52 protein-coding genes (2 of these 52 only partly in view) are annotated in these 57,671 nt (G+C 43.4%); 30 read left to right on the top strand and 22 right to left on the bottom strand.

The features are described 5' to 3' along the window. From WAE59_RS01225 to WAE59_RS01215, 3 genes are all read left to right on the top strand, one after another. Window positions 1–159 carry the 3' portion of a GIY-YIG nuclease family protein gene (locus WAE59_RS01225; protein WP_337854100.1) on the top strand. Its footprint begins 90 nt before the window's first position, so 159 of the gene's 249 nt are visible here — the last part of the coding sequence; its start codon lies beyond the left edge, outside the window; its stop codon occupies window positions 157–159. A gap of 51 nt (window positions 160–210) precedes the next feature. After that, window positions 211–501 carry a hypothetical protein gene (locus tag WAE59_RS01220; protein ID WP_337854099.1) on the top strand — a complete coding sequence of 97 codons (291 nt, stop codon included), beginning with the start codon at window positions 211–213 and terminating at the stop codon, window positions 499–501. Window positions 502–894: 393 nt separating this feature from the next. Continuing rightward, window positions 895–1,158, top strand: coding sequence for a hypothetical protein (locus WAE59_RS01215; protein ID WP_337854098.1), 264 nt, complete (start codon window positions 895–897; stop codon window positions 1,156–1,158). 78 nt (window positions 1,159–1,236) lie between these two features. On the opposite strand, the gene WAE59_RS01210 is transcribed toward WAE59_RS01215, so the two are convergent. Further along, entirely contained in the window at window positions 1,237–1,716 is a 480-nt protein-coding gene (locus WAE59_RS01210; protein ID WP_337854097.1) for a hypothetical protein, read from the bottom strand. A 449-nt stretch (window positions 1,717–2,165) separates the two neighbouring features. Between WAE59_RS01210 and WAE59_RS01205 the strand changes: the two genes are divergently transcribed. The 3 genes from WAE59_RS01205 (at window position 2,166) to WAE59_RS01195 (ending at window position 4,377) form a co-directional block, all read left to right on the top strand. Beyond that, window positions 2,166–2,654: a GNAT family N-acetyltransferase gene (locus tag WAE59_RS01205; protein WP_337854096.1), complete on the top strand. Its 489-nt coding sequence runs from the start codon at window positions 2,166–2,168 to the stop codon at window positions 2,652–2,654. Between the two features lie 267 nt (window positions 2,655–2,921). Then, window positions 2,922–3,179 (top strand): hypothetical protein, encoded by a 258-nt coding sequence (locus tag WAE59_RS01200; protein ID WP_337854095.1) that lies wholly within the window; start codon window positions 2,922–2,924, stop codon window positions 3,177–3,179. Window positions 3,180–3,495: 316 nt separating this feature from the next. Beyond that, the gene (locus WAE59_RS01195; protein ID WP_337854094.1) at window positions 3,496–4,377 is read left to right on the top strand and encodes an Rpn family recombination-promoting nuclease/putative transposase; all 882 of its coding nucleotides are present in this window, start codon (window positions 3,496–3,498) and stop codon (window positions 4,375–4,377) included. 237 nt (window positions 4,378–4,614) lie between these two features. Here the strand turns inward: WAE59_RS01195 and WAE59_RS01190 are convergent, their stop codons facing one another. From WAE59_RS01190 to WAE59_RS01180, 3 genes are all read right to left on the bottom strand, one after another. Then, window positions 4,615–5,073 carry an ester cyclase gene (locus WAE59_RS01190; protein WP_337854093.1) on the bottom strand — a complete coding sequence of 153 codons (459 nt, stop codon included), beginning with the start codon at window positions 5,071–5,073 and terminating at the stop codon, window positions 4,615–4,617. Between the two features lie 22 nt (window positions 5,074–5,095). Then, complete coding sequence (locus WAE59_RS01185; protein ID WP_337854092.1) at window positions 5,096–6,055, bottom strand: NADP-dependent oxidoreductase; 960 nt, start codon at window positions 6,053–6,055, stop codon at window positions 5,096–5,098. A 105-nt stretch (window positions 6,056–6,160) separates the two neighbouring features. After that, entirely contained in the window at window positions 6,161–7,069 is a 909-nt protein-coding gene (locus WAE59_RS01180) for a helix-turn-helix domain-containing protein (RefSeq protein ID WP_337854091.1), read from the bottom strand. Between the two features lie 95 nt (window positions 7,070–7,164). Here WAE59_RS01180 and WAE59_RS01175 point away from each other — a divergent pair, with 95 nt between their 5' ends. The 5 genes from WAE59_RS01175 (at window position 7,165) to WAE59_RS01155 (ending at window position 15,389) form a co-directional block, all read left to right on the top strand. Further along, a complete protein-coding gene (locus WAE59_RS01175) occupies window positions 7,165–7,806 on the top strand; it encodes an RNA polymerase sigma factor (protein WP_337854090.1) in 642 nt (213 codons plus the stop codon). Between the two features lie 134 nt (window positions 7,807–7,940). Then, window positions 7,941–9,089 carry a FecR family protein gene (locus WAE59_RS01170; protein ID WP_337854089.1) on the top strand — a complete coding sequence of 383 codons (1,149 nt, stop codon included), beginning with the start codon at window positions 7,941–7,943 and terminating at the stop codon, window positions 9,087–9,089. A 234-nt stretch (window positions 9,090–9,323) separates the two neighbouring features. Beyond that, window positions 9,324–12,683, top strand: a complete 3,360-nt coding sequence (locus WAE59_RS01165; RefSeq protein WP_337854088.1) for a SusC/RagA family TonB-linked outer membrane protein — start codon at window positions 9,324–9,326, stop codon at window positions 12,681–12,683. A gap of 11 nt (window positions 12,684–12,694) precedes the next feature. Beyond that, window positions 12,695–14,119 carry a RagB/SusD family nutrient uptake outer membrane protein gene (locus WAE59_RS01160; protein ID WP_337854087.1) on the top strand — a complete coding sequence of 475 codons (1,425 nt, stop codon included), beginning with the start codon at window positions 12,695–12,697 and terminating at the stop codon, window positions 14,117–14,119. A 94-nt stretch (window positions 14,120–14,213) separates the two neighbouring features. Then, on the top strand, window positions 14,214–15,389 hold the full coding sequence (locus tag WAE59_RS01155; protein WP_337854086.1) for a TlpA disulfide reductase family protein: 1,176 nt from the start codon (window positions 14,214–14,216) through the stop codon (window positions 15,387–15,389). Between the two features lie 969 nt (window positions 15,390–16,358). Here WAE59_RS01155 and WAE59_RS01150 read toward each other — a convergent pair. The 5 genes from WAE59_RS01150 to WAE59_RS01130 form a co-directional block, all read right to left on the bottom strand. Then, complete coding sequence (locus WAE59_RS01150) at window positions 16,359–16,796, bottom strand: hypothetical protein (protein WP_337854085.1); 438 nt, start codon at window positions 16,794–16,796, stop codon at window positions 16,359–16,361. Window positions 16,797–16,871: 75 nt separating this feature from the next. After that, on the bottom strand, window positions 16,872–17,459 hold the full coding sequence (locus WAE59_RS01145) for a chemotaxis protein CheB (protein WP_337854084.1): 588 nt from the start codon (window positions 17,457–17,459) through the stop codon (window positions 16,872–16,874). Window positions 17,460–17,835: 376 nt separating this feature from the next. Next, window positions 17,836–19,206 carry a dipeptidase gene (locus tag WAE59_RS01140; RefSeq protein ID WP_337854083.1) on the bottom strand — a complete coding sequence of 457 codons (1,371 nt, stop codon included), beginning with the start codon at window positions 19,204–19,206 and terminating at the stop codon, window positions 17,836–17,838. Between the two features lie 193 nt (window positions 19,207–19,399). After that, on the bottom strand, window positions 19,400–20,095 hold the full coding sequence (locus WAE59_RS01135) for a nucleotidyl transferase AbiEii/AbiGii toxin family protein (protein ID WP_337854082.1): 696 nt from the start codon (window positions 20,093–20,095) through the stop codon (window positions 19,400–19,402). A gap of 5 nt (window positions 20,096–20,100) precedes the next feature. Then, window positions 20,101–20,613 carry a hypothetical protein gene (locus WAE59_RS01130; protein WP_337854081.1) on the bottom strand — a complete coding sequence of 171 codons (513 nt, stop codon included), beginning with the start codon at window positions 20,611–20,613 and terminating at the stop codon, window positions 20,101–20,103. Window positions 20,614–20,933: 320 nt separating this feature from the next. Here WAE59_RS01130 and WAE59_RS01125 point away from each other — a divergent pair, with 320 nt between their 5' ends. The 3 genes from WAE59_RS01125 (at window position 20,934) to murA (ending at window position 25,401) form a co-directional block, all read left to right on the top strand. After that, window positions 20,934–23,249, top strand: a complete 2,316-nt coding sequence (locus WAE59_RS01125; protein WP_337854080.1) for an ATP-dependent helicase — start codon at window positions 20,934–20,936, stop codon at window positions 23,247–23,249. Between the two features lie 110 nt (window positions 23,250–23,359). Beyond that, window positions 23,360–24,034, top strand: coding sequence for a DUF4290 domain-containing protein (locus WAE59_RS01120; RefSeq protein ID WP_337854079.1), 675 nt, complete (start codon window positions 23,360–23,362; stop codon window positions 24,032–24,034). 41 nt (window positions 24,035–24,075) lie between these two features. Next, window positions 24,076–25,401 carry a UDP-N-acetylglucosamine 1-carboxyvinyltransferase gene (gene murA, locus WAE59_RS01115; RefSeq protein WP_337854078.1) on the top strand — a complete coding sequence of 442 codons (1,326 nt, stop codon included), beginning with the start codon at window positions 24,076–24,078 and terminating at the stop codon, window positions 25,399–25,401. Between the two features lie 66 nt (window positions 25,402–25,467). On the opposite strand, the gene WAE59_RS01110 is transcribed toward murA, so the two are convergent. Both WAE59_RS01110 and dprA read right to left on the bottom strand, forming a co-directional pair. Further along, window positions 25,468–26,829 (bottom strand): pyridoxal-phosphate dependent enzyme, encoded by a 1,362-nt coding sequence (locus tag WAE59_RS01110; RefSeq protein ID WP_337854077.1) that lies wholly within the window; start codon window positions 26,827–26,829, stop codon window positions 25,468–25,470. A 151-nt stretch (window positions 26,830–26,980) separates the two neighbouring features. Next, window positions 26,981–28,066, bottom strand: a complete 1,086-nt coding sequence (gene dprA / locus WAE59_RS01105) for a DNA-processing protein DprA (protein ID WP_337854076.1) — start codon at window positions 28,064–28,066, stop codon at window positions 26,981–26,983. Window positions 28,067–28,209: 143 nt separating this feature from the next. On the opposite strand from dprA, the gene WAE59_RS01100 reads away from it, so the two are divergent. The 3 genes from WAE59_RS01100 (at window position 28,210) to WAE59_RS01090 (ending at window position 30,756) form a co-directional block, all read left to right on the top strand. Next, window positions 28,210–28,581: a BlaI/MecI/CopY family transcriptional regulator gene (locus WAE59_RS01100; protein WP_337854075.1), complete on the top strand. Its 372-nt coding sequence runs from the start codon at window positions 28,210–28,212 to the stop codon at window positions 28,579–28,581. Between the two features lie 173 nt (window positions 28,582–28,754). After that, on the top strand, window positions 28,755–29,951 hold the full coding sequence (locus WAE59_RS01095) for a M56 family metallopeptidase (RefSeq protein WP_337854074.1): 1,197 nt from the start codon (window positions 28,755–28,757) through the stop codon (window positions 29,949–29,951). Between the two features lie 34 nt (window positions 29,952–29,985). Then, window positions 29,986–30,756, top strand: coding sequence for a hypothetical protein (locus WAE59_RS01090; RefSeq protein ID WP_337854073.1), 771 nt, complete (start codon window positions 29,986–29,988; stop codon window positions 30,754–30,756). A gap of 7 nt (window positions 30,757–30,763) precedes the next feature. Here WAE59_RS01090 and rsmG read toward each other — a convergent pair whose 3' ends face one another. Both rsmG and WAE59_RS01080 read right to left on the bottom strand, forming a co-directional pair. After that, window positions 30,764–31,396, bottom strand: coding sequence for a 16S rRNA (guanine(527)-N(7))-methyltransferase RsmG (rsmG, locus tag WAE59_RS01085; RefSeq protein ID WP_337854072.1), 633 nt, complete (start codon window positions 31,394–31,396; stop codon window positions 30,764–30,766). Beyond that, a complete protein-coding gene (locus WAE59_RS01080) occupies window positions 31,387–32,508 on the bottom strand; it encodes a glycosyltransferase (protein WP_337854071.1) in 1,122 nt (373 codons plus the stop codon). Before WAE59_RS01080 ends, rsmG begins: the two co-directional genes overlap by 10 nt. Window positions 32,509–32,592: 84 nt before the next feature. Between WAE59_RS01080 and tgt the strand changes: the two genes are divergently transcribed. The 5 genes from tgt to WAE59_RS01055 all read left to right on the top strand — a co-directional run bounded on the left by tgt (window position 32,593) and on the right by WAE59_RS01055 (window position 39,310). After that, complete coding sequence (tgt, locus tag WAE59_RS01075) at window positions 32,593–33,723, top strand: tRNA guanosine(34) transglycosylase Tgt (protein WP_337854070.1); 1,131 nt, start codon at window positions 32,593–32,595, stop codon at window positions 33,721–33,723. Continuing rightward, window positions 33,724–34,827 (top strand): LptF/LptG family permease, encoded by a 1,104-nt coding sequence (locus WAE59_RS01070; protein WP_337854069.1) that lies wholly within the window; start codon window positions 33,724–33,726, stop codon window positions 34,825–34,827. A gap of 29 nt (window positions 34,828–34,856) precedes the next feature. Beyond that, a complete protein-coding gene (locus WAE59_RS01065) occupies window positions 34,857–35,744 on the top strand; it encodes a DMT family transporter (protein WP_337854068.1) in 888 nt (295 codons plus the stop codon). 458 nt (window positions 35,745–36,202) lie between these two features. Further along, a complete protein-coding gene (locus tag WAE59_RS01060) occupies window positions 36,203–39,010 on the top strand; it encodes a hypothetical protein (RefSeq protein WP_337854067.1) in 2,808 nt (935 codons plus the stop codon). Window positions 39,011–39,013: 3 nt separating this feature from the next. Further along, window positions 39,014–39,310 (top strand): hypothetical protein, encoded by a 297-nt coding sequence (locus WAE59_RS01055; RefSeq protein ID WP_337854066.1) that lies wholly within the window; start codon window positions 39,014–39,016, stop codon window positions 39,308–39,310. Window positions 39,311–39,424: 114 nt separating this feature from the next. On the opposite strand, the gene WAE59_RS01050 is transcribed toward WAE59_RS01055, so the two are convergent. Genes WAE59_RS01050 through ispE form a run of 3 tightly spaced genes read right to left on the bottom strand, consistent with a single transcriptional unit; the run spans window position 39,425 to window position 41,825 of the window. Next, window positions 39,425–40,591 carry an O-succinylhomoserine sulfhydrylase gene (locus WAE59_RS01050; RefSeq protein WP_337854065.1) on the bottom strand — a complete coding sequence of 389 codons (1,167 nt, stop codon included), beginning with the start codon at window positions 40,589–40,591 and terminating at the stop codon, window positions 39,425–39,427. 6 nt (window positions 40,592–40,597) lie between these two features. After that, the gene (locus tag WAE59_RS01045) at window positions 40,598–41,014 is read right to left on the bottom strand and encodes an OsmC family protein (protein ID WP_337854064.1); all 417 of its coding nucleotides are present in this window, start codon (window positions 41,012–41,014) and stop codon (window positions 40,598–40,600) included. A 7-nt stretch (window positions 41,015–41,021) separates the two neighbouring features. After that, on the bottom strand, window positions 41,022–41,825 hold the full coding sequence (ispE, locus tag WAE59_RS01040) for a 4-(cytidine 5'-diphospho)-2-C-methyl-D-erythritol kinase (RefSeq protein ID WP_337854063.1): 804 nt from the start codon (window positions 41,823–41,825) through the stop codon (window positions 41,022–41,024). A gap of 243 nt (window positions 41,826–42,068) precedes the next feature. Here ispE and WAE59_RS01035 point away from each other — a divergent pair, with 243 nt between their 5' ends. Both WAE59_RS01035 and WAE59_RS01030 read left to right on the top strand, forming a co-directional pair. Further along, the gene (locus WAE59_RS01035) at window positions 42,069–42,380 is read left to right on the top strand and encodes a hypothetical protein (protein WP_337854062.1); all 312 of its coding nucleotides are present in this window, start codon (window positions 42,069–42,071) and stop codon (window positions 42,378–42,380) included. A 147-nt stretch (window positions 42,381–42,527) separates the two neighbouring features. Continuing rightward, a complete protein-coding gene (locus tag WAE59_RS01030) occupies window positions 42,528–44,201 on the top strand; it encodes a GH39 family glycosyl hydrolase (RefSeq protein WP_337854061.1) in 1,674 nt (557 codons plus the stop codon). On the opposite strand, the gene WAE59_RS01025 is transcribed toward WAE59_RS01030, so the two are convergent. The 3 genes from WAE59_RS01025 to WAE59_RS01015 form a co-directional block, all read right to left on the bottom strand. Next, window positions 44,152–44,862 (bottom strand): hypothetical protein, encoded by a 711-nt coding sequence (locus WAE59_RS01025; RefSeq protein WP_337854060.1) that lies wholly within the window; start codon window positions 44,860–44,862, stop codon window positions 44,152–44,154. The two genes, WAE59_RS01030 and WAE59_RS01025, sit on opposite strands and share 50 nt — an antisense overlap. A 76-nt stretch (window positions 44,863–44,938) precedes the next feature. Continuing rightward, window positions 44,939–46,054: a TlpA family protein disulfide reductase gene (locus tag WAE59_RS01020; protein WP_337854059.1), complete on the bottom strand. Its 1,116-nt coding sequence runs from the start codon at window positions 46,052–46,054 to the stop codon at window positions 44,939–44,941. Beyond that, entirely contained in the window at window positions 46,044–46,646 is a 603-nt protein-coding gene (locus WAE59_RS01015) for a hypothetical protein (RefSeq protein ID WP_337854058.1), read from the bottom strand. The genes WAE59_RS01020 and WAE59_RS01015 overlap by 11 nt, the downstream gene beginning before the upstream one ends. A 168-nt stretch (window positions 46,647–46,814) precedes the next feature. On the opposite strand from WAE59_RS01015, the gene WAE59_RS01010 reads away from it, so the two are divergent. The 5 genes from WAE59_RS01010 to WAE59_RS00990 all read left to right on the top strand — a co-directional run bounded on the left by WAE59_RS01010 (window position 46,815) and on the right by WAE59_RS00990 (window position 53,437). Next, a complete protein-coding gene (locus WAE59_RS01010; protein WP_337854057.1) occupies window positions 46,815–47,609 on the top strand; it encodes a thymidylate synthase in 795 nt (264 codons plus the stop codon). Then, the gene (locus WAE59_RS01005; RefSeq protein ID WP_337854056.1) at window positions 47,606–48,094 is read left to right on the top strand and encodes a dihydrofolate reductase; all 489 of its coding nucleotides are present in this window, start codon (window positions 47,606–47,608) and stop codon (window positions 48,092–48,094) included. Before WAE59_RS01010 ends, WAE59_RS01005 begins: the two co-directional genes overlap by 4 nt. Window positions 48,095–48,220: 126 nt before the next feature. Further along, complete coding sequence (secDF, locus tag WAE59_RS01000) at window positions 48,221–51,208, top strand: protein translocase subunit SecDF (RefSeq protein WP_337854055.1); 2,988 nt, start codon at window positions 48,221–48,223, stop codon at window positions 51,206–51,208. Window positions 51,209–51,291: 83 nt separating this feature from the next. Next, window positions 51,292–52,602 carry an NAD(P)/FAD-dependent oxidoreductase gene (locus WAE59_RS00995; protein ID WP_337854054.1) on the top strand — a complete coding sequence of 437 codons (1,311 nt, stop codon included), beginning with the start codon at window positions 51,292–51,294 and terminating at the stop codon, window positions 52,600–52,602. After that, complete coding sequence (locus tag WAE59_RS00990; RefSeq protein WP_337854053.1) at window positions 52,571–53,437, top strand: hydroxymethylglutaryl-CoA lyase; 867 nt, start codon at window positions 52,571–52,573, stop codon at window positions 53,435–53,437. The genes WAE59_RS00995 and WAE59_RS00990 overlap by 32 nt, the downstream gene beginning before the upstream one ends. On the opposite strand, the gene WAE59_RS00985 is transcribed toward WAE59_RS00990, so the two are convergent. Further along, the gene (locus WAE59_RS00985) at window positions 53,434–53,859 is read right to left on the bottom strand and encodes a GNAT family N-acetyltransferase (protein ID WP_337854052.1); all 426 of its coding nucleotides are present in this window, start codon (window positions 53,857–53,859) and stop codon (window positions 53,434–53,436) included. The genes WAE59_RS00990 and WAE59_RS00985 overlap by 4 nt on opposite strands. A 97-nt stretch (window positions 53,860–53,956) precedes the next feature. Further along, window positions 53,957–55,036, bottom strand: a complete 1,080-nt coding sequence (fbaA, locus tag WAE59_RS00980) for a class II fructose-bisphosphate aldolase (RefSeq protein WP_337854051.1) — start codon at window positions 55,034–55,036, stop codon at window positions 53,957–53,959. 106 nt (window positions 55,037–55,142) lie between these two features. Between fbaA and accD the strand changes: the two genes are divergently transcribed. After that, window positions 55,143–55,988: an acetyl-CoA carboxylase, carboxyltransferase subunit beta gene (gene accD / locus WAE59_RS00975; RefSeq protein ID WP_337854050.1), complete on the top strand. Its 846-nt coding sequence runs from the start codon at window positions 55,143–55,145 to the stop codon at window positions 55,986–55,988. A gap of 100 nt (window positions 55,989–56,088) precedes the next feature. Here accD and WAE59_RS00970 read toward each other — a convergent pair whose 3' ends face one another. Then, window positions 56,089–57,671 carry the 3' portion of a GH92 family glycosyl hydrolase gene (locus tag WAE59_RS00970; protein ID WP_337854049.1) on the bottom strand. Its footprint extends 706 nt past the window's final position, so the window shows 1,583 of its 2,289 coding nt (coding positions 707–2,289); its start codon lies beyond the right edge, outside the window; it ends in the stop codon at window positions 56,089–56,091.

The raw sequence follows: 57,671 nt of genomic DNA, 5'->3' as shown, positions 1-57,671 counted from the left end.
CTCTGCAACGAATTGATTTACTATAAGCAGTTCAGCTCAATAGAAGAAGCGATTGATAGAGAAAAACAGTTGAAAAATTGGAAACGAGTCTGGAAGGTCAATTTGATCAATGGCTTCAATCCAAGCTGGAAAGATCTGTTAAATGAAATAACGGAATAACTAGTGCGAGAATCTGAGATAAACTCAGAATGACGATGCAAAATACAGCATATGCCCAAAGAAAAAATTAGGCACTTAATGAATTTTTTAAGGCATTATACCGTATTTAAAAATGAATCCAATAAATTTGCTTTTGAACAGAAACTTAATCATATCACTAATAATCAAACTACTATGGGAATGGAAGAATTGATCATATACCGCGCAGAACAACGCGGAAAAATCGATGGAAAAGCTGAAGAAAAATATGAAACAGCCAGGGCGATGAAAGAATATAACTATCCAATAGCCGACATCATTAAAATCACTAAACTAACCGCTCAGGAAATCGAAAAACTATAAAGAGATATGAGCCTACACAACACGTAGGCTCATTATACTTGGCTTAGATGTACACTTGGAAATATAATACTATCGCCGTGCAATAAACAGATAGCCACATCCCTCAATTACCGTAACTCAAACTTCATATCTAATTTTGTTCATCAACGAGATTAATATACAAAGTTCGGAGATTCTATATCAGGCATGCAAATATCCTCTATTTCCTATGATACAGGAGGAGATCATTCGGACAAAAAATCCAATGGACGCTAAAAAAGTGAGTAGAAAACATCAATCCTATTGCAGGCAGGACTGGGACACAATAAAATTCAAGGTCATGAGCGGAATATTCTACCAAAGATGCCATATGCGGAGCCCGTCCTGGGGCTTCACAAGAACTTATCGTCGTGAATGCACTTGGAAGGCTACTCATGGCAGGATGGTTATCCCAATCCGAACGTTATTGATAGCGATATCAAACAAGGATATGGTTATGTACTTGAAGATGGGCAACAGCTCATTGGATATGTGGCGATATTGATGAACGATGAACCTGCCTATGCCAGCCTTAGCGGTAGCTGGCTTTCAGAGGGTGATTTTCTGGTGATCCATAGGGTAGCAGTTTCCGATTTCCGTGGAAATCCACGTAAAGCCTATGAGAAACTTGTTGACTAATTTTAGGTTTAGCGCCACATGCCGACCTACAAGCCCAAGGCTTAATTTCATTAGACTGTAGGTCAGCACGCTTTTTTACTAGTAGACGTAAATATCTAGGCAGCCACCCAGCGGGTTATCAGAATAAGCTTTTCGGATTGCGCGGACGAAGAAATCAATATGCATATCCATTTCCTCGAAGAAAACTTTGCCCTCACAACTTAAACATAGTGTCTCCGTTGAAAAAAAGTGTTCCGAAGAAACATTCAATACGTCATGCCAATCGTCTTCCAAAAATTTCCATATCTCTGTATCTGTAGGTTGAGTGGCCAGAAAATCCAATACAGCTTTGCAGTCTTCTTTGAAAACAGATCGTTTGTTACCATACATGTCTTCATAATATCCTTTTAGAAAGCTGTATAAATAAGTACTGAGTATTTCCGGTTTTAGCGTCCAAGTGTAAAATCCATTTTTTCCTTGTGCCGTAAAAATTTCCGGCTTGTCTACCCTGGTTGATGCAACCCGGTTGATTTCATTTTCTTCATCTGAACCAACGCTCTGCCAAAATGAGGTAATCATGTGCGTTTGAATATAAACTCCCATAAGTGATATAATAATAATTTCCGCGACGAAAGTATATAAAGCAGATCAGAATATATGCAACTCACAAAACATAGTTTAACGATGCAAATCATTGAATATTAGCGCATAATTTTGATAAATATTTTAGTTTGCTATAGCGCCCATCTACCTGGATAGCAAAGAAAATTCGACAATAACTTTGCGAGCAATTGGCACTAAACACATTACCGCATTTGCCATTTTCACAGATACGACCAAAGTATCACGCAGCAACCTGCAAAGACGTCATCCCCACTGCAGTGAGGGATCCCTTGGACATGCTTATTCAAGAGATCCTTGGTGCCTTAGGAATGACAGTTCAATGAAGGAATTTATCGATACTTCGCAATTTTCAATAGCGATTATGAGGTAATTTTTTAGCTTTACCGACCGCATTAAATTTTACCATGCTACAATTAAAACCATTTACACCGAAAGATTTTAAAAGGTTAATATCCTGGTTGGATAATGAAGAGATGATGGTTCAGGTCGCAGGACCTGTTTTTAGCTTTCCGCTAACCGAGGAGCAGCTTATTAATTATTTAGCTGATAGCAACCGACATGCCTTTAGCGTAGTTGATGCAGATACTGATGTAACTATCGGCCATGCCGAAGTTTATGTTACCGCAGAAGGGACTGCAAAGATATGCCGGGTATTGATTGGAGAGGAATCTTCCAGAGGAAAAGGACTTGGAAAAGAGCTGATCATTCTGCTCGTAAAGTTTTCAGTCAAGGACATCGGACTATCCAATATAGAATTGAATGTTTATGACTGGAATACTCAAGCCATCAAATGCTATGAGCAAGTAGGTTTTGTCTTCAATCCAGATCGGGTTACCACTATAGAGGTTAAGGGAGAAACCTGGAGATCTTTGAATATGGTTTTTAAAAGTTGATATACGATAAATACGCCCTCATTTTTTTTTCAACATTTGTCAATTTCGAACCTAAGATGATTTTTGTGTGAAAAGCTCAGCACCAGTCTCAATGAGGTACCTGCCCCGGATGCTGATCTGCATCAGCATGACGCAACACTCACAATATTTTAGGTCAATTCACAAAACCTTGTGTTATTTTGCAATATATTGAATTACAGATATTTATAAAAATAAATATGCGATTATTCTTGGTTAATTCACCGAAGTCAGACTATATTCGTCGGTATGAATTACTCTACCTACATACCAAATATCCAGAAACCGCCAGCCTACTGGCCAACCAGCACAGGGCTGCTTGCTGAACCTCAACCGGAATACAAGAAACCGCCAAAAGAAACAAAGCCCTATAAACGAGACGACCTCTTGTATAAAGGAATAATTGAAAGTCCGCAATCCGTCATTCTGAGTTTATCTCAGAATGTTAATGCGATCGCTATACACCCTGTTCAGACTCAGCATGACGTAATGCTCTTAAAGCGATAGCTGATGAGCTACCTCTCCCGTCATTCTGAGTTTATCTCAGAATCTCTCGAAAGATCAGAATCTCTCGAAAGAAACATTACAAAATCACAAACAAAAGCATATGGTACACTACATCGGTGTTACTACTGTGCGAGATTCTGAGATAAACTCAGAATGACGGTGCAAACGATAATGTACACAGCAGATGTAACGATGGGCTAAGCTTGTATTTGTGCATCAATTTAAACTTAGCCGTCGAATCAACGGCTAAGTGCATACCGCATTTAGCCAGTCTCCCAAAATCTGGCTCTATTCGTCCTAACCAATTCAATTGTTTATGGATAAAAACCGCTACGTCGATCTGCTGGTCGACTTCTCTTTCAAGAAAATCTTTGGTACAGACACCAATAAGGCAGTCCTGATCGATCTGCTCAACACCATATTCGAGGGCAAAAAGGTCATCATAGATCTCGTCTACAACAAAAACGAACATCATGGCGACAACCAGGAAGAAGGCACAGCCATCTTTGATCTACTCTGTACAGGTGACAAGGGCGAAAAATTTCTGATCGAGATACAGCACAGCAAACCCAGTAATTTCAAGAAGCGCAGCATCTTTTACACATCCAGGCTCATCAGCGAACAGGCACCAAAAGGAAAAATGAAGGAATGGGCCTACAACATCTCCGAAGTGTACTTTGTAGCCATCATGGATCAGAAGGAAACCAATGACACCGCAGACAAACTGATCTCCGATGGCCGTCACCTGCACGATATTTGCTTATGTTACAGGTCAACAGGTGAAATATTTTATGAACATCTGGGCTATACCTACATAGATTTAACTAATTTTGCATTGACGTTAGAGCAGTGCAGCAGCAAGTTAGACAAATGGTTCTACCATTTGAAAAATCTGCAGAATATGGCCAGCCTTCCAAACGGACTGGAAAAAACCATCTTCGAACTACTCTACAGCATAGCAGAGTACACAAAACTAAGTAAGGAGGAACAAGACATGTACGACGAAGCATTGAAAAGAAAATGGGACAACGTAGCAGTGATGACTGAAGCCAGGGAAAGTGGCGAGGCAAGAGGCAGAGCTGAGGGCGAACGCAACAAAGCCCTGGAAATTGCCCGCAAAATGAAAGCCGATGGTCAACCATTCGAACTGATATTAAAATTCACAGAGCTATCTGCTGAAGAAATAGAAAAGCTTTAACACAATATCTCAGCTTTCTGAGCGTATAATATATTGAGAGCGTTAATTTAGATGGCGGTCAATGGTCGGAAGGACTGTTGACCGCTTTTTTTTGAACCGGTATAATTCCGAAAACTGTACTCAGTGATGCTTCGATTAACACTGAGCCGAATTATACCTCTGTCCCAAATCCGCACCCGTCATTCTGAGTTTATCTCAGAATCTCTCTAACCATCGCAGTGAATGGGCATTTAAAATTCAGTTAGATGTTACTGGCCATGTAGCTGTTTGTATAAATAAACTCAACCAGTCTTCCAGATGCCAGGTTTTTTCTATCCTACCGTCTTTGAGGTGATGGAATTCGTGGATCGAAATGGTCAATCTTTTCTGTGTTGGAGCAATTCCCATAAATTCGCTGCTATGCGTGAAGACCATTTCGGCACGTACACCGGCACGCTCATGTGTTCCGAAAATTTCATGGATACGGACAGACACATCGGGGAAAAGTCCTACAAAATCCTTAACCAAATCCTTAAAACCTTCTGGTCCGTCTTGCTGACCCGGCGCCAATGGAATATCCTGCCAATTGGGAGCTAGAACATGATCGACTATCGTATAGTCTCTTTTGCTGAACACACTGTAAAAAGCTTTTATCGTTGTGATTTCCTCTTGGGTCAAAGCTTTAACCAAATCGGCCTGGTGATGTTGTGACTGCATTTTATAACTATTTTGATTCCTATTAGTCAATAATGACAACTACTTTTCCTGCTGTGCCTCCCCTTTCTACAAGCTGGTGTGCTGTAGGAAGCTCGTCAAATGCGAATGTTCGTGTCACCTTAGGCCTGATATTCGTTTCCTGCATCAACGAACTGATCTGGTCAAGAATTTCTCCGGAAGAATTCACGAATACGCCATATCCCGCTAAATGAGCTGCTTCCAAATGCGGCCGAATCGCTTCTGAGAAATGAGGTTGCAGATAGACCAATCGGCCATTTGGTTTGATGACATTGATAGATTGTTGAACGTGTGAAATGGAATTTACCGTATCGATCACCGCATCCACTCCGTCTAGTTGAGTTTCAAAGTCCGCTTTTGTATAGTCGATGAACACATCTACTCCCAAGCTTTTAACAAATTCCTCATTCCTGGCAGATGCCGTTGCGATGACATAAGCACCGATGTGTTTGGCAAACTGTACTGCAAAATGGCCTACACCACCAGCAGCACCGTGAATAAGTACAGTCTCTCCTTTTTTAATTTTCCCCAGCGTCATTACTGACTGCCAGGCGGTCATTGCTGCCATAGGTGTCGCCGCCGCCATTTCAAATGAAATCGATTTTGGCTTATGAGAGAGGTGTGCTTCGGGGGCGATCACTTGTGTGGCATAGGTTTGTCCCAGGCCGGGCATGTTGATCAGGCCATAGACATGATCACCGGGTGCGAATTTGGTCACGCCTTCACCCACCTGTTTTACGACACCTGCTACATCCCAACCCAGGATGACGGCTGAGGGAACGCTACCAGCACTGATCATCGTCAACATGTCCTTACTATTGCGAACTTGAGCATCGATTGGATTGATGCCGATGGCTTTTGTTTCGATCAGGACTTCATTTTCTTTTGGAATCAGATCGATCATGTCAACTGTTTTTTTAAGGTTTTCCAACCCTCCGTTTTTCTCTAAAATATAGGCTTCCATTTTTTGCTATTTTGATGAAACGAAGGTAGGCTGATCCTCAGCTCAGGTGTAGCGCAAATCAAACGAGAAATAGTGAAAATCAAACTTATGATGATTTTCCTCAAATTAGGACCTAAATTGATGCGGTGTGGTCATACTGTATTTTTTAAAAAACTTCACAAAATTAGAAGCGTCTTCAAAGCCCAGGCACCAGGCTATTTCGGAAATATTCCAATTCGTATGTTTCAGCAGTGCCCGGGCCTCAGAAGCTACTCGCTTACCGATCAGGCTGGAAGTCGTATCTCCGGTTGCCGTTTTCAATACACGATTAAGATGGTTGATATGAACATTTAAGTGTTCTGCGAAATCGGCAGGTGTTTTCAGTTTGATCTGTTGCAATGGCGACTCTATCGGAAATTGCCTTTCGAGTAACTCTAAAAATAATGAGCTGATGCGGTTTACAGAATTCGATTTGACGGTTTGATCTACCGTCAATGCAGGAAGTAATTTAAGCCCTTTGTGAATCAGGGCAAATAACTGATTACGCAGCAGATCGTATTTGTACACATAATCAGATTCTATATCGGTAAACATCTGAGCAAACAATTCCATGACCTCCTCAACCTGCTCATCTGTAATGTCGAGAATGGGCGTTCCTCCAGGTTGATACAGCGGATACGCTTTGATGTTTCCAAAACCTTCCATAAATTCTTCTGTAAACACACAAAAAGCTCCTGTAGGTTGCGGATCTTCCGGTGTCCAGTTGTATGGGATCATAGGGTTGGCGAACATCAGCATGTTGTGCTTTACATGATACGTATGATCGGCATACTCGACCTGATGTCCGCCTCTCATCAATGAGATTTTGTAGTAATCCTTCCGGCTATAGGGCATCGGATAAGCGGGCTTTGGCCCTGCATAATCCTCCATCGTAAAAACATTAAAATGTCCGGTTTTACGAAAAATATCACTCGGTAGCACCCCCAACTTCTCGCGATAAAAAAATGCTAATGATTCGTTCTTTTTTATTTCCATCGGGTGCTATTTTGATTCGATCATGACACATGACTTCCTTTGACAAAAATAAAGGTAGCTAGAAATCGATTGACAAAATGGTAAAAATCAAACAAATGATGCCAAATAATTTCTACATTGCCCGCGATTTAGCGGACTTATATCAAAGGGAATCAGCAATGGGGTACTATAATAAATACAGTGATTCAGAACTTTCGGAGTTATTTCGCTCCGGGGATGACACTGCATTTAAGGAAATATACGACCGCTATTATAACCTGCTTTACCTTTTTGCTTATAACAAACTCCGCAATACTGAGGAAGCGAAAGACGCGGTGCATGATATGTTTGCCTGGATGATCGACCACAGGCAAAAATTTGTTCTGAAGACTTCGCTATCCAGTTATTTGTATAAATCCGTACTGAACAAGGTATTCAATATTTTTAGCCATCAGGCCATCGTTAGAAAATACATTGAGCAGGGCGATTATTTTATTGAAGTAGATAGCGCCGAAACCGATTATTTGATCCGTGAGAAAGACATCGCCGATATGATCAGTCAGGAAATTGCCAACATGCCCCCAAAGATGCGTGAAGTCTACGAACTTAAATTCAATGGGTATTTAAGTGCAAAAGATATTGCTGCAAAATTAGACATATCCGAAAACACGGTGAACACGCATCTCAAGCGGGCGGTCAAAAAGCTTAGGGATAATTTAGGCGCTGCTGTTTTTGTACTCTACATCCTGAACAAATAATTTTACTAAAAATTATTTAGCTGATAATCAGCAAATTGATTGATTACTTTAATCTCAGTTAACATTTTCTTTATGCAGTGTCACCAATGAGGCCGTTTTATTTGCCATACTGTAAATAAGCGTTACACAGCCTTATGGAAAAAAAGGACATCAAGGATATTTTAGAACAGCTGCCTGCCGAAAGCCACAATGAGCAGGAGCTGCGCATGGCTAAGCTCTGGCTTTTTCAGCTCAATAATAAGAAGAGGGCTCTTGTGTCTGAATCTGAACTGGATAGGTCAAAATCGGAAGTCTGGCAGCGATTGGAAGCCCGGCTCGTTTCTGGTTCCCCTAAAGTAAAACTATGGCCTCGTATCGTGACGGTAGCCGCTGCAGTTGCTCTGATGGTGTTGGGGCTTTACTTCTTTAACTATAATAGAAAAACAGCTAATAATCCTGCCGATCTGATCGCTCAGGATATTGCGCCTGGAAAAGTTGGGGCTACCCTGACATTGGCTTCCGGTAAGCAGATCAGACTAACTGATGCCGCTAATGGTGAGCTCGCAAATGAGGCTGGAATTACCATAACAAAAACAGCCGATGGGCAATTGGTTTACGAAATTGCTGGCTCTGACACCAATCCAAATAATGTCAACACTTTATCGACGGCTAAAGGAGAGACTTACCAGGTGCGGTTGCCAGACGGCTCTATGGTAGAACTGAACGCTGCCTCTAAAATCAAATACCCAACCAGTTTCGCGAAGCTCAAAAACCGGAGCATCACCTTATCCGGTGAAGCTTATTTCCAGGTTGCCAAAGACAAAAAACATCCCTTCATCGTAACTACAGACAACCAGGAAGTAACTGTATTGGGAACAGAGTTCAACATTAAAGCATACGATGATGATGCAAACATCAAGACCACCCTTCTAGAGGGAAGTGTAAAAGTCTCCACAGTTGACAATAGCAACAGCTACCCCCGCACACTGGTACCTGGGCAACAATCCACCTATAGCAGCAGCGAGGGAATTAGTATAAAAGAAGTGGACACTGAGGAAGCTGTAGCCTGGAGAAATGGCTTCTTCATATTTGATAACGAAAACATGGAAACTGCTATGCGCAAAATCAGCCGCTGGTATAATGTAGAGATTATATTCGAACAACAGGAACTCAAAAAGGAAATATTCGGCGGAAGCGTATCCCGCTCTGAAAACATCACCCAACTTTTAAGGGCACTTAGCAAAGCCGCTAAAGTAAATATGAAAGTCGAAGGAAAAAGTATCATCATCTCGAGAACCAACTAAACCACAAACCAATCCAGACAAAATGAAAACCACTGCAGAGGGCCCCTAGCCACACCCGACGAAACTGACAGTATAAAAATCAGGAGTGCGGCAAACACCCCTGATCAAAAATCTGATCAGATCTACAAATGACATGTAACCATTTTTTAATGCTAAACAGAATACCAAATGTATAAAATATATACTAAACCTACGTGTTGGGAAAATCAGCACGTACCTAAAATCCTGTTGATTATGAAACTAACCACAGTTTTATTGATTGCTACCATGATGCAGGTGAGCGCAGCTTCTTTTGCACAGAAACTCACGCTCAAAAAAAACAACATTACGCTGGAACAACTCTTCAAAGAAATCCGGAAACAAACGGGCTATGCAGTCATCTACACGGCCGCCACTATTAATGACAGCAAATCAGTAAACGCAAACTACACCAAGACACCAATAGAAGAAGTACTGAGCAATAGCCTGAGAAATCAAAACCTGGTCTACGAACTGGACGGCAAAAATATCATCATCACCAGGAAGGCGTCATCCTTTCTGGACGAATTGCTGAGTGCTTTTGCTGCAATTGACGTCCGTGGACGCATAGTCGATGCTCAGGGTACTGCTTTATATGGAGCAACAGTGGGTATTAAAGGAACTGGAAAACGCACTCAATCCGATTCGGGAGGCAACTTTTACCTGCCAAATGTCGATGAGAAAGCCATAATTGTGCTCTCCTATATTGGCTACGAACCTGTAGAACTGGCTGCGAAGTCAGATATGGGTACAATTCGCATGAACCCGGTGGCAGCGGAATTACAGGAGATAATGGTAAACAAGGGCTACTATACGGAAAGCCAAAAGCTAGCGACAGGTAATACGGTCACCGTGACTGCGAAAGACATTGAAAAACAACCGGTAATAAATCCTATGCTCGCTTTGCAAGGTAGAGTTGCAGGTCTGCAGATCACGCAAAACAGCGGAGTGACCAATGGCTCCATGAATATTTTGATCAGGGGAAGGTCTTCACTAAACGATCTGGTTGGCAACAACCCCTTATTTGTGGTTGACGGAATTCCTTATCAGTCATTGTTATTGTATGACCCGCTTGGTAATAATGGTGGTAACGGCTTGTTAGCCAGCAGCCAGCAAGGAAATCCATTAAACTATATCAATCCAAGTGATATTTCCAGTATCTCTGTTTTAAAAGATGCTGATGCAACCGCGATCTATGGTTCAAGAGGTGGAAACGGAGTGATCCTGATTACCACAAAGAAAGGCCAGATCGGTCAGATGTCCCTGGGCGCGAATATGAGCCAGGGTTTTATGCAGGCGCCAAAACCGCTCCAATTGATGAATACCCAGCAGTACCTGGATATGCGTCGTGAAGCCTTCAAAAATGATGGCCTGGCTGTACCAAATGTTGCCACTGCTCCCACTGACCCTAATTATGATGTCAATGGCACCTGGAGCCAAACGGCAAATACCGATTGGCAAAAGGAATTAATCGGTCAGTTTGCCGCGTACACCAACCTCAATCTTGCCCTTACCGGCGGAACTGAAATGTCTCAATATGCCATTAGAGGTACATTCAACCGACAAGGAAATTTAGCGCCCGGGGATTTTGACGATAAAAGGGGCGGACTTAATTTCAACATCACCAGTTCTTCAAAAGATAAAAAACTAATCATCGATTTTTCGGGAAGTTTTCTCAGGGACAATAACCTGAATTCACAGATCGATGTGACGGGAAATACCTTAAGGGCACCCAATGCACCCGATTCCTATAATGCTGACGGTACATTAAATTTTGGCGGACCGAATTCCGATAATGCGAACAATCCTCATGCTAATTTGGCACGGACGTATAGTAATAAAACGGACAATTTCGTGCTCAGTTTGAAACCAACCTACAAGATCACGAATGGACTTGTTTTTACAGCTAACATCGGGCTTACGAACCTAAACAGTAACATCAAAATTAAACAGCCGGTGACTTCGTATTCGCCTTTATACCTTTCACTGGTTCCAGCTTCTAACATTCCTGCGCTGATCAATACGGTCAATGATCAGAAAACGTGGATTGTAGAACCTCAGCTGAGCTACGAGCTGAAAATAAAAGACCTCAAACTCAGTGCGCTCGCAGGTACCACCTTTCAGAAATCTGCTAACGAGGGGCATTATTATATAGGTAGTAATTTCGTGAGCGATGCTGTAATCGGTAATTTAGCGAACGCAGGTGAGTTTAATGTTGGGGATGGTGGTTCCTACCAATACAAATACAATGCAGTTTACAGCAGGCTGAATGCAAACCTATCGGATAAATACATCCTGAACTTTACCGCAAGAAGAGATGGTTCTTCCAGATTCGGCCCTGGTAAACAGTTTGGGAATTTCTATTCTGCAGCTGCTGCCTGGATATTTTCATCGGAAAATTGGATCGAAAACGCAGTCCCCTTCCTTAGTCTCGGTAAGCTGAGGGCAAGTTATGGCACCAGCGGCAATGACAACATCGGTAACTATGCTTACTATGATTTGTATCAGAGCAGAGGTGCAAATACCTACCAGGGCTTAACAGGCTTTTATCCGCGCTCCCTGGCAAACCCGGATGTGGCCTGGGAAAAAAATGCCAAGCTTGAAATTGCAATGGACCTTGGATTTTTTAAGGACAGGATCCTGGTCACCGCAGCCTATTACAACAACCGCAGTTCCAACCAACTGCTGAACTACAGCATTCCTACCTTTACTGGTTTTGGCGGTATCCCAAGCTATAATTTCCCCGCTACTGTTCAGAATTCGGGCTTAGAGTTCACTTTAAACTCACGCAATATCAACTCCGGTAATTTCGAATGGAGCTCTGCTTTTAACGTTTCTTTTAATCGGAATAAGCTGCTTAAATTTGACAACCTCGAAAATTCAAACTATGCAGGCATCCTTGAAATTGACCAGCCGGTCAACGGCAGAGGTTACGCATGGATCTATAAAGGCATTGATCCCAATACAGGTTTATATACAGCGCTTAAGAAAGACGGAACAGTGGGGTCGGACGCAGGCAACTACGTTAACCTGAATGGTGCCTACCAGGTTACTGCAGTTAATACCCTACCGAAGTATTTTGGTGGCTTGAATAACAGTTTCCGATATAAAAATCTGCAGCTGGATGTATTTTTGCAATTTGTCAAACAGGTAGGAAGGCTAAGCCTAACAGACCTCGCGCCAGGCTATTTCAGCACCGAGCTTTATGATCAGATCTCAACCTCGCAGAGCAATGTGCCTGTTGAATTTCTGGACAGGTGGCAGAAGACCGGCGACCAGGCCAAATATCAGCGTTTCACGCAATCGGATGAAGGCATACGGGCTTACGGTACCTGGGCACAGAGCGATGCCAGTTATGTGGACGCCTCTTATATCCGGGCAAAAAATGTGACCCTTTCTTACCAGTTGCCCAACGCTTTTAAAAATAAGCTAAAGCTGAAAAATGCAAGTGTAAATCTTTCAGCTCAGAACCTTTTTACCATCACCTCCTATAAAGGGCGTGATCCGGAAACCCAGTCTTATTCAACACTTCCTCCACTCAAAGTCTTTGTGCTGGGTCTACAAGTTAACCTTTAAATCTTACGAATATGAAATACCTATATGCTATACTCATTTTAATCTCGCTCAGCCTGACCTCCGGATGCAGAAAATTTGTTGAACTTGACCCGCCTGACGACAGGCTCACAGGATCTACCGTTTATGCTACAAATGAAACAGCAACATCAGTACTAAACGGCTTGTACATACGGATCAGCGAGACCAATAATGTCCTGAACAGCTATGCTACATCCTACATGAGCTTTGCATCAGATGAACTTAAAAACTATTACATCAATGCGATTTCATCATATACAAAACTCTATCAGAATAATGTATCTAGCGATACCGAAATTTATTGGAGCACTACCTACACGCTTATTTACAATTGTAATGTGGCTATTGAAGGCATAGAGAACAATAGTAAATTGAATGCGCAACTAAGACCGCAACTCCTGGGTGAAGCCAAGTTTATGCGTGCATTGCTATATTATTACCTTGTAAACACCTATGGTAAAGTCCCGCTACTCACCAAATCTGATTACCGCTTGTACACCATGGCAAAGCGTGCGGAAGTTTCTGAAATTTATACCCAGATCATCGCCGATCTTCAGGATGCACAAGCTAAACTCAGTAGAAATTATTTAAATGGTGATGCGCTGACGCCCTATCCTTCAACAAGCGCTGAAAGAGTTCGGCCTACCTATTGGGCTGCTACCGCATTATTGGCACGGATCTACCTCTATAATAAACAATGGGCACAGGCAGAAATTGCGGCTTCCGTCCTGATTGACAATACGTCTATGTTCGCTCTGGTTCCCCCATCTTCCGTGTTCCTGAAAAACACTACCGAAGCCATATTTCAATTGGAACCTGTTGTCAAGGGTAACTATGCTTTATTTGACGCACGTACTTTTGTGCTTACCAATTTTATAGGTACACCGTCAAACCCAGCCGCTATCAGTAATCAATTGGAACAAGCTTTCGAAGCAAACGATCAAAGGAAGGCAAATTGGATAGGAACAGCGACTATTTCTGGTGTAAAGTACCTCTTCCCGTACAAGTACAAAGCCAATACACCGGCATTAGCGGCTGCCAGACCAGAATACCTGACCTTGCTTCGTCTGGCAGAACAATATTTAATACGGGCTGAAGCACGTGCCCAGCTGAACAATATAGATGGTGCACAGGCTGATATCAACAAAATCCGTAATCGTGCCGGATTGGGAAATACCGCCGCTAATAGCCAGCCTGCGCTCCTGGATGCGGTCATGAAAGAAAGGCAGCTGGAACTGTTTTGTGAGCAGGGCCACAGATGGTTCGATTTAAAGCGTACCGGACATATTGATGAAGTAATGAGCGTGGTTACACCTATAAAGGGGGGAACATGGTCGTCCTATAAACAACTGATGCCCATACCCTCATATGAAATCGGAAACGATAAAAATCTCGATCAAAACCCAGGTTATAATTAATGATTAGCAGGATATAAATACGTAATGTATCAACTATTTACATTTATATCCTGCTTTACACTTCAAATGATCAATAAAACTCAGTTTAAAAAAAATGAAACAAATTTCAAAAAAAATAGTGCTTACGCTAATATTAGTTGCCGGATTATATACTGCGGTTTGGGCACAAACATCAGCCAAATTCATCATTAATGGCACTTTTAAAAATATGGCAACAATGCCAGACAAAGTTTTCCTGATATATCCGGATTATTTAAGTAAGAAAACGGACAGTGCGACTGTTGTTAACGGAAACTATAAATTTACCGGAGAAATAGAGAACGACGCGATAGAATTAACCTTAGCGTTGGGTCCTGATTTGAGTCCAATGCAGGTAACCGAAAGTGTTAAGACCAGCTTGATCCTTGTCAAAGGTGAAACGAACGTAATTTCGGATGGTTCGATTTCAAATGCTACAGAAACAGGGGCATCAGCTGAAATATATCGCCAATATCATCAGCTTTTCAACAAGGCTTTGAAAGCGGCCAAAATCATTTTTGATAAAATGCAATCTGTGCCTTATTTAACCCGTAACGATGTACGAACTCAGGCCGTAAAAGAATATCAGAATGGTGTTGCCTACCTAACGGAAAGCCAGCCAGAATTTATTAAGCAGCACCCAGCCTCGAGGTTAACACCTCTGTTGGCTTACTATATCTCCAGAGAGGAGTCATTGAGTAAAGCCAGAGCAGATTCATTGATTGCTACTCTGGAAAGTCAAAATGAAAGCAGCAAAATAAGAAGCATAGCGTTGACCAAACTTAAAGAGAAATCGGCCCAGGCGTCCTTAGAACTGACTGTATCGGAAGGGAAACAGGCACCTGATTTTACACAAAATGATGTAAATGATAAGCCCGTAAAGTTATCTGATTTCCGGGGAAAATATGTGTTGCTTGATTTTTGGGCATCATGGTGCGGGCCATGCCGTGCCGAAAACCCAAATGTGGTAAAAGCATTTAATGCCTTCAAAGACAAAAACTTTACTGTTCTCGGTGTTTCACTGGACAATCCAGGTAAAAAAGATGCATGGCTTGCTGCTATCGAAAAAGATGGCTTGGTATGGACACAGGTATCCGACCTGAAAGGCTGGGACAATGCAGCTTCAAAAATTTATGCGGTACGTGGTATCCCAGCAAACTTCCTGATCGATCCTTCAGGAAAGATCATCGGTAAGAATTTGAGAGGTAAGGAATTAAATGAAACTTTAGCTAAGATACTCGGTGAGAAGTAAATTTAGCCTTAATTTAGAGGGCGGTCAACAGTCGGACGGACTGTTGACCGCTTTTTTATGATCCGGCATAATTCCGAAAACTTTATTCGGTGACGCTTCGCTTAACACTGAACTGAATTATGATGTTTCGCTTAACAATGAACTGAATTATGATGTTTCTGTATTATGACGCTTCGCTTAACACTGAACTAAAATATACCTCAGTCCCAGATGTGCTCCCGTCATTCTGAGTTTATCTCAGAATCTCTCGAAAGAAAGGTCACAAAATTACAAATCCATCAAAAAGGCATAAATCATAAAATTTTTCTGCATGGCGATTGGATAAATTGTTGTACATCAACTAACGTACACCCGGGCACCGCAGGCCAGACATCGGTATCTTTTGACATCCAATCTTAATACATGTTTAACCCAAAATCCCCTGGGTATCCGGGTATCAAGATTACCAGCCTTACATTTTGGGCATTGCCGGTGGACTACAGGTTTTTGAAGCCAGGTATGTTTTGTTTCTTCCATTGATTGACGAATTTGTTCCCTCGTTCTACGAGGATTTAACCCCTCATCAGCTTATACCTGGCATGACCTAAAGTTAGGCAACGAGAATAAATTTATTGAAAGCCTTTATGTTAAATTTGCAGATCAGGTATTTATACGCGAAAGTCTTGCCCAAATTTAGTCGTTTTCCCAAAATCTGGCTCTATTCGTCCTAACCAATTCAATTGTTTATGGATAAAAACCGCTACGTCGATCTGCTGTAGAAGAAATTACAGAGTTCTGAAAAATCATCAGTCACAATAGCTCAGCTTTCTAAGCGTATAATATATTGAGAGCGTTAATTTAGATGGCGGTCAATGGTGGGATAAACTGTTGACCACTTTTTGGTTAAATACGATTTTAAGCCATAACTGAACAAGGCAATAGAAATGACAGTAGCAATAATTTAGCGATTTGTAAAGCCATTGGCGCTATTTATTTTTTCCTTAATGCTGTGGCAACCATTGCGGTGACCAATGCGCCAAAAACATAATATCCGATCGTCATGGCTTTAACCCGCTCTGTTTTAGTAACAGGTTTGGGATTCAATCCTAAAGGCTCAGGAAGTTTGATCGCACCAAGGCCCGCAAGTAATCCCATGGCTAGTGCTTTCGGCCAGATAAAACTGGTTTTGGAGGAAGCAATCCAACTGTAGTAAATGGTGTTGGAAACCAGGTCACCGGCCAAGGTCGCGGCGTACAGTTGATCTGAATCCGTGATGTTCCCGCCAAAATAACGGACTGTCTTCTGTAAGGCTTGCTCCCCCAGCTGATCTATTCTCGGCGTACTTCGCTTGTTTTTTATCGTTTCATGTAGCACGTTCAAGGCTACTGCTCCTGCCAGCCCGGCGGCGAGGTTACTGATCTTTCCCATATTACGCTTTATTATATACCTCATCTAACATCCCAGCGGGTAAAGAGTTTTAACATCCGGGCTGGTCCTTAATCCTTAAGTGGATTGTCGGGCCGTATTTTCTTTACACAGTTCAATGAGCTTTTCTGCTAGTTTTGTGGGGTTGAGTATGTCTGAGGGATGATCGTGGTCGATGATAGATTCCGGCATGCCTGTTACTTCTGCAGTTAACAGATTTTGTACCATGACTTTTCCGCCTGACTCCGCCAGATGAAGTGCACCCTCCAGACCATCATTGCCACCGCCGGAAAGGATAATGCCGATGGCTCTCGCTTTAAATTCATCGGCCAGAGAGCTAAAGAAGATGTCTACGGAAGAATTTAGGATTTTTTGATCGCGTGGCGCTACTTTTAACCAGCCGTTCCGGATGGTCAGGGAGGTATTCTCGGTGAGCACGTAGATATTACCAGGCAAGATCTGCACATCTTCATCAACTCTGGCCACAGGTATGGCAGTTTGAGCAGCTAGTATATCATTCAGGATGCTGTGCCGGTCCCGGTTCAGGTGCGTGATCACGATGAAGGCCGCTGGAATAGTTGTGGGTAGCCGTCTGAAAAATTCTTTTAAAGCTTTCAGGCCTCCAGCGGATGAGCCTATTCCAACTACGTAAAATTCTTTTTCCATCTCAAAGTTTTGGTGTTGCTATTAACACGCGACCTTTTCATTTGGTTCGGTTAAAAGCAAATTCTATCTCAGCAATCTCTTGTCCTGGCGGAAACAAACCATTATGAAATCAACAACGCTTTATACCATCGTAGCGCGGAGGATCAAAAGTAAAAAGGAATTCCGCAACAGTTAAAGCTGTGCAGTACGCTGCGCTATCCTTGCTCTATACGTACCCTATTATTGGCTTATAGTTGAGTTATCCTCCAGATCAGTCAACGATAAGGAGAGTATAATTCAAGATTGAGCCAGAGCACCACGCAACCTTATACCAGGCCCAGAAATGGCAAAAAAAAAAGGCAGCCATATGGCTGCCCTTTAATAATCAAATTGAAATCTATTTGCTCAGCTCTGCAAAATACTTATGGAACAGAGGCAAGGTTTCTATACCTTTATAATAGTTATAGATGTCGTATTTCTCGTTTGGTGAATGCAGCGCATCACTGTCCAATCCGAATCCAAAAAGCACAGATTTGATTCCCAGGGCGCTTTCAAACAAGGCAACAATTGGAATACTTCCACCACCACGTGTAGGGATCGGCGCTTTTCCGAAGGAATCGACTATCGCCTGCTCTGCAGCACGGTAAGCTACGCTGTCTGTAGGCGTCACTACCGGTTCTCCCCCATGGTGTGCAGTTACCTTTACCTTTACATAATCCGGTGCAATACTTTCAAAATGTTTCCTGAAAATCTCCGAAATTTCTTCTGAACTCTGATTAGGCACCAGACGCATCGAGATTTTTGCATTCGCTTTTGAAGGAAGTACAGTTTTTGCGCCTTCCCCAATATACCCACTCCATATACCGTTGACTTCCAGCGTTGGTCTGGTACCGGTACGCTCTAAGGTAGAATAGCCTTTTTCTCCCCACTCCGCGTTGATATCCAGATCAGTTTTGTATTCGTCCAGATCGAAAGGCGCAGCGTTCAAAGCTTTCTTTTCCTCATCACTCAATTCTACTACTTTATCATAAAATGCAGGTATGGTAATGTGGTTATTTTCGTCATGCAGAGATGCAATCATCTTACATAAAATGGTGGCAGGATTGGCTACCGCACCACCATAAACACCAGAGTGCAGGTCGCGGTTAGGGCCTACTACTTCTACTTCCATATAAGCCAGTCCTCTTAAGCCGGTTTCAATTGAAGGATTTTCCATGCTGATCATCGAAGTATCAGAGATCAATACCACGTCAGCTTTTAGTCGCTCTACATTGGCATTTACAAAAATGCCCAGGTTAGCAGAACCGACTTCCTCTTCCCCTTCAATCATGAATTTGACGTTACAAGCCAAAGTATTTGTCTGCATCATCAGCTCGAAAGCTTTCACATGCATATAAAACTGCCCTTTGTCGTCGCATGCACCACGGGCATAGATCTTGCCATCGCGGACAGTTGGTTCAAATGGCGGTGTATGCCACAGTTCCAATGGATCTGCCGGCTGCACATCATAATGCCCGTAAATCAATACGGTAGGCAGAGCCGGATCGATGATTTTCTCTCCGTAAACGATCGGATAGCCTGCTGTCTCACAGATTTCCACATGGTCTGCACCGGCTTCTCTCAATTTTGTCGCCACATAATCAGCGGTTTTCAGCACATCATCTTTAAATTTAGGATCGGCACTTACCGATGGAAAACGCAGCAATTCAAACAGTTCATCTAAAAAACGCTGCTTGTTGTCCTCAACATATTTTTTGATCTCTTGCATAACAAATTATTATTTACAAATTTAAGTTAGTTTAAAGCCAGTTTTGACATTTTTAAATGGAAAATCCATAGGCCGTCAAATACATTCTAAGGCCAATTTTCTAAAAAAAACGTCTATAATTTGTGGGGTTAAAACTAGAAAAATTAAACTAGTTGTCAGTAGATAGTATAAAAAATCTTTTGAAGGCTCTTAGTTAGTTGTCAAATTGACCGAGTGCCCGCTGAAGTTTAGTTATAATAAAATTTGCATCTTTTAGATGATATCCTCCGGATAGATGCGCATATAGTCCTTCCTGGAAGTCATCAGTATACATTACTCCTAGCAATTCCTTTTTAAGGTAGTCCTTTACCTGCTGTCGTGCAGCAGCGATCTTGTCTTCGAAATCCTCAGCATTTTCGATAACAAAAACCAGATCTTCAAAGTCCTGACTGGCGAGATAGTCTCCATTACCACGTCCTTTGAACGCTTCCCATTTTGAGGCCACAAAGTAAGGCAGGGAAAAAATGGATACATCTATCCCTTTTTCCAATTCGACTTCTATCGCATTTGCAAAACCCTCAGGATACCACCTATTGTTAAAGCCCAGCACATTTGCTTCAGTAGGCATCACATCTACAACCATACCTTGCACCCGGTACCGGCAGATGACCCCTGAAGCGACATCATTGACAAAACCAAGCCCTCGAAGTTTTTCATCAATTTCCGCGTACCCGCCATATTTGGCCAATTCGATGACTACATCCACATCATCTGTGGGCCTTACTTCGTCCGCAAGACCTGCATCTGTTGCATACAATGATACAGTTGCCCCACCGACAAAAACGTATTGCTGACCCAGACCGGCCAAAAGATGATGTACCGCTTTCAGACGGACCAGATTCTCATGCATATACTTTATTTAAAATATAACCTTAATAATTCCATCGCTTTTTCACACTCGCGAACCCTCCCGATCCTGACTGCATCAATCAAAGCGAGCATTCCATACAATTGATCATCGAGCAATGCTGCCTGAACCTGACCGGGATATAGTGGAGGTACTGAGTGGCCTTTAACTTTCCCTGAAGTTGACGGCCACACATATGCTTCAGATGAGGAAAAAAATTCTTCCAATACTGGTGCACTATGAGCCGTCGCTATTCCCTTTTGAATAGCACCAAGTTCAGCCGGGAAGACATAACTTAAACCATTCTCTATAAATTTCAGTAGCGCATTCTTCATCACCTTCCTTTTATCAGGACTCAACAATCTGGCAATCATCGATCTATTTAAAGATTCACTTACTTCTGAAGGACTGATAAAAAGGGAAGAGGAAATGTCTTTACCCAACCAATTGTCCTGCCCAAAAGAAATGATTTTCAACAATACTACAATATCGTGCGGCCTCATGCCATTATGCGCTTTCATAACAACAAAACTAATAAATAATTCGCGATTTGCAAATCGCGAATTGAAAAACACCGATTTATTAAAAGGATTAGCCAGTAACTGGCCTTTCCGTACTAGTAAACAATCCAGCTGCACTCAAAATACTTGCACTAAAAATTCAAAACGATTACTTTGCTGTGGAACTGGCGGCTAATTTGAAGCGGAATGAGGTTCCCTGCGGTCAATAAGCGTAAACATCAGGGCCGCTAAAGTATTGGATGTACCGCAGAAATTCCTAGATTTGCAATCTAAAAAGAAGATACTATTCAATCGCATATTTTAAACAGCAGGAACGGATTTTGGATTATTTAGCAGGTTTAAACCCACAACAACGCGCAGCAGTAGAAAACACACAAGGACCGGCGATGATCGTCGCAGGTGCCGGATCAGGTAAGACACGGGTAATTACTTATCGCGTGGCCCACCTCATTCAAAAAGGTGTAGATCCTTTTAACATCCTGGTACTGACCTTTACCAATAAAGCCTCCAAGGACATGCGTGACCGGATCGGCAAGGTGGTAGGTGCAGAAGCAAAAAGCATCTGGATGGGTACATTCCACTCCGTATTTGCCAAAATTCTTCGGGTAGAGGCTGAAAAAATTGGCTATCCTTCCAATTTTACCATCTATGATACCGACGATAGTAAAAGTCTGATCCGCTCTATCTTAAAGGAAATGCAGCTCGACGATAAACTGTACAATGCGAATTTCGTGTATAACAGGATGTCTTCGGCAAAGAACAACCTGATTTCACATGTAGAATACATGCAAAGTCCGGAAATTCAGGCAGAGGACATCAGCAATAAGCGTCCGTTGATGGGCAGTATTTATGAAACTTATACCAAACGCTGCTTTAAAGCGGGGGCGATGGATTTTGATGATTTGTTGTTCAAAACCAATATTCTTCTTAAAAATCATCCTGATGTGCTCAACAAATACCAGCAGAAATTCAAATACCTGATGGTGGATGAGTACCAGGATACCAACTTTTCCCAGTATACTATTGTGAAAAAACTAGCCGCAGCCTATCAAAACATCTGTGTGGTGGGTGACGATGCACAGAGTATCTATGCTTTCAGGGGTGCCAACATCCAGAATATCTTAAATTTTGAACGCGATTACCCTGAACTTCAGGTTTATAAACTGGAACAGAACTACCGCTCTACACAGAATATTGTAGAGGCTGCCAATAGTATCATTGCCAACAACAAGAACCAGCTGGAGAAAAATGTATTCTCGGATAACGAATCCGGCGACCGAATCAAGGTATCCCGGGCCTTTACGGACAATGAAGAGGGGAAACTGGTTGCAGAAGCCATTGCCCAGGAGCGTGCTTCCAAGGGTTACAATTACAATGATTTCGCAATCCTGTACCGTACCAATGCACAGTCCAGGGCTATGGAGGAGGCTTTGAGAAAAATCAATGTACCTTATAAAATCTATGGGGGACTTTCCTTCTATCAGCGTAAGGAGATCAAAGATCTGATTGCTTATTTCCGATTGACTTTCAACCCTTCTGATGAGGAAGCCATCAAGCGCGTAATTAATTACCCACGCCGTGGTTTAGGCGACACTACCGTAGAAAAGCTCATTGTAGCTGCTGATCAGCATGATACCACCATGTGGCAGGTGATATGTAATCCACAACAATATATAGCAGGGCGGATCGCCAATCAACTCAACGATTTTGCCATGCTCATCCAGAGCTTTGCCGCAGAGGCGAAGAAACTGGATGCTTACGAAACGGCCTTATATATTGCCCAGCATTCCGGCATTCTAAAAGAGCTGCATACCGACGATAGCATCGAAGGTCGCGGGCGCTATGAAAACATACAGGAATTGCTGAACGGAATCAAGGATTTTGCGGAACGCGAAGACATCGAAGACCGCAGTCTGGCCATTTTTATGCAGGATATTGCCTTGCTGACCAATGACGACCGTGGCGACGATAAAGATAAGGACACCGTTTCGCTGATGACCATCCACTCTTCTAAAGGACTGGAGTTCAAGAATGTGTTTATCGTCGGATTGGAAGAAAACCTCTTCCCTTCACAGATGAGCCTCAATTCCAGGTCTGACCTGGAAGAAGAACGCCGATTATTCTATGTGGCGATCACCAGGGCGGAGAAAAAACTGAGCCTCAGCTATTCCACTTCGCGCTATCGCTGGGGTACACTGACCAATTGCGAACCGAGCCGTTTCATCAATGAGATCAATGCCAGGTTCCTGGAATTAGACATAGTGAAACCACCTAAAAGCAATCTGGGAGAAGGCAGTTTCGAAAATGAAAGACGGACCTGGACTCAGCAGAGGGATAGCTTCAGTAAACCTAAACCGGCCATGTCTTCCAGCGCTTCCGGTAGCACAAGTGCGCCTGCGGCAAGACCAAAAACAACTTCACTATTGCCCAAAGCGCACGTTCCTACGCCTGGCTTCGCACCAGACCCTGCAAATGCCTTTCAAAATGGCATGGATGTAGAACATGAAAAGTTTGGATTTGGTAAAATTGTAAGTTTGGAAGGTACACTACCTGATGTAAAAGCAACTGTATTTTTCCAGGGCCTGGGCAATAAGCAGTTGTTATTAAAATTTGCTAAATTGCGAATTGTGAAATAAGCTATATATTTGCTACTTCTGTGTAGACTTATTCGCTTTAAGAAAGCCTGATTATATAATAAACAGCATTCCTTCGTTAAGATTATAGGAATCCTGATAGACATAACAATATGAATTTCGATTATAACACCACAAGAAATGAGCTGATCCTGGCCGAATACGGCCGGAATGTTCAGAATATGGTTAAATATATCATTGAATTGCCCGACCGCGACGAACGCAACAAGTACGCTCAGGCAGTAATAGACCTGATGGGTTTCCTAAACCCGCACTTGCGCGATGTAGCGGATTTTAAGCACAAACTCTGGGATCACCTGCACATCATATCCGGTTACCAGATTGATGTAGACAGCCCATACCCGAAGCCTACTCCTGAAGCAGCATTAATTAAACCTGACCATATCGGCTATCCACAACAAAAGATCCGTTACAAACACTATGGAAAAACCGTGGAAGTAATGATCGAAAAAGCAAAAGCAGTGGATGAGCCTCAACTTAGGGCTGCAATGGTTCAGGGAATTGCCAATTTCATGAAAATGTCTTACGTCACCTGGAACAAGGACAGCGTAGCGGATGAGACCATTTTCAAAAACCTGCGTGAACTCTCGCAAGGTGCACTGGAGCCGGATGAAAGCATCAACCTGGCAAAAGTAGAGTTTAAACCCGTGGTGCCGGCCAGACAAAACAACAATAAAGGCAAAAACAACAACAAGGGAAGACAAAACAACAACAATAATAACAACAATAACCGCCAGCGCAATAACAATGGCAAACAACGCTATTAAGATTCACCAAATTTACTTTACAAGATACCTCTACTTATAATATGAATGCATTTGAAATCATTGGTGGAAAAAAATTAAAAGGCGAAATTCAACCTCAGGGTGCTAAGAACGAAGCCCTGCAGATCATCGCTGCAGTTCTGTTGACCGATCAGAAAATCACCATCAGCAATATCCCTGACATCAAAGATGTAAACAAACTCATCGAACTGCTGGGCGATATGGGGGTAACGGTGGAACGCTTATCTAAAGATACTTATACTTTTGAAGCCAAAAATATTGACCTGAACTTCTTCCTTTCTGATACCTTTAAAGCAAAAGGCGGAGGATTAAGGGGCTCAATCATGATCGTAGGTCCACTTCTTGGACGTTTCGGTACTGCTGCGATCCCTAAACCCGGTGGCGATAAAATTGGCAGAAGAAGATTGGATACACACTTCCTGGGTTTCGAAAAGCTAGGCGCAAAATTCAATTACGACAGCAAAAAAGAGTTTTTCAATGTAGATGCCACTAACCTGAAAGGTACTTATATCCTTTTAGATGAGGCTTCAGTAACCGGAACTGCTAATGTAGTGATGGCTGCTGTATTGGCTAAAGGCGTTACGACCATATATAATGCGGCATGTGAACCTTACCTGCAACAATTGTGCAAAATGCTGAACCGCATGGGTGCAAAAATCTCAGGTATAGGCTCTAACCTCCTGACCATAGAAGGTGTGGAGAAACTAGGTGGAACAGAACACCGCATGTTGCCTGACATGATCGAAATCGGCTCCTTCATTGGTCTTGCGGCCATGACAGAATCTGAGATCACCATAAAAAATGTATGCTATAGCGAGCTGGGTGTAATTCCCGACGTGTTCCGCAAACTGGGAATCAAGTTTGAGCTAAAGGGCGACGACATTTATATTCCTTCTCAAAAACACTATGTGATTGAGTCATTTATAGATGGCTCGATGCTTACCATTGCAGACTCTCCATGGCCAGGCTTCACCCCCGACCTGCTGAGCATTGTACTGGTCGTTGCCACACAAGCACGCGGTAATGTTCTCATCCACCAAAAGATGTTTGAAAGCAGGCTGTTCTTTGTGGATAAGCTAATTGATATGGGTGCCCAGATCATCCTTTGTGATCCACACAGGGCAACGGTAAATGGTATCGACAAAAAATATAAACTGAGGGGTATCAGCATGACTTCGCCGGATATCCGCGCCGGGGTTTCCCTGCTGATTGCAGCTTTATCTGCTGAAGGAAAATCGACGATTTTCAATATAGAACAGATTGAGCGTGGCTATCAGGACATTGACACTCGTTTGCGTGCCTTGGGTGCACAGATCAAACGTGTGGACGCTGCCGCACCAAGTCACTAGACCATAATAAATTGATATAAAAAAAGGCATCCTCACAGATGCCTTTTTTTATACATAAAATTCTGCTTATGCCGAGATGGCATTGATGATATCGTATTGTGTAATGATCTCTATTCTTCCCGATTCTGTTTCTACCAATACAGCGCTATTGTCTTTGTTGATTAGCGCAGAAATGCGGTCGATAGATGTATTCAGGTCTACAAAAGGGAAGCTTGCCGACATGATTTCTTCCACTTTAGCCGATTTCAGGGAAGGATTTTCCATTAAGGCTTTCAGGATATCTCCATCTATCAGCTTACCCACAACCATATCTTTCTGGGTGACCGGAATCTGGGAAATGTTCAGTGTATGCATGGTGTTGATCGCCTCCAGCAATGTTTTTTCACCATCAATCGTGACGATCTCCGTGTCTTCTTTCTTGGCAATGATGGATCTCGCAGTGAGTTTTTCGTCTTTTAGGAACCCCCTTTCACGAAGCCAGTCCTCATTGTACATCTTACCCATGTAACGGCTGCCATGATCATGAAAAATCACCACCACCACATCTTCAGGCTTCAACTGGTCTTTCAACTGCAGCAATCCTGCAACAGCTGAACCTGCAGAATTACCCACAAAAATCCCTTCTTTCCTCGCAATATCACGGGTCATCAGTGCCGCATCTTTATCGGTTACTTTCTCAAAAAGGTCAATAATGTCGAAATCGACATTCTTGGGCAAAAAATCTTCGCCAATACCTTCTGTGATGTAGGGGTAAATCTCGTTTTTATCGAGGATTCCGGTCTCTTTGTATTTCTTGAATACTGAACCATAGGTATCTATGCCCCAAACTTTGATGTTTGGATTCTGTTCCTTGAGGTATTTTCCTGTGCCGGAGATCGTTCCTCCCGTGCCGACACCCACCACAAGGTGTGTAATCTTACCTTCGGTTTGCGCCCAGATCTCGGGTCCCGTCTGCTCATAATGGGCCTGGGTATTGGCCAGGTTGTCATACTGATTGGGTTTCCAGGAATTGGGTACTTCACGTTCCAACCGGGAGGAAACCGAATAATAAGAACGTGGGTCTTCCGGTTCTACATTAGTGGGACAGACAATAACTTCGGCTCCGAATGCACGCAGGGCATCAACTTTCTCTTTCGACTGTTTATCTGTTGTTGTGAAAATACATTTATAGCCCTTGATGATCGCAGCCATAGCGAGTCCCATACCCGTATTACCCGAAGTACCTTCGATGATCGTACCTCCTGGCTTCAACTTTCCGCTGCGTTCCGCGTCTTCAATCATTTTCACTGCCATACGGTCTTTGATGGAATTCCCCGGATTGGTGGTTTCCACTTTTGCCAGTACCGTAGCCGGAATATCCCTGGTAATATTGTTCAATTTTACCAGTGGCGTATTGCCGATTGTTTCTAATATATTGTTGTACCACATGATACAAAAATACAGATTGAAGATTGGAATTTTATTTACAACATAATATTCGAAATATAATATTTAAATTAAACAAAAAACAACATTATATTTTAATCTACTTATCCAATAGAATTAAAAGCAAATAATATAGTGCCAAAAAGAGAATATCCTAATTGAGCCGGTACACTTTACCAGGCAGCGCAGTCAATATTCCCTGCATTTCCAGGCTCAGCAAGTACATGGCCAGCTTGCTCTGACTGGTGTTGCTGAGTACCGACAATTCATCGATACGCAAAGGAGCAGTTTTGAGTAGTTCTATCACCTTCAGTTCCTCGCTTGACAAGCCCAATGGCAATTGAATTTGCTGGATTTTAGGTTGCTCCTGCTCCCAACCCAGGTAATAAACAAGGTCTTTTGCATGATTGATCAGGGCAGCCCGGTTGGTCTTTATCAAAAAATTACAGCCTTCTGAACTAGGATCTGTGGTCCTGCCAGGATAAGCATATACATCGCGGTTATAGGAATTTGCAATATCAGCAGTGATCAATGCGCCACCTTTCGCGGTGGCCTCTACCAGTACAGTGGCATCGGCGATACCAGCTATGATCCGGTTGCGCATCGGAAAATGCTCCCGGTCTGGCTTGGTTTTCAGTGGAAATTCAGTCAGCAGTCCGCCGTTCCTGGCCATTTGTTGGGCTATGGGCTGATGCAGGGGAGGATAAATCCGGTCGAGTCCATGCGCCAGCACTCCGATCGTTGGAATACCATTGGCCAGGCTTTCCTTATGCGCAGCCACATCTATACCATAAGCCAGTCCACTCGCAATGATGACATGATAATCTGCTAGCACCTCTGCGAGTTGCCGGCAAAGTTGTCTGCCATATTCCGTAGCTTTTCTCGTGCCCACCACACTGATGATCCGGTTGTGGTTCAAATCAGCAGTACCTTTATAATACAATAGTATAGGTGCATCGAAACAGTGCCGCAAGCGGTGCGGGAAGTTTTCTTCGGTAAAAAAGAGCGTTTGCACCCCGTGTTTGTCTATGAATTTAAGCTGTTCCTCTGCTTCCCTGAGGGCATTGCCTTCCAAAATGTGTTTCGCCGTGAGCGGCCCTACGCCAGTTACTTGTTGCAATTCCTGATTTCTGGCCTCAAATACGGCTTTAGGGCTTCCAAAATGACCCAAAAGATGTTTGGCTGTAACATGTCCCACCTCCGGGATCAATGTTAACGCGATCTGATAAATTAAACTCATGTGTTAAGTTAGGCAGATCTGACGCAACTGACCAAACACTGCTAAAAAAACATTGATTTACAGAATATTAAAATAAAACTATTAAAATAGTTTGCAAACTATAAAAATAGTAGTAACTTTAATTAACATCAAAACGATACAAAATGAGAGAGCTGACAAAAGCGGAAGAACAAGTAATGCTGATACTTTGGGAAATGAAAGAAGGACTGGTCAAGGATGTCATCGACAGGATGCTCCCACCCAAACCAGCCTATAATACCGTCTCCACTGTGATTCGGGTATTGGAAGGAAAAGGCTTTATAGACCACAAAGCCATTGGCAATACGCACATCTATTTCCCCATCATTTCGGAAGAGCAGTACAAGCATTTCGCACTGGACAAAGTGATGAACAACTACTTTGAAAACTCTTACCAAAGCCTGGTTTCCTTTCTGGTAAAAGAGAAAAACATGGATATGGATGAGTTGGATGAACTGATCAAATTAGCTGAAAAGCTTAAAAACAAAGAATCATGAACTGGTTATACTACTTACTGGAAGCCAACCTGTATCTGGCTGTATTTTACGGGTTTTATCGGCTATTGCTCCATCGGGAAACATTCTATAGTTTAAACAGATATTACTTACTTAGCGCCACTTTACTGGCTTTTGTACTTCCCCTTATACAGGTTGGCTATCTCCAGGTCTTATTGAGCGAGACTCAGGAATCAGTCTCAATTTATGTTAAATCCAGGTCAGGAACTAAAAATCCAATTGTAAATTCCCAGACCTTGGCATTATCCTGGCTAAACATTATTTATGTTTCAGCAGCTATGATATTACTTTTAAGGCTGATACTAAATCTAAGTAAGGTAATAAGGCTTGCCTGGACTTCTCCAAAAGAAAGACATGCAGGTATCATCTATGTGAAATTTGAGGGCATAGAAACAGCATTCTCCTTCTTCAATTTTCTTTTCCTAAACCCAAAAATCGAAAAAAAAGACACAGTTATCCGGCATGAACTGGTCCATATCCATCAAAAACACAGTGCAGATGTCCTATTTTTCGAAATGTTGCAGGTGCTGAATTGGTTTAATCCCCTAGTATGGATGATAAAAAAAGATGTACAACTACTTCACGAATATATAGCCGATGAAAATAGCACAGATTCTGGCTCCATGAAGCATGAATATGCAATGTTTCTAATTCAAAATTCATTCGGACGCTTAACCAACGGTGTCACCAGTCAAATTTTCAACCAATCAATTTTAAAAATGAGAATCAATATGTTAAACAAAAAGAGATCAGCGGACGGGGCCAAGCTCAGGCTCCTGCTGGTATTACCACTATCAGGTGCTATGCTCTGCGCCTCGACACTTGCTTTTAGCAAGGATTATGTAACCATAGATTTGTATTCGTCGACTACGGAAAGCAGAACCATGGCACTACAAGACACTTTAAAGAAAAAGCCCGTCGTAAGGAAAACGGTACCAATACCGAAAAAAACCACGCCCCCTGCACCAAAGGTAACTACTGTAAAGTTTCCTCCCCCTGTTGTCACAAAGGATAAAGTTCCCCCTGCACCTAAGCTAGAACAGGTTAAATTCCCCCCACCAATGGTTAAAAAGAATAAAATAGCGCCGCCCCCACCTCCAGTTGAACCAAAGGAAAGTAGGCCAAAAGAACCAGATACGCCAACACCGAATTCTTCGGACAAAATCGTATCAGAACTGCGTAAGGACGGTATTTTGAAAGACGGAATCAGAAGTCTCGAATTCAATATGTTAGGCACCTTGGTAATTATAAATGGAGAAAAGCAAACGGAAGCGATTTCCAAAAAATATGCTTATCTTCTTAATCTGAAAGAAGGTGAAGAATTTGCTTTAGATTTTGTGGATAAGAAGTAATAATGGTACGCGTTTGAACATAATTTAAATTATTATGGAAAATCAATTCATTCTTAAAACCTGTCTAGTAGCTACTCTATTTGTGTCATCAGCTATGGCATTCGCTCAAAAGATCCCCAATAAACAGCAAGCCAGTCTTTACACGCCTGCTGATCTAAAAATAGATGGGACTGCTAAGGAGTGGAACAATAAGTTTCAGGCGAGAAATAGCGCGATAGAGGCTTCTTATACAATAGCCAACAACGACACGACGCTTTATCTGATTATCCAAACACAGCATAAAGATGTGGTTGACAAAATTTTACGGGGAGGGATTACCCTCAACATCAATCATACCTTAGACAAAAAAGACGAACACCAAATAGCAATTACTTATCCGATACTAGATGTTGCAGCCATGTCGAGCATTACAAATATGTATGCAGGAAAAGCTTATGCAAATGCGAATACAGACATAAAAGCCCTCACAATCAAGGAATTGAACAAGGCTTTAGAACTGAAATCAAAAACAATAAAGGTAAAGGGTATAAAAGAAATTCCCAGTGAAGAAATTTCAGTTTATAATCAGGACGGGATTAAAATAGCCTCCAAGTTTAACGACGATCTGTTTTTTACCTACGAGCTGGCGATACCTATAAAATACCTCTCCTTACCAAATAACGGAACGGAAAGTTTTAGTTACCAGATTAAAGTAAATGCCCCGCCTGTAAGAACTTTTACTGGCGGTCAGCCACCGCCGCCAGTCCCCATTTCAACCCTAGGAACCACAGATTTATGGGGAGAATATAAATTGGTCAAAAAATAGCGAAAATCTACTGAGGGATATACACCACGTATTTCGTCTCAAAAAACTCTTCTTCAAAGTAAGCTGAAAGCGGATATAGTTCCGCTTTTAGGCGTGATTCGGAAAGCTCTTCCGCCAGATCCCCTCCCTTTAAATATAGAATCCCGTTCGGGATCGCATTTATAGCTTGTTTTTTAAACTTGCCTTTCACCCAGGGATAAAAATCGATCAATCTCGTAACTGCCCTCGACACCACAAAATCATATTGATCAGGTACCTGCTCGGCCCTCAGATGACTGGCACGAAGGTTCTTCAAACTTAAAGCAGCAGCCACTTCAGTCACTACCTTAATTTTTTTACCTATGGAATCTACCAGGTGAAACTGCACTTCCGGAAACAAAATGGCCAGGGGAATCCCTGGAAATCCTCCACCCGTACCTACATCTAAAATGGTTGTGCCGGCAGTAAAACTGATGAATTTGGCAATCCCCAGGGAATGCAGAATGTGGCGTTCGTAGAGATCATCTATATCCTTACGGGAAATGACATTGATCTGCGCATTCCAAAAGCTATACAATCCATACAACTGATCGAACTGTGCAATCTGCTCCTCACTCAGTTCTTTAAAATATTTTTGTATTAAGGTCGACTTTATTTCCACTTTACTTTTTTAACAAATATAGATACTACGGCGTTAAACACCAGAAAAACAAACAATAAGATATCCAGAACAGGGAACCACCAGCTCAAACTACCATAACTCAAACGCTTTAAGAGCCGTGGATATACAAAACAACGGATCAGGATACTCAGCCCAAAGATACCCAGGGCAACATACATAGCCGGCTTAAAAAACAACAAGGCTACAAAAAAAACGTAAAACAGAAACTGAAAGCTGATCTGCAATGAAAGGATAAATTTATGCCTGGCTTTATACAGTTTCCCTGCACCAAAATGCCTCTTTTTCTGTCTGAGGTAAGCACCGAAACTCGTGTTCGGGACTGACCAGACATGGCTATCTTTATGGATCCGGATTGCTGTATTTGCAGACGTTGCATGGGCATTCACAAAAAGATCGTCGTCTCCAGAAGGGATATGCATGTGCGCGGCGAAACCTTTATGTTTAAAAAACAGAGACTTCTTGTAGGCCATATTTCTGCCCACTCCCATATATGGCATGCCTTTTAAAGCAAAAGAAAGGTAGTTTACCGCGGTAAAAAAGGTCTCAAAACGAATCAGTGCGTTCAGCAATCCTTTCTTTTTCAGATAGGGTGAATAGCCAAGCAGGATTTCTTTTTGCTCCTCTTCAGGTTGCTGCATCCCCATTAGCCAGTGTTCGGACGCAGGAACACAATCCGCATCTGTAAATACCAGCCAATCAAAGGAAGCTGCTTTGATCCCCATCGTGACCGCAAATTTCTTTCCCGCAATGAACTTCTCCCCTTCATTGATCGTCACCACTTTGAGTCTTGCATGCTGCTTAGCCATGCTTTCGAGGTAATCAAAAGTTCCGTCCCAGGAACGGTCATTGACGACCACAACTTCAAAATCAGGATAATTCTGAGCGAGGACAAGCGGCAGGTATTGCTTTAGATTTTCTAGCTCATTGCGTGCACAAATCACTACGCTTAGTGGTTTTCTGGCCGTAGCAGCGATTGCCTCTATGGGTATAAGTGCGAGCTTGAGGTGTACGAAAAGGCTGAAATAGAGTTGTATTAAAAAGCAAAAGATCAGAGCACCAATCAGGCAGCTCTCTATTAAGGTTAATTCCACGATGTATTTTTGTAACGTGCAAATTTCTCATTTTCGCTGGTTTTTTTGCTACTTTTGCACAGATTTTTTGATATATATAAATAAATGAAGTTCAGTTTACAGGCTAAAGATGTCCATTCGAAAGCGAGGGCAGGGACAGTGACCACGGATCATGGAGAGATACAAACCCCGATTTTCATGCCTGTAGGTACCGCAGGGACAGTTAAAGCAGTTCATCAGCGGGAACTAAAAGAAGATATACATGCCCAGATCATCCTGGGAAATACCTATCACCTCTACCTCAGACCAGGTCTGGATATTCTGGAGAAAGCGGGAGGATTACACAAATTCATCGGCTGGGACCGCCCCATCCTAACAGACAGCGGCGGTTATCAGGTTTATTCCCTGAGCAAAGTGCGAAAAATCAAAGAGGAAGGTGTTACTTTTCACTCGCATATAGATGGTTCCAAACACCTGTTTACCCCAGAGTATGCGATGGATATCCAGCGTACCATCGGGGCCGATATCATCATGGCTTTTGATGAATGTACTCCTTATCCATGTGATTATAAGTATGCGGCTTCATCCATTAACATGACACACCGCTGGTTGAAACGCTGCTGCGCACGTTTTGACAGTACCGAGCCTAAATATGGCTTCAACCAGACCTTATTCCCGATCGTACAAGGCTCTGTATATAAAGACCTGCGGGTAAAATCTGCAGAATTCATTGCCTCCATGGAACGTGAGGGAAATGCTATTGGCGGACTTTCTGTAGGGGAACCGGCAGAAGAAATGTATGGCATGACAGAAGTGGTCTGTGACATACTACCTTACGATAAACCACGTTATTTAATGGGTGTAGGCACACCCGTCAACATCCTGGAAAACATCGCATTGGGCGTCGACATGTTCGACTGCGTAATGCCTACCAGAAATGCCAGAAACGGAATGCTTTTTACCAGGAACGGAATGATCAACATCACCAACAAAAAATGGGCAGACGACCTTTCTCCAATAGATCCGGAGAGCGATCTGCATGCCGATCAGGTGTATTCTAAAGCTTATCTGAGGCACCTGATGCATTCGAAAGAGATGCTGGGCGCACAGATTGCTACGTTGCACAACCTCCATTTCTACCTATGGCTGGTGAAAGAGGCCCGTGAAAAGATCATTTCTGGTGAGTTTTATGCCTGGAAAAACAAAATGGTGACTATCTTAGGGAATAAATTGTAAATGAGCATTTTCAGAAACAGGATCAAAATCATTGATTGGTACATCATCAGCAAATACCTGGGGACATTTATTTACACCCTGACGCTGTTCATCATCATCATCATCATCTTTGACCTTTCTGAAAAACTGGACGATTTCCTGACTGCAAAACTCAGTTTCTGGCAGGTAATCAGCCTCTACTATGCTGGTTCTATCCCCTTTTACGTAAACATGCTTTCGCCGCTGATCAACTTTATTGCGGTGATCTTCTTTACAGCGAAGATGGCAGACCAGACCGAAATTGTACCTATTTTGAGCGGCGGCGTGAGTTTCAACCGCTTCCTGCTACCCTATTTTGTATCTGCTTTCATCATTTTTTCCTTCAATTTAGCAGCCAATTTATACGTTTTACCCCATACCAATCAGCTTAAAAACAGCTTCGAAAATACCTATGTAAAGAAGAATGCCCCATCGAGCAAGAACAACATCCACATGAAGCTCGATAAAAGCACTTACATTTATATGGATAATTTCGACAATAGAAGCAAAACCGGCACACGCTTCACCCTGGATAATTTCAAGGGCGATGTGATGACCAAAAAGCTGGTTGCAGAGCAAATCCAGTGGGATTCCGTGAAGCGCTCCTGGAAGCTCACCAATTACTCTGTAAGGCTTGTAGACAAGCTTAAAGAGACCATGATCAGCGGTTCAGGGATGACAAAAGATACGGTACTGGACATGCGTCCGGACGACTTCTCAGCTTATGACAACATCTATGAGAACATGAGCAACAAAGAGTTGGGGGAAAAGATCAGGAAGGAAAATGTCAGGGGCACAGGCATCATGAATGACCTGTTGTTTGAACGTTATAAACGCTGGCTAAGCCCTTTGTCGGCTTTTGTATTGACATTAATCGGTGTTGCTTTATCTTCCCGCAAGGTACGCGGCGGCGTTGGCCTGCCATTGGGAATAGGAATTTTACTGAGTTTCGGTTATATCGTATTGAATCAATTTGCTAAAATGTTCTCCCTAAAGGGTGATTTTCCTCCCCTTCTGGCAGTGCTCGCCCCTACCATTTTCTTCGGATTACTCGGCTATTATCTGCTGAGAAAAGCACCAAAATAAGACCCGTTATCCACCCCAAATTTCCTGCCATGAGCAACTCTTCTGCTGTTACCAAAAACCTGTTGATCCTTCATTTTACAGTGTTCATCTGGGGCTTCACAGGCATCCTTGGCGCACTCATTTCTGTGGATGCAGTGCAGCTCGTCTGGTACCGTGTGATGATCGCAAGCATTACTTTATTTGGCTATTTTATACTCAGTAAAACAAGCATCAGGGTGACCAAAAAACAGTTCCTGTCCTTCTTTTTTACAGGCAGTATTGTAGCCCTTCATTGGATTCTTTTCTTCCATGCCATCAAGATTTCTACCGTTTCCGTAGTGCTCGTATGCATGTCATCCGTCACACTTTTTACGGCGATCCTGGAACCGGCCATCAAAAAACAACCCATACTGGGCACAGATATCCTTGTCGGAATACTCATTATTTGTGGCATCTACCTCATATTTAAATTTGAATCCCAACATACATTAGGGATCATATTAGGACTCATATCGGCCTTTGGCGCTGCCCTTTTTGCGACCATAAACTCCACTCTTGTCCAGAAAAGTGACCCAAAAATCATCGGATTTTACGAGGTAGCCGGTGCCTTTTTCTGGATCAGTGTATACCGTTTTTACACCGGAGAGCTCCAGGTAGAGCACTTCAACCTGAGTCTCAGCGACTGGGTTTACCTCCTCATTTTAGGAACCATCTGCACCGCCCTGGCCTACGTTGCAGGGGTCTCTGTCATGCGCGCTTTATCTGCATTTCGGGTAGCGCTCATCACCAATCTGGAACCCGTGTACGGCATCCTTTTGGCCTTCCTTTTCTTTGGTAAAAGAGAAGCGATGTCGCTGGGTTTTTACCTTGGTGCAGTCATTATTCTGGGATCAGTATTCCTTTATCCGGTCTATAAAAAACGCAAAAACCTACACTAAACCTGGGGCTTTCCATCGGGGGTAGGGGAGCAGTTCAAGCTCCTCTGACCGGCATTTCTGTGCGCTGAATTTTCCAGAAAGACCAGCTAGGAACAGGCTTGGACTGGCCTTAGGTTAAGCCCAAAATCTGGATATAAAACGTAAATCTCATCGCGATACATCGGTCTGATACGTATACATTTCCGAAAGCAGTCCAAGAAATTTAATTGTATTTAAACACGAAATAGTGTACCTTAATTGCAGATTGGCAGGAAATCAAACGCGAGACCTTGATTGCTGAACAAAAGCCGAAAATCGCAATTAAAAATGCACAAATACAAGCACAACTCACTTGAACACAAAAACAACTAATCAATCATAATCAAATACTTAAGTACAAATATATAAAGCAACAAATAACGTAAAAAAGATTCAAAAACGACACGAATACTAACAAAATTAGCAAACAACCAATAAGCATGTTTAACAACATATCCAAACATCTGAAAATCAAATTTATAAATACACTCACTTTAACCTTAATTTCACATTGTACTTTTGCACAGCTTTTCGGAGGCGAACAAAACCCACTTAGTGTAAAATGGCGGCAAATTGAAGCGTCGGGTTTCCGGGTCATTTATCCGGCCGAACTCGAACAGGAAGCACAGCGCATGGCCAACACACTTGGTCACATCTACCCGTATGTCGGCAACTCCCTGAACAGGCAAAAAACAAGCATCCCGATCCTCCTTCAGAACCAGGGTGTGATTGCCAATGGCTTCGTTCAGCTTGCCCCAAAGAAATCAGAATTCTACACCACTCCACCACAACAGTTCGACAGTCAGGACTGGCTCAACAACCTGGCCGTTCACGAACTCCGCCATGTGGCACAGTTTGACAAACTCACAAATGGAAAAGCGAGGCCTTTTCCTGAAGATGTATACTTTGCCTGGTTCGGCGTCAGCATCCCACTTTGGTTTTTTGAAGGCGATGCGGTAACCATCGAAACAGCACTCACCAATGCCGGGAGAGGAAGGCAGCCTTCCTGGATCATGCCTTACCGGACAGCACTTTTAGAAGGAAGAAAAATTTCTTACAGCAAAGCTTACTTTGGCTCCAACAAAGACATCACTCCCGGCTACTATCAGTTGGGTTACCTGATGGCTTCCGACATCCGAAAAAAATTTGGTAAAGGAATTTTCGACAGCGTGCTCACCGATATCCGAAAAAGACCGCTCCGCCTCTACCCTTTTTCCAACAGCCTGAAAAAATACACAGACAAAGGAAGTCGTCAATGGTTCCTCCAAACCAGCGGGCAACTGAAGCAGGAATGGTCGGCCCAGGACAAAAACCTGAAGACCCAGGACTACCCGGTACTGAGCAAATCTGCCAGCTATGCGAGCAATTATTTTATGCCTCAAAAACTGCCTGACGGAAATATCCTGAGCTTGAAACAGAGCAAGGCTGAGCCCGCCCATTTCGTGCTGATCGGGCCCGACAAAAAAGAGCGTAAACTCCTAGGGATCGGCTATCAGGAACAACCCTGGTTTAGCTATGCGAACAACCTGCTCGTTTGGGACGAAGTCCGCTACGATCCCCGCTATCGTCAGCGCAGCTACAGCGTCATTTGCAGCTACGATCTGCTGAGCGGAAAAATCAGAACACTCAGTTCAAGGAGCCGGCTTTTCTCTCCGTCGATTTCCTCCGACGGAAAAAAAATAGTGGCCGTGCAGTTTGACCTCAGCAACAAATGCAACCTGGTGGAACTTGATGCCCATACCGGAAAAATACTGAACACCATTCCCAATCCGGAAAATCTGATCCTGCAAACCCCGGCCTACGATGAACAGGCCACACACATCGCTTACATAGCATTGAGTGAAAAAGGAAAAACTTTGCAGGTGACGGGAAAGGAAGACAAAACGGATGTTCTCATCCAAGCCACACAACAGCAGCTCAGCAGACCAATCTACATTGGTGCACAGATTGCATTTAACGCGCACTACAACGGGATCGACAACATTTACACTATAGATACCAGCAGCAAAAAGATAAGCGCTCTGAGCGCTTCTAAATACGGCGCCTTTAATCCTTCAAGAATTCCTGGAAGGGACAGCATCACTTTCAGCAACTACACAGATGGTGGTTACGCAGTGTCATCCGCAGTCATAGAACCTAAAACTCCGGGCAGAAACAGCTTCATCAATTTCAGCACAGCAACGCGAGCGCAGGAAAGCACGAAAAACGTATTTTTAAACGTCCCTGACAGCACGTTTACCTCTCGTCCATACAAAACCCTGTCCAACCTGTTCAACGTCCACAGCATCATCCCTGTGGTTGAAGATGAATACAAGTTCGGACTGCAGCTCAATTCCAATAACCTCCTCAGTACTTTCGATTTTTTCGCAGAGGCCGATTACCACCGGGACATCAACCGTTTTGAATACGTCTCAGGTGTCAAGCTCAAAATGTTTTACCCGGTCCTTACCGCCACCTACCGGAACCGTCCAAGGAGAAGTTTCTACAGTGCAAAAACCGGCATAGAACAGGGCGACTGGCGGGAACACAACGTCCAGCTGCAGGCTTCGGTACCACTCAGCTTCAATGTGCGCAACCATAGCTACAACATTTCCGCCAGTGTACTGACCAGCTACACGAGCCGCTACATGCCGGAGAACCTGCCCTCCAATTTCCTCAGCAAACTCAAATTTCCATTGCAGTACAGCACAACCCTCACACATTCGACCAGGGTTTCGGAGCGTGACATCGCACCAAGATGGGCACAAACCCTCCGCTTCACTTACGTACACCAGCCCTTTGACGACCTGCTGCCGGGAAAACTTTTTGCCGCCGAAGGCTTCTTCTACTTTCCGGGCCTGCTGCGAAACCATTCCTTCCTGGCCAACTTCAACTGGCAGAACGGAACCGGGATCAGGAGATTCGACAGAGAGATCAACAGTGTTTACGGGTACAACAACATCAGGGCAAGGAGCACGCTGAAAAACACACTGCTGTTCAACTACCGTTTCCCTTTTGCTTTTCCAGATGCTGAATTAGGACCATTGGCCTATATCCGGAATTTCCGGACAAGCCTTTTCTGCCATTACGAAAACTTTGGACTGGAGACCAATCTGGCCGAACCCAAGACTTACGGATTTGAGCTCCGCAGCAGCCTGAACGTACTGCGTTATCAGCCGGTTGTAGATTTAGGCGCGAGATTTGTGTTTGTGAACAAAAGCTATCATCAAAACCCTATCTTAGAATTGATTTTAAATTACAGTTTTTAAGCCATGAAGACCAAAACCATTTTCATCATTGTTTTCACCATACTCATCACTGTCTTTCTGATGATGAACCAGGATGCTGTGGAATTCAATTTCTTTTCTGTAAAAACAGAAATCTCTAAATTACTGGTCATCGGAATCTGCACTTTCGTGGGATTTGTACTGGGTTACTGGGCAGCGAAACCACGGACCACCATCAGCAGCTATGATACTAACGATCCCCAGGGAACACCTGAGGACCGGAGAAATGAGTTGAAAAGAAACAGCGAGCTCAGTGATGAGGACCGCGATTACATAAGTTAGAGCGTTCGTCATCCTGAATTTATTTCAGGATCTCGGGCATACTAATAAATCCTGCTAAGGCGGGATCCTGAAATAAATTCAGGATGACGTATCCTCCCAGACATTGAGATAAAACTAGGCCAAAGCCTGACTGATATCGCCGAGAATGTCATTGATGTGCTCCAGGCCAATTGATAGCCTGACCGTACCTTGCTCAATGCCTACTTCCAGACGCTGAGCTTCCGTCAATTTGGAATGCGTGCTTGTCGCAGGGTGTGTGGCAATTGAACGGGTATCTCCCAAATTTGCAGAGATAGAGAACATTTTCAGTTTATCCATGAAAGCACTGGCTGCTGCAGCGCCACCTTCGATCACGAAAGTCACAATACCCCCACCTTGTTTCATCTGTTTTTTAGCGATTTCATATTGAGGATGCGAAGGCAGGAAAGGATACATTACCTTTTTCACCACCGGGTTGCGCTCTAAAAATTCAGCTACTTTCAGCGCGCTTTCACAATGTCTGTCCATGCGAACCGCCAGGGTCTCCAGACTTTTCGACAATAACCAGGCATTGAACGGCGCCATTGCCGGGCCACTATGTCTTGCAAAACCTTCAATTTCTTTGATCAGCTGGTGAGAACCTAAAATGATTCCTCCCAAAGTACGGCCCTGTCCGTCGATGAACTTCGTGGCTGAATGGATGGAAATGTCAGCCCCAAGTTTGATCGGCTGCTGCAGATATGGGGTCGCAAAACAGTTGTCGACCACCAGGAGTATCCCATTTTTCTTAGCCAATTGACCAAGCCATTCCAGATCAATAATGTCGATTCCGGGATTCGAAGGCGTCTCCACGAAGATCATTTTGGTATTTGGACGGATTCCTTGCTCCCATTGCTCCGGCTTATCCAGATCAGCATAGTCATAGGTGATGCCCCATTTTGGAAAAATATTGTTCAGCAACTGGTGTGTAGAACCAAAAACCGAGCGGCTCGACAAGACATGGTCTCCTGAAGCCAGAAAAGTCATGAAGGTAGTAAAGATCGCTGCCATTCCGCTAGCGGTTGCCCAGCCGTTTTCTGCTCCTTCCAGCACAGCCATTTTATTGATCAGTTCATCGGTATTTGGATTGGCATAACGGCTGTATACGTGACCCTCCTTTTCATTGGCAAAAAGTGCACGCATTTCCTCTGCATCGTCAAATTTGTAACTTGAAGTCAGGTACAATGGTACCGAATGCTCTTTAAACTGTGTTCTTTCCGCCTGTAAACGAATGGCAAGGGTCTCGAAATTCTCTTCCTGCATGGTAAATTATTGGTGTATGGTGTAAGTAAAATTAATTGTTGCCGAGCGGCCCAGAATATTGGACACTGAGCAGTATTTATCGAAGGTCATGTCCAGTGCACGCTCTACTTTAGGCACACTCAATGCGCCATAAAGATCAAAATGAATATCAATGACATCAAATATCGGTGGCATCTCCTGATCCTTGCGTGTTGCCTTGATGCTGATCTTCACATCATCCAGGGGTTCTTTTTGCTTAGTCAGCACATTGACCATATCAATGCCACTGCAGCCACCCAGACCGATCAGGAGCATTTCCATTGGCCTGAACCCTTTTCCTTCTCCGCCGATTTCCTGCTTGGCATCCAGCTCCACGGTAAAGCCGTTGGAATTCTCTGCCTCAAAATTAAATTTTCCGCTTTTACGTACTAAATTGATCTCCATAATTGCACTAAACGTTATAAAATACTTGGTTCTCTTTTTCCAGTTCAGGTAGCCTGGTCTCTTTTTCAAAAATTCCAAAAACACTGGAGCCGCTGCCGCTCATGGCAGCATATACTGCACCTGCATCATACAAAGCAGCTTTCAGCGCTTCCACCTGAGGATATTTTGAAAAAACCGTTTGCTCGAAATCATTCACAAGCCTCGACTTCCATTCCCTGATAGGCAAAGGTATTAAATCTTTTAGCGAAGTACTAGGAAGCACAGGCTTTATTCCGCTATAGGCATCTGCCGTAGAGACATGTACAGGAGGCTTCGCCAATACCAGGTAGTAAGCAGAAAGATCCAATTCAATTTCAGTAAACTGATCTCCGATCCCCCCGGCAAACACAGGTGTATTGCGAATAAAAAAGGGACAGTCTGCCCCAAGCTTTGCGGCATAAGCCTCCATTTGCCCTAAGCTCAGTCCAAGCTCAAATTTGTCGTTCAGCAATTTTATGAGGAAAGCCGCATCTGCCGAGCCACCACCAAGACCTGCCCCAACCGGAATATTTTTCAATAAAGTGATGCATTGCGGAGGCAAGGTAAAATCCGCAGCCAGCAGATGATAAGCCTTCAGGCAAATATTGTCTTGCGAAGAACCCGGCACGTCAATTCCCCTGATTACACAGCTCGTCTCCAACGCATCAGTAATTTCTACGACATCAGTTACCTTAACCGGATAAAATACAGTTTCAAGATCGTGATAACCATCAGGCCTTTTCCTGATGACGTGTAATCCAAGGTTAATCTTGGCGTTGGCGAATGCAAGCATGAATGATCCGGTTAAATGTTGTGCCGGCAAACTTACAAATAATCGGTTCAGAATTCTAAACCAGCTTTCAGGGCGTTTAAAAATTCATCAACCTGTGGAGAAGCTCTACAATATTTTTTTTGGCACAAATACATAATCAACTAAAAATCAATACGATGCCAAAAAGCAAAAGCAATGGCATCATTATGTAGTATAGACTAAACAGAATTAACAATGATTATCTAAATTTTAAAACATACCATTATGAAAAAGATCATTTTATCAGCAGCATTTTTAGCAGTAGCAGGATTAACAACAGTTAAAGCAAGTGACATCAAAAACCCAGTAGCAGTTGCTGTAGTACAAGATAGCACAACCAAAACACCGGTTGAAATCAAAGATCTTCCAGACGCGGTAAAAACAACTCTGGCATCTGAGCCGGTGAAAGACTGGATCCCAACCGCATCATTCCTGGTGACCTTGGCAGACAAAAGTACTTACTACCAGGTTGATGTAAAAAAAGAAGAGGAAACCAAATCGCTGAAAATCGCAGCGGATGGTAAAATCATCGAGTAAGCGAAATAAATAGAGCGTGTATAATAACTAGTAGTGCAGAAAGCCGGAGGATTCCGGCTTTCTCTATTTCTAATCCCGCCCAAATTAAAGCGTCATAACAACGTTTATTAATTTCTTTTTTCTACATTAGTGAGCAAAACACCAAATATGATCTTCAGGTACTTGCTTTCATTATCATTTGCATTCTGCATTAGCACAGGTATTTACGCGCAGTCAAATCCAGATGCTCAAATCTCTGTCGACTTCTCACAATCCCTTACATCTATGAAACCCATATGGGCCTGGTTTGGATATGATGAACCCAACTACACTTACATGAAAGATGGAAAAAAACTCCTGACAGAGATTTCCAAAGCAAGTCCGGTCCCTGTTTTCGTACGTGCTCACAGTTTGCTGGTCACCGGCGACGGAGTTGCTGCCCTCAAATGGGGATCTACCAATGCCTATACCGAAGACGCAAAGGGCAATCCCATATACAACTGGTCCATCATCGACAGTATTTTCGACACCTATGTCAAAAGGGGCATGAAACCCCTGGCTCAGATTGGCTTTATGCCAGAAGCATTATCAACGAAACCGGTACCCTATAAACACAACTGGAAACCCGGCGACAATTACAACGACATCATCACAGGATGGGCCTATCCTCCCAAAGACTACAATAAATGGGCTGAACTCGTGTATCAATGGGTGAAGCACAGCATAGAACGTTATGGTAAAAAAGAAGTGGAAAGCTGGTACTGGGAATTATGGAACGAGCCAAACTCCCCTTATTGGAAAGGCACACAGGAGGAGTTTTTCAAACTCTATGACTATTCAGCCGACGCAGTCAAGCGTGCCTTGCCCACAGCCCGAATTGGAGGTACCGACATTACGGGCAACGGCATGAAATTCCAGCATGCTTTCATCAGGCACTGCCTGACCGGCACCAACTATGTCACCGGTAAAATTGGATCGCCACTGGACATCATTTTATTTCATGCCAAGGGCTCCCCTACTTTGAAAGATGGCCGGGTGGTAATGGGCATCCGCAATCAGCTCAACGACATCGACAGGAACCTGAAGGTCATCCGCTCCTATCCAGAACTAAAAGACATTCCCATCGTAATCGGCGAATCTGATCCTGAAGGCTGTGCGGCCTGCGGCATGGCCACTGATCCGCAAAATGCTTACCGCAATGGCACCATGTATTCCAGTTATACTGCAGCCTCTTTTGCCAGAAAGTATGAATTGGCACATTTGCAGCAGGCAAACCTGATTGGCGCGGTCACCTGGGCCTTCGAATTTGAAAACCAGCCCTGGTTCTACGGCTTCCGGGACCTGGCCACCAATGGTGTAGACAAACCGGTATTGAATGTTTTCCGCATGTTTGGAATGATGAGCGGCGACCTGGTAAAAGTAGCAGCCAACAGGATGTACCCGCTTCAAAAAATCCTGGATTCAGGTGTACGCGGCAAGACAGACATCGGTGCTCTGGCTTCCAAAGACAAAAAATCCGCAGCAGTGATGGTCTGGAACTACCATGATGCAGATGAAAAGGGTACACCGGAGCAGGTAAAAATAGAGCTAAAAGGCCTTATGGGAAAAGAGGTAAGCCTAAGCCACTACCGCATCGACGATGCGCACAGCAATTCATATGAAGTCTGGAAAAAAATGGGTTCACCACAGGCACCTACCGCAAAACAGATTGCGGAATTGGAAAAAGCAGGTCAGCTGACCCTACTCAGCAAACCAGAAAAACTGAAACTCAAAGCTGGGATGGCTTCTGTTTCTATTCTTCTACCAAGACAAGGGGTGTCCTTGCTGAAACTATCGTACTAAGCTCAGTTTTTTCTTCTTCCACTAATTCCTGGAATGCGACATTCAGCTGATTAGGAATCCAATTCCCTTTTGTGGACCTGGTATAACAACGCCAGCCCTTTGGTGAGAAATCAAATGGCAGAGCCGATTGCAGAGATGCCAGGTAGGTCATATTGTGCTGGTCAAGCTCGCCAAAAGGCAACATGAACCAGGCCGAAAGCGTTTTTCTACGTTCGGAAATACGGAGATACAATGAAGACCTGGCTTTTCTCTGATCAAGCACCGGAAGGAGGGCTTGGTTTGGAATCACGGCCCCGCTTTGTGTCTCCGTAAACATAAATTCCCATTTGACACAGAGCAGCAGGTTATCATCGGCCATAACCAGTGGAAAAGTACGTTTCAAAGCAGAGGGCCAGGCATTCCAATATACCAGATCCTTTTTGATAGACCAATAGTTCCACCAGTCGAACCTGGGCAAGCCGAAATGCAAGCAATATTTTAAAAATGAAAAAATGCTGAATTCATGCATCACCACCTGGACATGCTCCGGTTGCCTGCAATCGGTATATTGAGCCAGAAATGAAGTTACATTCTGGTAAATTTTCTTTGCACTGCCCCTATGAAGTTGGTGCGCGCCCCCGGAGCTCAGGGCGAGACCATTATAAGTGATGAAAGATTTCAATACGACTAACCTAATATTTCTGCCCGCAAATTACATCATTTTTAACAGAAACTCAAACAGTACTGATTTCGGTCAATTACTGGACCAGCAAATCGTTCAACTGCTTTAGTGTAGCGGGATCGCCCGGACGACGGGCATTTTTATCGACGATATAACCAGTTTTATCGACAATAAAATACCTGGGGATCGTTTTGATCTCCAACTGATTCGCAATAGGACTATACAACTCCCGCTTCAAAAAATAATTTTCGCCCTCCATATTTTGGGAGGCGACAAGTTCCTTCCAAGACTTTTCCTGAGCTGAACTCACACAGAGGTATACAAAAACGATATCCTTCCCACTCATTTTCTCTCTTAAAACCCTCGAGTTGGGCATTTCGGCGATACAGGGAGCACACCAGGTAGCCCATACATCGACATACACGACCTTACCCTTATATTTTGACAAGATACTACCCAGTGGATCCTTAGCATCCAACTGAGCTGCATCATGCAAAATCGCCTTTGGCGGCACTTTAGAATGGTACAGTTCGTCATACATTCGCTCGTAATCATTCAGGAATCTCTTTTTCAACACAGTGGATGCTACTCCTTCCCGGTAAGCCTTAAGATTCGGCTTGATGAAGGCAATCTTCGTTGGACTAAGGTATTTATACAAGGTCTTTGTTGCATAGACGTCCCTGAGGTAAGGATCTTTCAAGCCTAAGACATAGTCAAACTCGGGAAGGTTATGTTCCGAATCTGCTACATAGGACGGGACAAGCGGAGCGACATATTTCTCGTAAAACAGATTGTTGCTATGCTTATCAGCGGGATAGTTCAAAGTATCCAGAAAACGACGGGCATCTCTTTTCGCTTCTTCACTAAAGCCTTTATCTGGCTGTAATATATATTGCGCGATTTGATTTCCCGTGACCGTCACGCCTTGATCCCCATCCAGGGCTTTATACCTCACCAGGAAATAATACTGATCAATAAAGGTCTGATAACGTTGATTAGCAAGTGCTTGGGGATTATCGAAAATGATTTGATTCGCTTTAAAAAAATCGAGCATACCAGGATCCTGAATTTTTTCCCGCAGTAGTACGTTTACATAGATGCATGCCAGGCCATAGCGTTGTTCGATATCGGCCTGTTCTGATACAAAGGGATCAACACGATGTGTTGCAAAATAATCACGATTAAAAGCCAAAACCTGTTTTAAACGCTGCGAAAAAAGACAGCTTGAAGGCCTCCAAGCTGTCTTTTTTCGCTTTCATGAGTTCTTTATACTCCATGATCCTGCTAAATTCAGAATGATCCAAAGCCTTGGTATAAGCTTGGTATTGGGTATTGATGGCACCTGCAAGGCCTCCATATTCAATTTTTCGTTCCTTATGATCTGCGCTCTGAAAAAACTTCAAACTGAAATCCTTTCCCGGCTGTGCATATAAATAAAATTGAATCAGGCCTCCGAATCTGACCTTATCACCAGTTTTAGTCCCCTGCAGTAACCGGAGTTGCGTCGCAGACTGAATTGGAAGGTGTGTACTGAAATTACCGGAGGCGTCTCTATGGATGGGAATAACAATATCTTCCCCTGTTATGGGATCTGAATATTCGAAGGCCAGGCTATCGACCATGCTCGACTGCAAAGCCAACTGCCTTAAATTACCAGAGATGGTCAGGCCTGTTTTTGAACGCATAGGCTTTAGTTTGAGGTTTCCATCAGCCGATTGCGCCATACCTGTAATCTGAAAAAAAAATAGAAATATCAACGAGAGGGCTTGTGAGCGTAGTTTCATATAGGTGTATGATTTGGTTTAGCGAATATATTAAAAAACGATGAAAATCAGCGGATACATAGTTAGTCAACGTACACCAAAAGTTAATCAGCATTGCTACACATCTTCGTAGCACGGATAAATTAAATTACTTAAATTAGCCGATCAATAATTTGGCTTAAAAATTCTATGAAACAATACCTGGAGCTGATGCAGCATGTGCTGGATCAGGGCACACAAAAACACGACCGCACCGGCACCGGTACCATCAGCGTATTTGGCTACCAGATGCGTTTTAACCTGCAGGAAGGTTTCCCTATGGTAACCACCAAGAAACTGCACCTGAAATCGATCATCCACGAGCTGATCTGGTTTCTGAGCGGAGATACGAACATCAAATACCTCAAAGATAATGGCGTAAGGATCTGGGACGAATGGGCAGATGAAAATGGCGACCTTGGCCCGGTATATGGCTCACAATGGCGCTCATGGCCTAAGCCTGATGGCGGACACATTGATCAGATCAGCAAGATCGTAGATACAATTAAAAACAATCCGGATTCGCGGAGGATCATCGTATCCGCATGGAACGTTGCTGAAGTAGACAACATGGCTTTGCCGCCATGCCATGCTTTTTTCCAGTTTTATGTGGCAGATGGTAAACTCAGCTGCCAGCTCTACCAGCGCAGTGCAGATATATTCTTAGGTGTACCTTTTAATATTGCCTCCTATGCGCTGCTGACCATGATGGTGGCGCAGGTATGCGGCTTGCAGTACGGCGATTTTATCCATACACTGGGTGATGCACATTTGTACAATAACCATATTGAACAAGCCAAATTGCAGTTGAGCCGCGATGCCCGGAAATTGCCGCAGATGGAGATCAAGCCCGGGGTAAAAGATATTTTCAGTTTCAAATTTGAAGATTTTACCTTGCAGGACTACGATCCCCATCCGCACATTAAAGGAGCAGTAGCCGTATGATTGTAGCCATGGTAGTAGCGATTGCAGAAAATCACGCAATCGGCAAAGACAATCAGCTCCTCTGGCACCTCCCTAAGGACCTGAAACATTTTAAACAGATCACCGCCGGACATACCATCATCATGGGCCGCAAGACCTTTGATTCCATGGGTAAGCCCCTGCCCAACAGGCGCAACATTGTGATCACCAGAAACACAGAGCTGGAACTTCCTGGTGCTGAAGTAGTAGGCAGTGTGCAGGAAGCCCTTGCTTTATGTGCTTCCGACGAAGAGGAAGTGTACATCATTGGTGGCGGGGAAATCTATAAAATGGCCATGCCGCTTACGGATAAGATCTATTTAACCGTAGTTCAGCATAGTTTTGACGGCGATGCTTTCTTCCCGGAAATTGAACCCGGGGAATGGAAAGAAACGGCTTCTGAATCCCATTCTCCAGATGAAAAACACCAATATGGTTTCACATTTTCTACGCTGGAACGGCGATAAACAGACGAAAGCGTAATTAGTTTGGCTGCTTATAATTAAAAATTTCATAAGCTGGCCTATTAATTAAAAAAATAATTAGATTTGCCGACTTGTTAAAAAAAATATAGCATAATAATTTACAAACAAATGCAGGGTAAAGGTTTTATTAAATTTATGGCAATACTTCTAGGTATTGTCTGTGTGTATTCTCTCTCATTCAACTTTGTGACCTCTAAAGTTGAAAAAGACGCAAAAGCTTATGCTAAAGGAGATCCGGAAAAAGAAAAAGCTTATCTGGACTCTATGGCTACCGTACCGGTATATCCAGTATTAGGATTCAACTACCAGTTCTGTAAAGGCAAAGAAATCAACCTTGGGCTCGACCTTAAAGGTGGGATGAACGTAACGATGGAGATATCGTTGGCGGAATTGGTAAAAAATCTGGCCGGCAATACTGCTGATGCCAATTTCAACCAAGCCTTATCTATTGCACAGCAAAAACTGAATGCTGGTGGTAAAGACTATATCGATTTGTTTGTAAGCGAGTTTGAGAAACTTTCTCCTAACGCAAAACTGGTAGATTTCTTCTCTAACCAGGACAATGCTAAAGAACTAAAACCTGACGCAAGCAATGCTGAGGTAAAAAAATACCTTTCTGCTCAGGCTACAAGTGCGATCGACCGCTCTTTCATCATCATAAGAAGCCGTATCGATGGTTTCGGTGTAGTGAGCCCGAACATGCAGAAACAGGAAGGTACCAACCGTATCCTGATCGAAATGCCGGGTGTACAGGACAAAGAGCGTGTACATAAATTATTACAAGGTTCTGCGGAGCTGCAATTCTGGCAAGTATATCAGAATGATGAGGTGTATCCTGTATTGGAAAACATCAACAAAACGCTTGCAGCTACTTTAAAAGATACTAAAACTGCAGACACCACTACAGGTGCTGTTGCTGATACTGCTAAATCCGGAAGTAAACTGGCTGGTCTGGCCAAGAAAACTGAAGCGACGGATTCAGCTGCTGTAAAAACCAATGAACTTGCAAAATCAAATCCTTTATTTGCGGTATTGAACGTACCTACTTTCCAGGGTCAGAACGGTCAGCCTTCGTTGCGTCCGGGTCCGGTTGTGGGCTGGGTAGCTCAAAAAGATACAGCTAAAGTAAATGCATTTTTCAAAAGACCTGAAGTTGCGGGTATCATTCCTCAGAGCTACAAGTTCATGTGGAGCGTGAAGCCAGCTGACCTGGGTATGCCTGCAGGTGGTGCTAAAATATTTGAACTTTATGCCATCAAAGTAACCTCACTGGATGGTAAACCTGATCTGGGTGGTGATGCTATTGCTGATGCACGTGCAGATTACGATCAAAATGGCAAGCCAGAAGTTTCAATGAGCATGACTGGTGATGGTTCCGGTAAATGGAAAAAAATCACAGCAGAAGCTTCAGCCGATCCAAATAACAAAAAAGCAATCGCTATCGTATTGGACAACGCAGTATACTCTGCCCCTACTGTTCAGAATGAGATCGCTGGTGGCCGTTCTTCAATCACTGGTAATTTCACCGTAAACGATACACAGGATTTGGCCAACATCCTGAAAGCGGGTAAACTTCCTGCTCCTGCAAGGATCGTTGGTGAGTTCGTAGTAGGTCCTACCCTGGGTGAGACTGCGATCCACAATGGTTTATTGTCATTCGTACTGGCATTCGTAGTGATCCTGGTATTCATGGCGCTATATTATAACAAAGCTGGTTGGGTAGCTAACCTTGCATTGGTGATCAACTTGTTCTTCATCATGGGTGTCCTGGTTTCACTAGGCGCAGTATTGACCTTACCTGGTATCGCTGGTATCGTATTGGTAATCGGTCTTTCGGTAGATGCAAACATCCTGATCTTTGAACGTGTGCGTGAAGAGCTGACTTTAGGCAAACCGACCCCGGTAGCCATTAAAGAGGGTTTCAAACATGCGATGTCTTCAATCATTGACTCCAACGTTACTGTATTGGTATTGGGTGTGATCCTTTATGTATTCGGTACAGGACCTGTTCAGGGTTTTGCGACTACCCTATGTATCGGTATCCTTTCATCACTGTTCTGCGCAGTGCTGATCTCACGTTTGGTATTTGATGCGCTATTGGAGAAAAAAGCAAACATTACCTTCGGTAACAGCATGACCATTCATGCTTTCAAAAACATTGCCTTCAACTTCGTTGGACACCGCAAATTGTATTACATCATTTCTTCTGTGATCATCTTGCTAGGTGTGGTATTCTACGTAAAGAATGATGGACTGAACCTGGGTATCGATTTTAAAGGTGGTAGAACTTACATTGTTCACTTCGATAAGAGCATGGACACTGAAGATGTAAAAGGCAAATTGAATGCTGCATTTACAGAATCTGAAACCATCGTAAAAACCGCTGGTGCGGACAATGAGCTGAAAATCACAACGACTTTCCACATTACAGATACAGACACTCAGGCTGATAAATTGGTAGAAAATGCGCTAAAAAGCGGTTTGGACCAAACTGGTGCAAAATATACCATCGAAAGTAACGAGAAAGTTGGTCCGATCATCGCCAGCGACATTGTTTATGGTGCATATGGAGCCATCTTGTTCTCTTGTCTGGTGATGTTCGTCTATATCGTCGTAAGGTTCAAAAAACTAAATTATGGTCTTGGTGCGGTAATCGCATTGTTCCATGATGTATTGCTGGTACTTTCATTCTACACCATCCTTGACGGTGTGCTTCCATTCTCATTAGAGATCGGTCAGGATTTCATCGCTGCCATCCTGACGGTTATGGGTTATACCATGACAGAGACCGTGGTTGTGTTTGACCGTATCCGTGAGAAGTTAGCAGAATCCGGTAAAGAAGACCTGCATGGTAAAGAGCGTGAAACGCTGATCAACTTTGCATTGAACAGTACTTTAAGTCGTACGATCCTGACTTCATTGACTGTATTCTTCGTGTTATTGGTGATCTTCATCTTCGGTGGCGCAAGCATCCGCGGGTTTATCTTTGCCCTGTTGATCGGTCGTATCATCGGTACTTATTCCTCACTATGTATCTCTACACCTATCGTGTTGGATCTTGGTGAAGCCAAAGTAAAAGGTAAAACACAGGCATAGTATTAAATTACTTATTTATGATATTAAGGCATCCTTTTTGGATGCCTTTTTGTTTACCTATATATTTACAAAAACAGATTGCTATGGATCAGCATTTCCCAAAAAGCACAAAAACCAGGATTGTCATTGTAGGTGGTGGATTTGGCGGCATTGAGCTGGCCAAGAAGCTCAAGGATAAGGATGTAGAAGTGATGATGTTGGATAAACACAATTACCATACTTTCCAGCCTTTACTTTATCAGGTTGCTACAGGGGGACTGGAAGCCGATTCCATTGCTTTTCCATTGAGAAAAATCTTTAAAGGTCAGAAAAACCTGACTTTCAGGGTTACGGAGGCCCTGCGGGTACAGCCCTTTGAAAATATCCTGGAAACAACGATTGGGACGATTGAGTATGACCATCTGGTGATCGCTACCGGCTCTACCAGCAATTTCTTTGGGCAGAACGAGATTGAGGAGCATGCAATGCCAATGAAATCCATACCGGAAGCGCTAAACCTGAGAAGCTTGATTCTCCAGAACCTTGAAGCTGCCCAGATCATAACAGATCCGATCCTGAGGGATGAACTGCTGAATTTTGTCGTGGTTGGTGGCGGTCCTACAGGCGTAGAAACTGCAGGCGCGATTGCCGAATTGAAGAAACATGTGTTGAAAAATGATTACCCTGAGCTGAACCTGGATGAAGTAAGTATCTATTTGATCGAGGGTTCTCCGGAGTTACTCGGCAACATGTCGGTACAGGCCCAACGGAAATCGGAAGAATTTTTAAAGGAACTTGGCGTAATCGTCATGACCAATTCAAGGGTAAAAGCATATGATGGTAAAGTGCTCAGTCTGCTGGACGGGCAGCAGATCAATTCCTCTACGGTAATCTGGTCGGCAGGTGTAAAAGGTGCAGTGCTTGAGGGACTGAATACTACGGCTATCGTCCGTGGCAACCGCTTAAAAGTAAATGAGATCAATAGAATAGATGGACACGATAACATTTATGCAATTGGTGATGTATCGGCCATGATTACCGAAGAGTTTCCTAATGGACATCCGGGTGTAGCCCCTACTGCGATACAGCAGGGTAAGTTATTGGCTAAAAACCTTTGGAACATCATGAACAACCTACCCACTACCCCTTTCAAATATTTCGATAAAGGAGCCATGGCTACGGTAGGCCGTAACAGAGCAGTGGTAGACCTGCACAAGATCAGATTTCAGGGGATATTTGCCTGGTTTACCTGGATGTTTGTACATTTGATGACCTTAGTGGGCTTCAGAAATAAACTGGTGGTATTTGTAAACTGGGTATGGAGTTATTTTAGCTACGACAGGGGTACACGTTTGATCATACGTCCATATTTTAAAGAAAGTAATGATGAGTCAAAACTCGATAAAGTTAGTTGAGTGTCCGAGAGATGCAATGCAGGGCATCCACGATTTTATACCTACTGCGCTAAAAGCAGCATACCTCAATCTGTTGCTAAAAGTGGGTTTTGATACCCTGGATTTTGGCAGTTTTGTTTCTCCTAAAGCCATCCCGCAGCTTAAGGATACGGCTGAAGTATTGTCTTTATTAGATCTGGGCAGTACATCGACTAAACTGCTTGCCATTGTTGCCAATCTAAGGGGTGTAGAAGAAGCGATCAGCCACCCGGAGATCAGCTACCTGGGCTTTCCTTTCTCGATCTCAGAAACCTTCCAACAACTCAATACCAATTCTTCCATTTTACAGTCAATGGATACTGTGAAACAGATGCTGGAACGTTGTGCGCTGAAAGATAAAACTGCAGTCATTTATTTATCTATGGGATTTGGTAATCCATATGGTGATGAATGGAATGAAGAGATCGTAGAATACTGGGCAGAACAATTGGTGGGCGCTGGTGCACAGATCCTCTCTTTATCAGATACAACCGGCGTATCCAGTCCGGAAAAGATCCGACGTTTACTCCCTTTGTTGGTGGAACGCTTCCCTGAAACTGAAATCGGCTTACACCTACACAGTACGCCCTTGACACGCTATGAGAAGATTGCGGCAGCTTATGAAAGCGGTTGTCAGCGCTTTGATAGCGCATTGAAAGGTTTTGGTGGTTGTCCCATGGCGGCAGATGACCTTACCGGTAATATGGCCACCGAAGAGCTGATCAGCTACCTGGCGGCTAAGGAAGAAAAACTGGGACTGGATATGGAAAAATGGCAGGAAGCGATGCTGCTCTCCGCCAGGGTCTTCAATGCTTAAGCTTTCTTTACCATTTTCATGTGCTGGATACCAGCTTCTTCAAACTGTTCACCTTCGGCAATGAAACCAAATCTAGCATAAGTACGCATGGCTTCCAGCTGGGCATTGAGGTAAATATAGCCTGCATCATTTGGCAAATCAGATAGCGCAGCTGCAACCAGGGCCTGACCTATCCTTTTGCCCCGGTGTTCCTTTAACACAGCAAAGCGCTCGAGCTTATAACCCTTATCAGTTTTACGCCATCTGCAGGCGCCACAAGGTTCATTATTGAGCATGGCCAGGAAATGCGTGGATTCTTCTTCATGCTCCCACTCCAGTTCAGGCGGACAATTCTGCTCTTCAACGAATACTTTCTTTCTGATGGCAAATACTTTTTCTAATTCTTCTTTGTTGTGAACTTTGTTGACCTGTAGCGCTTCCATGGAGTACGAATAAAATGATTATGAAGCTTAATTTACCACAAAAAAAGCGCCACAAACAAATGTTTGCGGCGCTTTTTTTATTGATTAGGTACCAGGACTATAATTTATCGCTGGCGTCTTTGCAATTTAAGTCTTCGAAAGCCTGTTTCAAGCGCTCAACGAATTTCTCTTCGCCTTTACGCAACCAAACACGCGGATCGTAGTATTTTTTATTTGGCTTATCCTCACCGTCCGGGTTACCGATCTGACCTTGCAGATAAGCTTCATTTGCAGTGTAGTAATCCAGGATACCTTCCCAGAATGCCCATTGCATGTCTGTATCAATGTTCATTTTGATCGCTCCATAAGAGATGGCTTCCCTGATCTCTTCCTGAGTAGAACCAGAACCACCGTGGAATACGAAGTTAATTGGTTTTTCAGCAGTCAATGAGAATTTCTCTTTGATGAAATCCTGCGAGTTCTTCAAAATCACTGGCTGCAATTTTACGTTTCCTGGTTTGTATACACCATGTACGTTTCCGAAGGCAGCTGCTACGGTAAATTTATCACTCACTTTGCTCAGTTCTTCGTAAGCGTATGCCACTTCAGAAGGCTGCGTATATAATTTAGAGCTATCAACATCGCTATTGTCCACGCCGTCTTCTTCACCACCTGTAACGCCCAGTTCGATTTCGATGGTCATGCCCATTTTAGACATGCGCTCTAGGTATTTCGCAGAGATTTCCATGTTTTCTTCGATAGACTCTTCAGAAAGGTCAAGCATGTGTGAAGAGAACAATGGTTTACCATGTTCAGCAAAGAATTTTTCGCCATGATCCAACAATCCGTCGATCCAAGGTAATAACTTTTTAGCCGCGTGGTCAGTATGCAATACTACAGCAACACCATAGTGCTCTGCCAATAAATGCACGTGCTTAGCTGCAGAAACTGCACCTAAAACGCAAGCGTTCAAATTGTCATTGTTTAATGTCTTACCTGCATAAAACTGGGCACCACCATTTGATAATTGGATAATTACCGGTGAATTCACCGCTTTAGCAGTTTCCATTACTGCATTAATCGTATTTGTACCGGTAACATTTACTGCAGGTAATGCAAATTGATGTTTTTTCGCTTGCTCAAATAATTCCTGAACAGCGTCTCCGTAAATTACGCCTTTGTAGCCTTTTAAACTCATTCTTTATAATTTTATATATGCCGAAGTTAGGAAAAATATCACTTTGGGCAAATGAATAAGGGATTTATTTCGTTTCTTTGTGGTCGCATTTTTCAAGATATAACACATGGCTTGGTTTAGAAGAGAAAAAAAAGGTATCAGTACGTCTACAGAAGAGAAGAAAGAAGCGCCGGATGGCTTGTGGAACAAGTGTCCTAATTGCAAGAAAGCCCTTCACAGTGCTGATCTCGTTGAAAATAAATACGTTTGCCAATACTGCGATTACCACCTGAGGGTGGGATCTAAAGAATATTTCCAGGTATTATTTGATGACAATCAATTTACCGAACTTTTTGCCGACCTGACTTCAGGTGACCCGCTTCAGTTTACCGACAGCAAGCCCTATACTGAGAGATTAGTAGAAAGCATGGCTAAAACCGGACTAAAGGATGCAATCAGGGCCGGTGTGGGTAAGATCGAAGGTGAAGATCTGGTGATTGCCTGTATGGACTTCAATTTCATAGGTGGTTCTATGGGTTCAGTAGTAGGTGAAAAGATCGCGAGGTCTATCGATTATTCCATCAAACACAAAATCCCTTTTTTGATGATTTCCAAATCTGGCGGTGCCCGGATGATGGAAGCCGCATTTTCATTAATGCAGATGGCGAAGACTTCGGCGAAATTAGCCCTGCTCAGCCAGGCTAAGATCCCATACATCTCATTGCTTACCGACCCTACTACGGGTGGCGTGACGGCCTCTTATGCGATGCTGGGAGACATTAACATTGCTGAACCTGGATCACTGATTGGTTTTGCTGGCCCAAGGGTCATCAAAGAGACGATCAAAAAGGATTTGCCTAAAGGTTTTCAGACAGCAGAATTTGTTTTGGAGCATGGATTCCTCGATTTCATTGTGGACCGCAGGGCTATGAAAGCGAAACTCGCTTCATTTTTGAAGATGATGAAGAATTAACTCAAAAAATATTTCTATAAAAATGAAAAATGCCCGTTCAAATCGAACGGGCATTTTTATGTGATATGGAGTAGCGATTAAAATCGCTACTGTATTTGGCCTATTTCTCAGTAGACAACGAGTAAGGGAAATCAGCAGGATTTGTACCTCTCGTTTTGTTTGGCGTAGCTGTCATGTCGAAATCCAGCGTAGCGCCTTTCAATAAAGAAGAGTGGCTTAACCAGTTTTTAGGATAAGCAGCACCGTTTACTTTCAACGCATTCACATACCTGTTGGCGTCGCTGTTTTTACCGGCGTTGATCACCACAGTTTTACCATTCTCCAAATTCAAAGTCACTTTTTTGAACAAAGGTGCTCCCAACACGTATTGATCAGTGGCAGGCGTCACCGGATAGAAACCTAAAGCAGAGAATACATACCAGGCTGAAGTCTGCCCGTTGTCCTCATCTCCGCAATATCCATCAGGAGTAGCTTTGTACATGCGCTCCATAGTTTCGCGTACCCAGTACTGAGTTTTCCATGGTGCACCACCATAGTTGTACAGGTAGATCATGTGCTGGATTGGCTGGTTACCATGCGCATATTGTCCCATGTTGGCAATCTGCATCTCACGGATTTCGTGGATCACACCACCATAGTAGCTATCGTCGAATATTGGAGGCAAAGTAAACACAGAGTCCAGTTTCTGAACGAATTTCTCTTTTCCGCCCATCAGTTTTGCCAGACCGTCGATGTCCTGAAACACAGACCATGAGTAGTGCCAGCTATTTCCTTCAGTGAAGGCATCACCCCATTTGAAAGGATTGAATGGCGACTGGAACTTACCGTCCTGATTCTTTCCGCGCATGAGGCCGCTTGCAGGATCGAACAAGTTCTTATAGTTCATACTGCGTTTTTTGTAAATGTCGATCTCCGATGCAGGTTTACCTAAAGCTTTACCCAGTTGATAGATCGCGAAATCGTCATAAGCATACTCCAATGTTCTGGCTGCATTCTCATTGATCTTCACATCATAAGGTACATAACCCAGCTCATTATAGTATTTTACACCAGTACGGCCGGTTCCTTGCGGACCTTCGTTATTGGCACCATTTTTTAATGCAGCCCACAAAGTGTTAATGTCGTAATTTCTCATTCCCTTGATGTAAGCATCAGCTACTACCGAAGCAGAATTGTTTCCGATCATGATGTTGGCATAACCTGGACTTGACCATTCCGGAAGGAACCCACCTTCTTTAAAGTCATTGGCCAGGCCTTCCTGCATCTCCTTATTGATGGAAGGATACATCAGGTTCAGGAATGGATACAAAGCTCTGAAGGTATCCCAGAAACCAGTTCCCGCAAACATATAACCAGGTAAGGTTTTTCCGTTGTATGGACTCCAGTGGATAATTTTATTGTTGGCATCCAATTCATACAGTTTGTTCGGGAAGAACAGGGTACGGTACAAACTGGAATAGAAGGTACGTGTCTGATCGATGGTACCGCCTTCCACTGAAATCCGGCTCAGGGTTTTATTCCATACTGCTTTACCTTTGGTTTTTGTGGTTTCAAAGCTGTCATTGGCCAATTCCCTTTTCAAGGTAATGTCGGCCTGTTCGATGCTGATGAAAGAAGAAGCGACCTTCATGTTCACCTGTTCACCTTTAGCGGTTTTGAAACCCACGATAGCACCGGAGTGGT

It is taken from the genome of Pedobacter sp. GR22-6 (genome assembly GCF_037402555.1).
GTDB lineage: Bacteria > Bacteroidota > Bacteroidia > Sphingobacteriales > Sphingobacteriaceae > Pedobacter.
This window is presented reverse-complemented; position numbering and strand designations above follow the sequence as displayed.

Excerpts from the sequence above, each read along its gene's own strand:
- WAE59_RS01135 (WP_337854082.1), bottom strand. The coding sequence starts at position 20,095 with ATGCATGAGAATCTGGTCCGTCTGAAAGCGGTACATCATCTTTTGGCC.
- dprA (WP_337854076.1), bottom strand. The coding sequence starts at position 28,066 with ATGAGTTTAATTTATCAGATCGCGTTAACATTGATCCCGGAGGTGGGA.
- WAE59_RS01015 (WP_337854058.1), bottom strand. The coding sequence starts at position 46,646 with ATGAAACTACGCTCACAAGCCCTCTCGTTGATATTTCTATTTTTTTTT.
- WAE59_RS01060 (WP_337854067.1), top strand. The coding sequence starts at position 36,203 with ATGTTTAACAACATATCCAAACATCTGAAAATCAAATTTATAAATACA.
- WAE59_RS01195 (WP_337854094.1), top strand. The coding sequence starts at position 3,496 with ATGGATAAAAACCGCTACGTCGATCTGCTGGTCGACTTCTCTTTCAAG.
- WAE59_RS01065 (WP_337854068.1), top strand. The coding sequence starts at position 34,857 with ATGAGCAACTCTTCTGCTGTTACCAAAAACCTGTTGATCCTTCATTTT.
- WAE59_RS01175 (WP_337854090.1), top strand. The coding sequence starts at position 7,165 with ATGATGCCAAATAATTTCTACATTGCCCGCGATTTAGCGGACTTATAT.
- accD (WP_337854050.1), top strand. The coding sequence starts at position 55,143 with ATGGCTTGGTTTAGAAGAGAAAAAAAAGGTATCAGTACGTCTACAGAA.
- WAE59_RS01220 (WP_337854099.1), top strand. The coding sequence starts at position 211 with ATGCCCAAAGAAAAAATTAGGCACTTAATGAATTTTTTAAGGCATTAT.
- WAE59_RS01200 (WP_337854095.1), top strand. The coding sequence starts at position 2,922 with ATGAATTACTCTACCTACATACCAAATATCCAGAAACCGCCAGCCTAC.
- WAE59_RS01110 (WP_337854077.1), bottom strand. The coding sequence starts at position 26,829 with ATGTGGTACAACAATATATTAGAAACAATCGGCAATACGCCACTGGTA.
- WAE59_RS01010 (WP_337854057.1), top strand. The coding sequence starts at position 46,815 with ATGAAACAATACCTGGAGCTGATGCAGCATGTGCTGGATCAGGGCACA.
- tgt (WP_337854070.1), top strand. The coding sequence starts at position 32,593 with ATGAAGTTCAGTTTACAGGCTAAAGATGTCCATTCGAAAGCGAGGGCA.
- WAE59_RS01190 (WP_337854093.1), bottom strand. The coding sequence starts at position 5,073 with ATGCAGTCACAACATCACCAGGCCGATTTGGTTAAAGCTTTGACCCAA.
- WAE59_RS01150 (WP_337854085.1), bottom strand. The coding sequence starts at position 16,796 with ATGGGAAAGATCAGTAACCTCGCCGCCGGGCTGGCAGGAGCAGTAGCC.
- WAE59_RS01170 (WP_337854089.1), top strand. The coding sequence starts at position 7,941 with ATGGAAAAAAAGGACATCAAGGATATTTTAGAACAGCTGCCTGCCGAA.
- WAE59_RS01035 (WP_337854062.1), top strand. The coding sequence starts at position 42,069 with ATGAAAAAGATCATTTTATCAGCAGCATTTTTAGCAGTAGCAGGATTA.
- WAE59_RS01160 (WP_337854087.1), top strand. The coding sequence starts at position 12,695 with ATGAAATACCTATATGCTATACTCATTTTAATCTCGCTCAGCCTGACC.
- WAE59_RS01070 (WP_337854069.1), top strand. The coding sequence starts at position 33,724 with ATGAGCATTTTCAGAAACAGGATCAAAATCATTGATTGGTACATCATC.
- ispE (WP_337854063.1), bottom strand. The coding sequence starts at position 41,825 with ATGCTTGCATTCGCCAACGCCAAGATTAACCTTGGATTACACGTCATC.
- WAE59_RS01050 (WP_337854065.1), bottom strand. The coding sequence starts at position 40,591 with ATGCAGGAAGAGAATTTCGAGACCCTTGCCATTCGTTTACAGGCGGAA.
- WAE59_RS01215 (WP_337854098.1), top strand. The coding sequence starts at position 895 with ATGCACTTGGAAGGCTACTCATGGCAGGATGGTTATCCCAATCCGAAC.
- WAE59_RS01205 (WP_337854096.1), top strand. The coding sequence starts at position 2,166 with ATGCTACAATTAAAACCATTTACACCGAAAGATTTTAAAAGGTTAATA.
- WAE59_RS00985 (WP_337854052.1), bottom strand. The coding sequence starts at position 53,859 with ATGGAAGCGCTACAGGTCAACAAAGTTCACAACAAAGAAGAATTAGAA.
- fbaA (WP_337854051.1), bottom strand. The coding sequence starts at position 55,036 with ATGAGTTTAAAAGGCTACAAAGGCGTAATTTACGGAGACGCTGTTCAG.
- WAE59_RS01090 (WP_337854073.1), top strand. The coding sequence starts at position 29,986 with ATGGAAAATCAATTCATTCTTAAAACCTGTCTAGTAGCTACTCTATTT.
- WAE59_RS01045 (WP_337854064.1), bottom strand. The coding sequence starts at position 41,014 with ATGGAGATCAATTTAGTACGTAAAAGCGGAAAATTTAATTTTGAGGCA.
- WAE59_RS01030 (WP_337854061.1), top strand. The coding sequence starts at position 42,528 with ATGATCTTCAGGTACTTGCTTTCATTATCATTTGCATTCTGCATTAGC.
- WAE59_RS01130 (WP_337854081.1), bottom strand. The coding sequence starts at position 20,613 with ATGAAAGCGCATAATGGCATGAGGCCGCACGATATTGTAGTATTGTTG.
- WAE59_RS01145 (WP_337854084.1), bottom strand. The coding sequence starts at position 17,459 with ATGGAAAAAGAATTTTACGTAGTTGGAATAGGCTCATCCGCTGGAGGC.
- WAE59_RS01055 (WP_337854066.1), top strand. The coding sequence starts at position 39,014 with ATGAAGACCAAAACCATTTTCATCATTGTTTTCACCATACTCATCACT.
- WAE59_RS01210 (WP_337854097.1), bottom strand. The coding sequence starts at position 1,716 with ATGATTACCTCATTTTGGCAGAGCGTTGGTTCAGATGAAGAAAATGAA.
- WAE59_RS01165 (WP_337854088.1), top strand. The coding sequence starts at position 9,324 with ATGAAACTAACCACAGTTTTATTGATTGCTACCATGATGCAGGTGAGC.
- WAE59_RS01140 (WP_337854083.1), bottom strand. The coding sequence starts at position 19,206 with ATGCAAGAGATCAAAAAATATGTTGAGGACAACAAGCAGCGTTTTTTA.
- WAE59_RS01185 (WP_337854092.1), bottom strand. The coding sequence starts at position 6,055 with ATGGAAGCCTATATTTTAGAGAAAAACGGAGGGTTGGAAAACCTTAAA.
- WAE59_RS01155 (WP_337854086.1), top strand. The coding sequence starts at position 14,214 with ATGAAACAAATTTCAAAAAAAATAGTGCTTACGCTAATATTAGTTGCC.
- murA (WP_337854078.1), top strand. The coding sequence starts at position 24,076 with ATGAATGCATTTGAAATCATTGGTGGAAAAAAATTAAAAGGCGAAATT.
- secDF (WP_337854055.1), top strand. The coding sequence starts at position 48,221 with ATGCAGGGTAAAGGTTTTATTAAATTTATGGCAATACTTCTAGGTATT.
- WAE59_RS01180 (WP_337854091.1), bottom strand. The coding sequence starts at position 7,069 with ATGGAAATAAAAAAGAACGAATCATTAGCATTTTTTTATCGCGAGAAG.
- WAE59_RS01100 (WP_337854075.1), top strand. The coding sequence starts at position 28,210 with ATGAGAGAGCTGACAAAAGCGGAAGAACAAGTAATGCTGATACTTTGG.
- WAE59_RS01120 (WP_337854079.1), top strand. The coding sequence starts at position 23,360 with ATGAATTTCGATTATAACACCACAAGAAATGAGCTGATCCTGGCCGAA.
- WAE59_RS00995 (WP_337854054.1), top strand. The coding sequence starts at position 51,292 with ATGGATCAGCATTTCCCAAAAAGCACAAAAACCAGGATTGTCATTGTA.
- WAE59_RS01005 (WP_337854056.1), top strand. The coding sequence starts at position 47,606 with ATGATTGTAGCCATGGTAGTAGCGATTGCAGAAAATCACGCAATCGGC.
- WAE59_RS00990 (WP_337854053.1), top strand. The coding sequence starts at position 52,571 with ATGATGAGTCAAAACTCGATAAAGTTAGTTGAGTGTCCGAGAGATGCA.